Source organism: Pseudoalteromonas sp. SG41-5 (assembly GCF_014164495.1).
Taxonomy (GTDB): domain Bacteria; phylum Pseudomonadota; class Gammaproteobacteria; order Enterobacterales; family Alteromonadaceae; genus Pseudoalteromonas; species Pseudoalteromonas rhizosphaerae.
Genome location: NZ_JACJFH010000006.1, coordinates 1 through 57,671 on the forward strand (window position 1 = coordinate 1; position 57,671 = coordinate 57,671).

Here is a 57,671-nt window from a genome sequence, read left to right on the forward strand (position 1 = left end):
TACAGCTTACAGCTTACAGCTTACAGCTTACAGCTTACAGCTTACAGCTTTTATATAACCGACCCAAGTTGGAAAATAGGTAAGTACATAGCAATGATCAAACCACCAACTAACACGCCGAGTACCGCCATAATAAGCGGCTCTAACAAGCTCGATAGGCCATCTACTGCATCATCAACTTCTTGCTCATAAATAGTGGCGACCTTTGCCAGCATGCCATCCAAAGAGCCTGACTCTTCACCTATAGCGACCATTTGTATCACCATATCGGGGAATATTTTTGAGTTGCGCATCGCCCAGTTCATTTGATTACCCGAGCTTACTTCAGCTTTTATATCTAAAATAGCATAACGATAAACCGCGTTACCTGAAGCCCCAGCAGCTGAGTCCAGCGCATCAACTAGAGGTACACCCGCCGCAAAGGTGGTCGAAAGCGTACGGGCATAGCGCGCCACCGCGGCTTTGTTTAAAATCATACCAATTACAGGCAGTTTTAAAATTGCACGGTCATTAGCGTCCCGAAGTTTTTTACTTTTTAATAGCGCTTCTTTATAAGCATAACCAAAGCCAACAAGGGCAATTAACATCATCCACCAGTACTCTTGCATAAACTCAGATATACCTATCACCATTAAAGTAAACGCAGGGAGTTCAGCACCAAAACCAGCAAAAATATCTTGAAATTGCGGCACTACAAAAATAAGCAATATAGAGGTTACAATTAAAGCTACGACCAATACAGCAATAGGGTAGAACATGGCTTTTTTAATTTTTGATTTTAGCGCTTCGGATTTTTCTTTATAAAGGGCAACACGGTCGAATATTTTATCCAGCGCACCAGATTGCTCACCAGAGGCGACTAAGTCACAATACAAATCATCAAAATAACGAGGGTGTTTACGCAGTGCATCAGATAAAGCTCCACCGGCTTTTACTTCATCGCCAACGGTTTCCATCAGTTTAGTAACACTTTTATTGGTAGCGCCCGTGCCAATCATTTCTATTGATTGGATAAGTGGTACGCCCGCCATTAACATAGTGGCAATTTGCCGCGTAACTAAAGCAATATCTTTTGGCTTAATAGCCTGCATACGCATGCCGAACAAAGGCTTTGCTTTACGTTTAACTTTTGATGGCGTGATGCCTTGTTTACGTAATTGGGCTTTGACTAAAGCTATACTAGCGCCAGTCATTTCGCCTTCAAGGCGTTTACCTCGAGCGCTAACGCCAACCCATTGAAAGGTATCTAAAGATTTTGTATCGGATTGTTTTGACATTCGTTAGGCTCTTTGCAGTTTTAATAAAAAAGGTAGCTGAACAAGCTACCTTAATTTATAAATACTAATTATGGATTAACCACCGCCAGTTGAAGCAGGAACTGTACAAGAACTTGGTAACCAACTTGCTTTTGCTGGACTAGTAACAGCACCAGTACAAACCCATTCTGAAATAGTGAAGCCTGTAGTGAAATCTGTTGCAACAGCTGCCTTTCCTGCAGATGTTTGAGGAGTTAAGATTATTGATAAGCCATTCATGTCGTCTCGGCCCGCAGCTGTAATAACCCCCGCAGCAGTAACTGTTAAAGTGTTTACATACTTTGTTTGAGTAAAGCCAGTGTCGCAATCATCCGGCGACTGTCCTACTTGTGCTTTCTCTGATGCACAAGTTCTAGCTGTGCTAGCCGCTAGCATTAATTCAGTCCCTTTAGCTCGAGCTGTATAATCTTGATACGCAGGCAAGGCTACTGCTGCCAAGATACCGATGATTGCAACTACAATCATTAATTCAATTAGGGTAAAACCCTTTTGACTTTGTTGTGTCATTTTTTCCATGTTCCTCTCCTAAAGGATAGTGTTTTTTGTAAGCTAAATTCATTATGTTAGTAAAGTGTGTAATCACGTTAGCTATTGTAACTGCTTTATCTTACGGTTTTTTTAAAATCGTTAAATTACTAATACCTAACCCAGTGCCTAGCTAAATAATGCTGGATAGGTTTTAGCAGCTATTAAAATTACTCTGTAAGAACTACTTTAGCACTAAAGCTGCTGATTGAAAGCGGCTTTGACTGCATTTCATCGAATTTTAAAAACTTTCTTCACCCACTACTTAGTTTCAATGTTGTTTATTTAACTCACAGCTTTCATCAAAGTAGCCATGCGGTGTAAAACAATACCCGAAAGTAGTTCTTTAGAATTGGTTGAAAGTTAATTCATTCATCCTAGAGGCTTACATTAGCACTATTTCGTATTATATAAAGCACTAAAATTAACATTTTGTTACAGTGTAAGCCTTTCGGCGTATTTAATGCTTTTTTAATCAGTTTGTCAACGCATTAGGGAAACATAATATTTGTTATTTAGTTTGATTATTACTCAAAACGCATTGACAAATCGATTGACTGTAAATTTTTTGTAAGTGCACCGCTGGATATAAAATCAATCCCAGCCTGTGAGTAGGTGCGCAGTGTTTCTAGGGTCATATTACCCGAAACTTCTAATTTAGCGCGCTTATCGGTCAGTACTACTGCTTGTTGAATTTGCTCAACGCTAAAGTTATCCAGCATTATAATATCAGCACCGGCTATAATGGCTTGATCTAGCTCAATAAGTGATTCGACTTCTACTTCTACCGGTTTAGTTGGATGATTAAGTTTTGCTTGCGCTACGGCTTTATCGATGCCACCGCAGGCGGCAATGTGGTTTTCTTTAATTAAAAACGCATCAAATAAGCCAATGCGATGATTTGCGCCACCGCCACATTTGACCGCGTACTTTTGTAATGCACGTAGGCCCGGAATGGTTTTACGGGTATCGAGTAGTTGGGTGTGGGTGCCACTGAGTTCTTTAACATAATGCGCTGTAGTGGTGGCTGTACCTGACAAGGTTTGAACAAAATTAAGTGCGGTACGTTCAGCTGTTAAAATAGCGCGGGCAGAACCTATTGCTGTAAATAAGGTATCGTTAGCTTTAACTGTATCACCATCATTTACCAATACATTAACGGCTACACTCGGATCAACTTGTTTGAATACTTCTAAGATAATGTCTTTACCGCAAAACACGCAATCTTCACGAGTGATCACTTTGGCATTAGCGTGCTGCGCCGCTGGAATTAATTGCGCGGTGATGTCGCCTTGTTCGGCTGTTTGGTAATTTAAATCTTCATCAAGGGCAAGTTTAACCAATTGGCTTAAAAGGCTGTGTGGGATAGACATTATAAAAGCTCATTATAATTAGGAAATTGCACAAATTTTACATGGTTTGAAAGTGAAAGAGAAGGCTGAAGCTATAAGTTTGATTAGGTTCTAGAGAGTGAGGTTCTAGGTTTTAGGAAGTGACTAGATGCTAGGGCATATTCGAAGCTCGTAGCTCGAAGCCCGCGGCATTTGTTCTTATCATTGTGCAAAAGTTTTTTAGTGATTTATTCACCACAGAGATCATCGAGCTCACAGAGGAAAAACCAATAGGTAATAGTGATTAACTTTACTTTTGTCTTCTCGGTGTAGCAAAGCGCCTCGGTGGGCTCGGTGGTGAAATAGTGTGTCTGTGTAAATGTAAAAACAGTCGCGAGGTAAACTCGCTGCTACCAATGCGTAGGTGCGGGTTTACCCCGCGCAATTAAAATTTATTCACAAAGAGGATAAGAGGCGCCGCGCATTAGAGGAAAATAGGAACTAGGTTCTAGGGAAGTGACTAGCTCTAGGTGAACTTACAGCCCGCAGCTCGTTACCCGTAGCCCGTGGCTTTCTGTTCTCGGTGGTGAAATTGGTTTGTCTATGGAAATGTAGAAACAATCGCGAGGTAAACTCGCTGCTACCGGCGCAAAACAATGAAAGTGCTTTGCTGTTATTCTACTTGGAAATCTATTAGCATCTGACTATGCATTTATTTACAGGCCATTATGAATATAAACTATGAAAATAAACTCTTTTGGTGTTGTTAGTACCGCTATCCAGCGACCAAGTACGCATTTTGATGAGCGCCCACTAGGTGAGGAAATATCTTTATTAGTGATTCATAATATTTCCTTGCCAGCAGGGCAGTTTGCCACGCCGTTTGTGGATGATTTGTTTATGGGATGTATTGATTGCCAAGCACACCCTAGCTTTGCTGATTTAAAGGGGTTGAGAGTTTCAGCACATTGTTTTATCAAACGCAGCGGTGAAATAGTTCAGTATGTGCCTTTTAGTAAACGTGCTTGGCATGCTGGCCAGTCTGAGTTTTTAGGACGTAGTCAGTGTAATGATTTTAGTATTGGTATTGAGCTTGAAGGTACAGATACAACGGCGTATACCCAAAATCAATATAATGCATTACAATCCTTAACTAAGACATTGATATATAAATACCCAGCTATCACTCGCGAGCGTATTGTTGGCCATTGTCACATTGCATCAGGGCGAAAAACAGACCCTGGAGACAGTTTTGATTGGAATCATTATTTTGCTGCTATATTTTAACTAGCGCCAATTTGGAAAGAGAAAAGTATGATCTTAATTTCTATAATAATAGCTCTGATATTAGAGCGTTTAGGTGCCCGATCTGATTATTGGCAAATAAGCTATTACGCGCAAGGCTATTTAACACGTTCAAAAAAACAGCTTGGCGAGCAAGGTCTATTCAATTCGCCTGCAGGATTTATTATTTGGCTGTGTTTGCCGGTATTACTTGTGGCGGTTATTTTTACCTTATCTGATTTTGTATTATGGCAGTTAGCCATTAATGTGGCTGTGCTGCTGGTTTGCTTTGGCTGTGCTAAACAACGTGCTTTATATAAGTCCTATTTAAATGCGCTAACCCGTGATGATCAGCAAGCGGCAACCTTATATGCACTGCAAATGGGGCAAAAGAAAACGGAAGAGCAAAAAGGCGGCGAAACTTTTGGACAAACGTTGGCTTGGGTAAACTTTCGTTTTTATTGTGCAGTTATTTTTTGGTTTGTAATATTAGGCGTACCTGGCGCGACCTTGTATGCATTAGTACGTACTTTTGCTGATTTAGTGCAGGACGACCATAAAGTTGTGTATGCCAAACGTTTTAAACTTATTCATTCATTATTATTTTGGCTTGATTGGTTACCAGCCAGAATCGCCAGCTTTGGTTATCTAGTAATAGGTAACTTTAATAAAGGCACCAGTTGCTGGCTGCATTATGCACTCGATTTTACAGTGAGTAACCGTAAAGTGGTTACTAATACCGCGCTTGCCGCAGAGCAAATAGAACAGCAACATTTTGGTTGCGCGTATGAAGCAACTTGTATGATGAAGCTTGTAAAACGAAATGTGTTGTTTTACTTGGTGTTGATTGCCTTGTTTACTTTATTTGGTGGTTTAGCGTAAATAAACAGATGCTAGGTTTTAGGGAAGTAATTGTCGCGAGGTAAACTCGCTGCTACCCGCGCAATTAAAATTTATTCACAAAGAGGTTAAGAGCCGCTGCGCTTTAGAGAAGTAATTATAAAAGTAGTGGCTAGGTGTTTGAGTCTATTCGCAGCTCGAAGCCCGTGGCGTTTTTTTCATTTGCGCTCATTCACTTCTCTTTGTGCAAAAGTCTTTTATTGATTTATTCACCACAGAGAGCACCGAGTTAATAGAGGAAAAACCTGTTAGTAATTAACTTTACTTTTGTATTCTCTGTGTAGCGCGTAGCGCCTCCTGCCCTCAGTGGTGAAATTGGCTGTCTATGTAAATGTAGAAACAGTCGCGAGGTAAACTCGCTGCTACCAATGCGTAGGCGCGGGTTTACCCCGCGCAGTTTAATTTATTATATAGTACACTTCGAGTTCAAAAAAACTCGCCCACTAGTTTTTGATTATCTGGTCAGACCATTGTGTTTTTCTATAAAATTCCTTCCTAAACACTGGCTTTATCTCATACTGTTTGATCTTTGTGCAAAATACGTTAGGGTGTTTTTTAAGGTGCGTCGCAGCGAAATTGACAGCAAACTTGCTTTTTGATAACGTATGGCTCAAATTTGGTATGACCAATTTACCTTTTGGTCTAGTCTCTGGGCACAAACTTGGATTTTTCAGGTTACATTTCCACTACAATGCGGACGTTGATTAATGTCTTTAAAGATTAAAGCAGCAAAACTATCGGATGTTATTTTACAGCAACTTGAGAACATGATTCTTGAGGGCTCATTAGCACCGGGTGAGAAACTGCCGCCAGAGCGTGAATTAGCCAAACAATTTGAAGTGTCTCGCCCTTCATTACGTGAAGCCATTCAAAAGCTAGAGGCAAAAGGCTTAGTAACGCGACGTCAAGGTGGCGGAACGTTTGTAAAAAATCAGCTAGAAGAAGGGCTCACTGATCCGTTATTTGACTTGATCAGTAAACATCCTGAATCACAGTTTGATTTATTAGAGTTTCGTCATGCTCTCGAAGGGATTGCAGCTTATTATGCTGCGCTTCGTGGTACTAGCACTGACTTTGCTAAAGTTAAGCAAAGCTTTGAATGCATTGCATTAGCTAATGATGATTTACTACAAAAAGCCAAAGCAATTAACGCGTTTCACTTTAGTGTGGCAGAAGCCTCGCATAATGTGGTGTTACTGCATTTAGTGCGCGGTATGCGGGTATTGCTTGAGCAAAATGTTTTACAAAATTTAACGGTATTGTTAGAGAAGCCGCATATTAGTTCGCGCTTAGCTGAGCACCGCCGTTTATTGATGGATGCAGTGATTGAAGGGAATCCAGAGCAGGCGCGACTTGCCAGTAATGCTCACTTAGCTTTCATTGAAGAAGCGTTATTGGAAGCAGGTAAAGAGCATTCACGAATTGAGCGTAGTTTAAGACGCACAAAGCAAAATTAAGTAACAAAAAACTAAGTTAAAGATAAATAATTTAAGCAAGTGCTGTATATGGCAACACGATTACCACAGTGCTAATTAAGAACATTCGTATTTTAAACATAAGGAAACCTCCATATGTCTGAAGTCAATAAAATTGACGTAGACGCGCTAGAAACACAAGAGTGGTTACAAGCTCTTGAATCAGTTGTGCGTGAAGAAGGTGTTGAACGTGCTCAGTTTTTACTTGAGCAAGTATTAGAGCAAGCCCGTTTAGACGGTGTTGATATGCCAACAGGTATCAACACAAACTACGTTAATACGATCCCGGTAGATCAAGAACCTGCTTACCCAGGGGACGTAAACCTTGAGCGCCGTATTCGTTCTATTATTCGTTGGAACGCAATCATGATTGTATTGCGTGCTTCGAAAAAAGACCTCGACCTAGGCGGCCATATGGCGTCTTACCAGTCATCAGCGGCGTTTTATGAAGTATGTTTTAACCATTTCTTCAAAGCCCCAAATGATGTAGACGGCGGTGACTTAGTTTATTATCAAGGTCATATTTCTCCGGGTATTTATGCACGTGCATTTGTTGAAGGTCGTTTATCTGCTGCGCAGCTTGATAACTTCCGTCAAGAAGTTGATGGCGAAGGTTTACCATCTTACCCACACCCTAAATTAATGCCTGAATTCTGGCAGTTCCCTACGGTATCTATGGGTCTTGGTCCTATCGCGTCTATTTACCAAGCGCGCTTCTTAAAGTACCTAGATGGTCGTGGCTTAAAAGACACTAAAAACCAACGTGTATACGCGTTTTTAGGCGATGGCGAAATGGATGAGCCAGAATCGCGTGGCGCTATTTCTTTTGCTGCTCGTGAAAAACTAGACAACCTTTGTTACTTAATTAACTGTAACTTACAGCGCCTAGATGGCCCAGTAATGGGTAATGGTAAAATCATTCAAGAGCTTGAAGGTCTATTCAAAGGCGCTGGCTGGAATGTGATCAAGCTAGTGTGGGGCAGCGGCTGGGATATCCTACTAGCTAAAGACACCACAGGTAAGTTATTGCAATTGATGAACGAAACAGTCGATGGCGATTACCAAACTTATAAAGCTAAAAATGGCGCGTACGTACGTGAACATTTCTTTGGTCGTTACCCTGAAACAGCAGCACTTGTTGCTGATATGACAGATGACGAAATCTTCGCGCTTAAGCGTGGTGGTCATGAGCCATCAAAATTATTCGCTGCATTCAAAAAAGCAGAAGAGACCAAAGGTCGCCCAACAGTTATCCTAGCTAAAACTGTAAAAGGTTACGGCATGGGTGAAGCGGCTGAAGGTAAGAATATTGCTCACCAAGTGAAAAAAATGGACATGTCACACGTTGCCCATTTACGTTCACGTTTAGGTCTTGATGATTTAGTATCTGAAGAGCAACTTGCAGAACTTCCTTATTTAACACTTGAAGAAGGTTCGGCTGAGCACAAGTACTTACATGCTCGCCGTGATGCACTTAAAGGTTATACGCCAAAACGTATTCCTAACTTTACTGAAAAGTTAGTACTGCCAGAAGTAGAAGCGTTCAAGCCACTACTTGAAGAGCAAAAGCGTGATATCTCTACCACTATGGGCTTTGTTCGTGCACTTAATATCTTATTGAAAGATAAAGGTATTGGTAAAAACATCGTACCAATTATTGCCGATGAAGCGCGTACCTTTGGTATGGAAGGTTTATTCCGTCAAATCGGTATTTATAACCCGCATGGCCAAAACTATACGCCGCAAGACCGTGATATCGTTTCTTACTACAAAGAAGCAACATCGGGTCAAGTATTGCAAGAAGGTATCAACGAGTTAGGTGCAATGTCATCGTGGGTTGCTGCGGCAACATCATACAGCACTAACGATTTACCAATGATCCCATTCTATATCTACTATTCAATGTTCGGTTTCCAACGTGTTGGCGACATGGCATGGATGGCGGGTGACCAACAAGCACGTGGTTTCTTATTAGGTGCTACTGCCGGTCGTACAACATTAAACGGTGAAGGCCTACAGCACGAAGATGGTCACAGCCATATTCTTGCTAACACAGTACCTAACTGTATCTCTTACGATCCAACATACGCTTACGAAGTAGCGGTTATTGTTCAAGATGGTATTCGTCGTATGTACGGTGAAAGCCAAGAAAACATTTACTACTACCTAACGCTTATGAACGAAAACTATGCACAACCTGCTATGCCAGAAGGTGCTGAAGAAGGTATTCGTAAAGGTATCTACAAGCTAGAAAGCTACGCAGGCAAAAAAGCCAACGTACAGCTATTAAGCTCAGGTACTATCATGACTGAAGTGCGTAAAGCAGCCGCGATTTTAAGTGATGATTACGGTATTGCATCTGATGTGTATTCAGTAACGTCGTTTAACGAATTAACTCGTGAAGGGCAAGATGTTGAGCGTTTCAATATGCTTAACCCTGAAAGCGAACAGAAGACTGCCTACATCACCAGTGTATTAAATGACTCAGTGACTGTTGCCGCAACGGATTACATGAAAAACTACGCAGAACAAGCGCGTTCATTCATTCCAAGCAGCAACTACAAAGTATTAGGTACCGATGGTTACGGTCGTTCTGATAGCCGTGAAAACCTTCGTCGTCACTTTGAAGTTAACGCCAGCTACGTAGTAGTTGCGACGTTATCTGAACTTGCTAAACGTGGTGAAGTTGAGAAGTCAGTTGTGGTTGAAGCACTTAAAAAGTTCAACATCGACACTAACAAACTTAATCCACTGTACGCATAAGAGGTTTGCAATGAGTATTGAAATTAAAGTACCAGATATCGGTGGCGATGAAGTCGAAGTAACCGAAATTCTAGTGAGCGTTGGTGACAAAGTTGACGTTGACCAATCATTACTAACTGTTGAGGGTGATAAAGCCTCAATGGAAGTACCTGCGGCACAAGCCGGTACTGTAAAAGAAATCAAAGTAAACGTGGGCGACACGGTTACTACGGGTTCTTTAGTATTCTTGTTTGAAGGTGAAGAGCAAGCATCTAGCGAAGCGCCTGCAGAACCAGCAAAATCTGAAGATGCAGCACCTGCTGCGTCTTCAGGTTCAACAACTAAAGAAGTCACCGTACCAGATATCGGCGATGATGAAGTTGAAGTAACGGAAATCATGGTTGCTGTTGGCGACACTGTTGAAGAAGAACAATCTATCTTAAACGTTGAAGGCGACAAAGCGGCAATGGAAGTACCAGCGCCGTTTGCAGGTACTGTTAAAGAAATTAAAGTTGCCGCTGGCGATAAAGTAAAAACAGGCTCTTTAGTGTTTGTTTTTGAAGTGGCTGGTAGTGAGCCTGCAGCTGCGAAAGCAGAAACAGCGCCAGCTCAAGAGTCTGCGCCGGCACAAAGTTCAGCGCCAAGCAGTAAAGAAGTAAACGTGCCTGATATCGGCGGTGATGAGGTTGAAGTCACTGAAGTGATGGTTGCAGTAGGCGATAAGGTTACTGAAGATCAGTCAATCTTAAACGTTGAAGGCGACAAAGCGGCAATGGAAGTACCAGCACCATTTGCCGGTACTGTTAAAGAGATTAAAGTTGCTGCGGGCGATAAAGTATCGACCGGTTCACTTATCTTTGTATTTGAAGTGCAAGGCAGTGCACCTGCAGCTACCGCTGAAAAAACGGCTTCTGAATCTGCACCAGCAGCGAAAGCAGAATCAGCTCCAGCTCCACAAGCAGCGCCTGCAAAAGCGAGCAATGAAAGCTTTGAAAACAATAGTGCGTATGCTCATGCATCGCCAGTTGTTCGCCGCTTAGCCCGTGAGTTTGGTATTAACCTTGCGAACGTAAAAGGCTCAGGTCGTAAAAATCGCGTTGTGAAAGAAGACGTGCAAGACTATGTGAAGAACTTAGTTAAGCAAGTTGAGTCAGGCCAATTAGCGACAGCTTCTGGCAATGCTGGCGGTAGTGAGCTTGGTTTAATTCCATGGCCAAAAGTTGATTTTGCTAAATTTGGTGAAATCGAAGAGAAAAAACTATCTCGTATTCAAAAGCTATCGGGTAAAAACTTACACCGTAACTGGGTGCAAATTCCACATGTTACGCAGTTTGATGAAGCTGATATCACAACTCTTGAAGAGTTCCGTAAAGAGCAAAATGCCCTTAGCGAGAAGAAAAAGCTAGGTGTTAAAATCACCCCGCTGGTATTTGTAATGAAAGCAGCAGCGAAAGCACTTGCTGAGTTCCCTACATTTAACTCATCACTATCTAACGACGGTGAAAGCTTAATTCTTAAGAAGTACATCAATATCGGTGTTGCAGTTGATACGCCAAACGGTTTGGTTGTGCCAGTATTTAAAGATGTTGATAAGAAAGGCATCATTGAATTATCGCGTGAATTAATGGAAGTATCTGTTAAAGCGCGTGACGGTAAACTTACCTCGTCTGATATGCAAGGTGGCTGTTTTACAATTTCAAGCCTTGGTGGTATTGGCGGTACAGCCTTTACGCCAATCGTAAATGCCCCAGAAGTTGCTATTTTAGGTGTCTCTAAATCAGAAATTAAACCTAAGTGGAATGGCAAAGAGTTTGAACCAAAACTAATGGTTCCACTTTCTATGTCTTACGACCATAGGGTGATTGACGGTGCACTAGCGGCACGCTTTACTGTAACTTTAGCAAGTTACATGAGCGATATTCGCCAATTAGTAATGTAAGCAATTGCTGCATGTAGCGAAATAAATAGAATCAAATCCCAGCCAGTTGTTTTTTGCTGGGATTTTTACCATTTGCAATGATACAATATTTGTATATTTTGCATAAATTTTTGATCTGCTCTCCCTTTCTGCCTTGCAGAAACATGGCAGTTAAACTTTAGGGCAGTGTCCCGTTCAAACAATTAAGGTAAAAGCATGAGCAACGAATTAAAAACTCAAGTTGTTGTACTAGGCGGTGGTCCTGGTGGTTATTCTGCGGCTTTCCGTGCTGCTGACTTGGGCTTAGAAGTAACAGTAGTAGAATCTCGCGACACATTAGGCGGTGTATGTCTTAATGTTGGTTGTATTCCTTCGAAAGCACTTTTACACGTAGCTAAAGTAATTGATGATGCAGCAGAAATGTCATCTCATGGTGTTACTTTTGGCGCACCACAAATTGATTTAGATAAAATTCGTTCGTGGAAAGAGTCAGTTGTTAGCCAACTTACTGGTGGCCTAGACGGCATGGCTAAAATGCGTAAAGTTAAAGTGGTTTACGGTTACGGTAAATTCACAGGTAGCAACACGCTTGATGTTGAAGGCGCTGACGGTAAAACAACAATTACTTTTGATAACGCTATCATTGCTGCTGGTTCTAAACCTGTAAACTTACCTTTCATTCCTGAAGATGACCGCGTAATTGATTCAACCGGTGCACTAGAGCTTAAAGACATCCCTGAAAAGCTATTAGTATTAGGTGGTGGTATTATTGGTCTTGAAATGGGTACTGTGTATCGCGCACTAGGTTCTGCAATCGACGTAGTTGAATTTGCTGACCAACTAGTACCAGCTGCTGATAAAGACATCATCAAGATTTACCAAAAATACGTAAGTGATAAATTTAACGTTATGCTATCAACTAAAGTTGTTGGCGTAGAAGCGAAAGATGATGGCTTATACGTTACATTTGAAGGTAAAAACGCACCAGCTGAACCAGTACGTTATGACAAAGTATTAGTTGCTGTTGGTCGTACACCAAACGGTAACTTATTAGATGCTGACAAAGCGGGTGTTAATGTTGATGAGCGTGGCTTCATTAATGTTGATAAGCAACTTAAAACTAACGTTGACCACATCTTCGCGATTGGTGACTTAGTTGGCCAACCTATGCTTGCGCACAAAGCGGTTCATGAAGGTCACGTTGCAGCTGAAGTTATCTCAGGTCAAAAACATTACTTTGATCCGAAATGTATTCCTTCAATTGCCTATACTGATCCAGAAATCGCTTGGGTTGGCGTAACTGAGAAAGAAGCAAAAGAGCAAGGCTTAAGCATTGAAACAGCTGTATTCCCATGGGCTGCATCAGGTCGTGCAATTGCATCTTCTCGTACTGAAGGTTCTACTAAACTGATCTTTGATAAAGAAAGTGGCCGTATTATCGGTGGTGCTATGATTGGTATTAACGCAGGTGAAATGCTGGGCGAAATCGGTCTAGGTATCGAAATGGGTGCTGACGGTGAAGATTTAGCATTAACTATTCATGCTCACCCAACATTGAACGAATCAATCGGTCTTGCAGCTGAAATATTTGAAGGTTCAATCACTGATTTACCAAACAAAAAAGCAGTTAAAAAGAAGAAGTAAGTTCTTTTAGTTAATTGTTTAAAAACCCAAGCCACGGCTTGGGTTTTTTGTTTTGTAGGCGCGGGTGTGTAATATGTAATACCTTGTAGGCGCGGGTTTACCCCGCGCAATTAGATTAAAGTTCGTTTAGTGATTAATTCACCACCGAGAACACAGAGAAGAAATAAGTGATTTTTTAATTTGGTTTCTCTGTGTAGCGCGAAGCGCCTTTGTGCCCTCAGTGGTAAATAATGGGCTTTATCGCGAGGTAAACTCGCTGCTACCAATACGTAGGCGTGGGTTTACCCTGCGCAAATGTGTTATAATATCCGCCGAACAAATTTAGGTACTATTTTAGGTAATAAACCACGTGAATAAACGCTCTTCTAATTCAGTACTTACTTTGCGTGCCCAGCAAATTAGTGAATCTCGCCGTGAGTTTAATGCTCGTGGCGGTAAAATGGATCGCTGTGAGCGATGCTTAATCGCGAAGCATTACTGTATTTGTGACGGTGTGGAGCAGGCTGATAGTCAGGCGGCGGTATGCTTACTTATGTATCACAACGAGAGTTTTAAACCCTCTAATACAGGGCGATTAATTGCTGAAATTATTCCTGATAATCATGCTTTTCGTTGGGACAGGACTGATCCTGACGATAAACTATTAGCCTTATTAAATGACCCGCAATATCAACCTATGGTGATATTTCCTGCTACAGATGTTGAAGATACTGCACGCGTTATTACTGATGTACAACACCAGCCTAATAAACGTCCCTTGTTTATCTTTTTAGATGGCACATGGCGTGAAGCGAAAAAAATGATCCGCAAAAGCCCTTATCTCGATAATTTACCCGTGCTGTCGATCACCGCTGAAAAACTGTCTGACTATCGCTTACGGGTTGCCCCGCATGCTCACCAACTTGGCACTGCTGAAGTGGCCATTATGGTGTTAGCACTGGCAGGGGAGTCTGATGCAGCAACTAAGCTTGAACAGCATTTTATGAAGTTTCGCGACGCGTATTTGTTAGGAAAGCGCAATAAAGGCAGGCCGACGTAGGTTTTAGTTTATCCCGCGCAAATATATAATTGAGATGCTGGATAAAACTATGTTGCTTCTGTCGCGATGTAAAATCGCTTATATGGACTCCTCCTATTGCACAAGCCTTTTTACATTAAAATGATGTGATTGCGTGCTTATATACGGGCTCTAATGAGGCGCTACCTCGGCCACTTTGATGTTTTCGCGCCCTTGTGCCTTATCTGCTACACGGTATCTTCGTACACTAGCGATTTTTCAGGCTCTCAAGGGTGGGTCTCACCACTTAATGCTCTATCTTGGCTTGTTCAATTCTTTTGTTTACTGACTTTTTATTTTTACGCGGTTAATAATCTTGCTTCATAACTCGTTCCATTTTTGAGTAAGGCGTAGGCTGTTCGCATTGTTTTGTTTGCTAATGCAATAGCGGCGCACTTGACACCTTTTCTTATTAGAAGGTTTTTTATCCATCGTTCTTTTTCTGTCGTGGCTTCTCTGTTTTTTAATTTACTCACTACTGAGCGAGCGCCTAAAAATAGGTTTCGTCTTAATGCACCACCTCGTCTTTTGGGTATGCGCCCTATCTTTGCTTTGCCACCTGTCGAATGCTGTAATGGTGTCACTCCTGCACACGCCGCAGCACTTCTTCCATCGTTAAACTGTGTCGTGTTACCTAAAAAAGACAGGAGCTCGATAGCCGTGATTGGGCCGACTCCTTCGAGAGCCATTAAGCGTTGACAGCCATCATTTTGTTTTGCAATACGCTCTATTTGTTTTTGCAGCTCTACCTTATTGTCACACTGCTGTTTATAAAGTGAATAGCTGAGCGCGAGAGCATGCTTTAGTTCTAGCGGCAGTGTGTTTTCTGCATCTTCTAAAATATCGGGTATGGCTGCTTTAAATGCGGCCTCACTTTGGTTAATCACAATACCAAACTCAAGGAGTAGCCCGCGTATTTGGTTTGATAACTGAATTTTTTGTTTATCTGCTAACGCTCTTACTTTGCTAAGTGACTGTAAAGCCTGCTCTTCAATGGTAAGAATTTTACACGAACGAACATTCGGGACTCGACTGGCAACGGCTATTGCGATTGCATCGTTCGCATCTGTTTTTTGCCCCTGTCTAAATGCTTTCACGAACAAAGGGTCAAGGAGTATTACATCATGACCAAAAGACTGCGCAGTGCGCGCAAAATGCTGGGCGCTTGCGCATGCCTCCATAGCAACAACCGACGGTTTTGCTTTAACTAATAACTCAAGCAGCGTTTGACGGTTAACTGATTTATTGGACATCAGTTTGTTGCCTTTAAACTGCGCCGCTTGGAAAGTATTTTTTGCTAAATCAATAGCAACTAAATTACAATATGCCATGTATGGACTCCTAATTTGGTAAAAGATTCTCTGCAGTTTCTTTATACCGTACACTCCCGTTAATGGGGGGGAGTCCATACATCTGCTACGACTTTGTGATATCTCGTAGGCGCGGGTTTACCCCGCGCAAATGTGCGACAAAAAATTTAACAACATTTAAGCTATGAGCTATTTTTATACTTTACCTACAAGGATTGGTAGATGTATAAATCACAAAATCTAAGAAAAGGGCGGGTTTCTTTACCACATCACTTTTATGCTATTACCCTCGTTACACATAATCGCAGCAACTACTTTGTAAACTTGGATTTTAATCGTCACATTATAAAACAAATGCAATTATTAGAAGTACAAGAATACCTCAAATCTAATGCGTTTATTATTATGCCAAATCATATCCATTGGCAATTTCAGTTGCTCATTAACAGCCCCTTACCACAAATAATCCGTTGCTTTAAAGGACGAACTGCAGCCGCTTGCCGTGAATTCGGTATTTATAAATTATGGCAAAAAGGGTATTACGATCATTTAATTCGAGATGAAGATGATTTAGTTAAAAATGCGCGTTATATAATCGCGAATCCACTAAGAGCTGGTTTGGTTAAAAATGTTGCTGATTATCCATACTGGGATTGTGTTTATGTATGAGTCTAGCATTTTGGTGATGTAGGCGCGGGTTTACCCCGCGCAATTAGATTAAAGTTCGTTCAGTGATTAATTCACCACCGAGAACACAGAGAAGAAATAAGTGATTTTTTACTTTGGTTTCTCTGTGTAGCGCGAAGCGCCTTTGTGCCCTCAGTGGTAAATAATGGGCTTTATCGCGAGGTAAACTCGCTGCTACGAATGGGCAATATCTCGTAGGCGCGGGTTTACCCCGCGCAAATGCAAAATGTAAATACGGGATAAAATTCAGCCGTGGAACAACCCATGTCGCGATGTAAAATCGCTGCTACGAATGTGCAATATCTCGTAGGCGCGGGTTTACCCCGCGCAAATGAAAAATGTAAGAACGTTATAAAGCTCAGCTGCGGAACAACCCATGTCGCGATATGAAATCGCTGCTACGAATGGGCAATATCTCGTAGGCGCGGGTTTACCCCGCGCAATTAGATTAAAGTTCGTTCAGTGATTAATTCACCACCGAGAACACAGAGAAGAAATAAGTGATTTTTTACTTTGGTTTCTCTGTGTAGCGCGAAGCGCCTCTGTGCCCTCAGTGGTAAATAATGGGCTTTATCGCGAGGTAAACTCGCTGCTACCAATACGTAGGCGTGGGTGGTTTACCCCGCGTAAATGCAAAATGTAAATACGGGATAAAATTCAGCCGCGAAACAACTCCTGTCGCGATATAAAATCGCTGCTACAAATTTGTAATATCTTGTAGGCGCGGGTTTACCCCGCGCAAATGTAAAGTGTAAATACGGGATAAAATTCAGCCTCGAAACAACCTCTGTCGCGATGTAAAATCGCTGCAACGAATAGGCAATATCTTGTTGGCGTGGGTTTTCAGCGTAACATGTAATAAAAAAGCGCGCTGTAACTTAATACACCGCGCTTTTTTAAACTTAAAACTTACCGCTTATAACTTAAAGCTCAGCTCCCAAATCAATGTGATACCACAATTAAGCGAATGGCATCTAACTGCAACTGTGCTTTGCCGATATAACTTGTCAGCTCTGTGCGTTGCTTATCGTAGAAGGTAAGTTCTTCTTCACGGATATTAGGGTTGATCTGTTTCAGCGCCGCTAAACGCGCCTGCTCTTCACTGAGCGATTGTTGCATTTGCTCAAGCGCCGCAGTGCGAATGACTTCTAACTTAGTTTGCGCCATTTCTTGGGCGGTTTTAAGCATTGGGTGAATCGCACTTTGTAATGCGCCAGCTAGTTTACTGGCTGTTTGACGGCCTACCGCAGAAAGCTGCTGATTAAAGCCATCAAAGCCGACGTTATCAGCTAAGTTGTTGCTGGCTTTATCTAGCAAAATACGAATCGGCGTCGGCGGTAAAAAGCGGCCAACTTGCAGCGCTTTTGGTGCCATGGCTGCTGCTACGTAAATTAGCTCAACAAAAAAGGTACCTGGTGGTAATTTTTTGTTTTTAAGTAATGCGACTGACGCAGTACCAAAGTCATCATCACAGATCATGTCTAAGGTGCCTTGCACCATAGGGTGATCCCAGCTGATGAAATGCACATCTTCTTGTGCAAGTGCAGTGTCACGGTCAAATGTGACTGTCATGCCGTCGTCTTTTAAACTTGGGAATGACGGATTTAGCATATGCTCAGTTGGCTTTAAGATAATAGTATTTTCACCTTTGTCTTCTTGGCTAACGCCAAAGGTATCAAACACGTTGATCATATAACTTGGTAGTTCAAATTGGTTGTCTAGTTTTTCAATATCAACAACCAGCGAGTCTGCTGCACCTTGGCCCGATGAGTGTAACTCAAGCAAACGGTCACGGCCGCTTTCCATTTGTTTACGCAGCACTGCGTTTTGACCGGCTACTTGCTCTAGTAATGGCTCTAGCTCGTCTTCATCACAGTTATGGGCGGCAATAAACTCAAGTAGCTCATCTTTAAACTCTTTATACAAAAGTTGTCCGGTGCTTGAGGTGGTTTCAAAGGCATCTAAGCCTTCGTTATACCAACGCAGTAATACTTCTTGTGCGCTGCTTTCAAAGTACGGCACATGAATGTTGATATCTTGAGTTTGACCAATACGGTCGAGGCGACCAATACGCTGCTCAAGTAAGTCAGGGTTCAGTGGTAAATCAAATAACACTAAGTGATGAGCAAACTGGAAGTTACGACCCTCAGAGCCAATCTCAGAGCACAGCAATATTTGTGCGTTGTCGTACTCGTCAGCAAAAAACGCGGCGGCGCGGTCACGCTCAATAATTGTCATCCCTTCGTGGAACACAGAGGCTTTAATCGCTTCGCGTTCACGCAGGATTTGCTCAAGGCTGATAGCGGTTTCGGCTTTAGCACAAATAAGCAGGACTTTTTCCCGTTTAAGGGTTTTTAGGGTGTCGATCAACCATTCTACTCGAGGATCAAATTGTCCCCAGCTAGCGCTTTCGCCTTCAAACTCTTGGAATATTTTTTCAGGGAATAGGGCGCGTTGCGCGCTAAGCTCTGCATTTTTAATGCCGCTCATATTGCCCAATACTGAAATTGCCGTTTTATATTGTTTCGGCATCGCCATCGGGTAGGCGTGTAGTTTGCGACTAGGGTAGCCGTCAATGCCGCTACGGCTATTTCTAAATAAAATACGGCCTGTGCCATGGCGATCTAATAACATCGCCAAAATTTCTTTACGGGCAGCTGCGTCGCCATTTTGTGCTTGTTCAAGCACCGTTGTGATATCGGTTTCTTTTAATAGCTCAATTAGCGTGGCTTTGGCGCTGTCGTCTAGCGCTTGCTGTTGCAGTAACTGATTTGCAGCCTCTGCCACATGCTTATAGTTACTTTCTTCAGCAACAAAGGCATCGTAGTCATAAAAGCGATCAGGATCGAGTAACTGTAGGCGCGCAAAGTGGCTGCGGTGACCAAGTTGATCCGGTGTTGCCGTTAATAGTATTAGCCCTGGAATATCTTGGCTAAGCTCAGCCATACGTTGATATTCAGTGCTTGGTTTACCGTTGGTAATACTTAAATGATGCGCTTCATCAACAATCAGTAAATCCCAATCAGCCATTGTTGCTTGTTCAAACCAGCGTTTTTTCTTGGTTAAAAACTCAAGGCTAGTTAGTACTAACTGTTCAGTGTCGAATACATTTGGTGAGTCGGCAAAGGCTTCATCGCAACGCTCTTCATCAAAAATTGAAAAGTGTAAATTAAAGCGGCGCAGCATTTCAACTAACCACTGATGCTGTAAGTTCTCCGGCACTACGATGAGCACTCGGCTTGCGCGACCACTGATAATTTGTTGATGTAAAATCATCCCCGCTTCAATGGTTTTACCAAGGCCTACTTCATCAGACAATAACACTCGAGGAGCAAATCGTTTACCGACCTCTTGTGCAATATAAAGCTGATGCGGAATTAAGCTTGCGCGCTGGCCAATCAAACCCTTAATAGGTGATTGTTGGCGTTCAAACTGGTGTTGCCATGTTTGATAGCGCAATGTATAGCGATCAAAGCGGTCAACTTGGCCGGCAAATAAGCGATCTTGTGGTTTATTAAATTTGATGAAGTGATCTAAAAACGTTTCTTTTAATTGTGCTTTTTCACCGTTATCAATACGAGTGCCGTGATAACAAAGTAAATCACCGATAGGTTCAATTGACTCGACTTCAAGTTCCCATTCTTCAACGCTTTTGATCACATCACCAGGATTAAATGCCACGCGGGTAACCGGTGCTTCTAACATTGAGTAAACACGGTTTTCGCCACTGGCGGGAAATAAAATGCTGACCTGACGGCCCTCAAGGGCAACCACTGTGCCTAATCCTAAATCTGACTCTGTATCACTGATCCAACGCTGACCTAAGGAAAAATTCATGTATGTCTCGTCTATGAAGAAAAAGGCGGCTATGTTACCTGTTAGCTAACACCACTGCAAGGTGCGAACCAGCTGACTTTTAATTAATTTAATAACTGTGAATTATTCCTATTAAAGTTGTTGCAATAAGGATTAATTCAAAACAAAAAAAGGTTTGTCATAAAACAGACTTTTATGACATCTAAGCTAAACTTAGAATATACCGAGCAATTAAGTTTTTCAGGGTGAACATTCAACCCGTTTTACTTGATTAGTTGGGTATAGCATAAAAATCATAAAACGTAAGGAAAGTGCTATGGAAAAAGCTTCGAACCTTGATAGTAAAATGTATGTGCTAGATACCAATGTATTGCTTCACGAACCCCTCGCGTATTTATCATTCCAAGAACACGATGTTGTAATTCCCATGACAGTTTTAGAGGAACTGGATCATATAAAAGATCGTAAGCATGATGTTAGCCGTGATGCCCGTGTGGCCATTCGTGGTTTGGATGAAGTACTCAAAGATGCCACACCAGAACAAATGCTCAAAGGCGTCGCTCTACCTAGTAATAAAAAGGCCAAAGCGTCTTCGGCTGGCACACTTATTATTGTTAATGATCATTTATTTGCCGATTCTATCTCAGGTTTACCTGGCAACGAAAATGACCACCGTATTATCAATTGTGCCGTGCACCTACAAAAACAACATCCTAATAGCAAAGTGGTGTTAGTTACCAAAGATATTAATATGCGTTTAAAGGCCAAAGGCGCAGGGCTTAAATTTGTTGAAGATTATCGTACCGATCAGCTGATTGATGATATTGCTTTGCTCTCCAGTGGTTATAAAAAAATTGCTGGCGATTTTTGGCAGCATGTGGGCGAATGTGAAACACAACAACATGGTCGTGATGCGTTTCATAAAGTGGCAAAAAGTTTGATCCCCGATGTATTTTGCAATGAATATTTACTTGATGACAGCGGTCAGTTTGCCGCACGAGTCAAATCTTATGATGAGCAGCATATTATGCTCAAAGATATCGGTGTTGAGCGTTTAATGCATCAGTCGGCATGGGGAGTAAAGCCAAAAAATATTTATCAAGGCATGGCAATGGATGCGTTACTCGATCCCAGTATTGAATTAGTTATTTTAACAGGTCCTGCAGGATGCGGAAAAACATTACTAGCGCTTGCCTGTGCTTTGGAAATGGTGGTTGAAAAAGGTATTTACGATAAGGTAATTGTCACCCGAAATACTCCTGAAATTGCTGAGTCGATCGGTTTTTTACCAGGTACCGAAGAGGAAAAAATGGCACCATGGTTAGCTGCGATCACCGATACCTTAGAGGTATTACACAAAGGTGACGAAAACCCTATTTCAAGCCGTAACTATATTATGGAAAAGGCAAACATACAGTTTAAATCAGTTAACTTTATGCGTGGTCGCAGCATTCAAAATGCCGTGGTCATTTTAGATGAAAGCCAAAACCTTACTGCCTCACAGCTGAAAACTATTATTACCCGTTGTGGTGAAGGTACTAAGTTAATTTGCTCTGGTAACCTTGCGCAAATAGATAGTAACTACTTAACTCCAGTTACTTCTGGTTTAACTTATATTGTGGAGCGCTTCAAAGATTTTGAAGGCAGCGCCACGGTTAACTTAAATGGTGTGGTGAGAAGCCGTTTAGCATCGTTTGCGGAAGAAAATTTATAACTTGCGCAGTCCCACTTGGCTCGCTAACCTTGTTGACAAATTTAGCGCCAAGCATCGGATTGTAGATTGAATTTTCTACCTTTAAAACATTACTATCGTTCACTGGCTGTGGCACTTATTGTGCCGCTGCTGGTGGCTTTTCTATTATGTTTACACTTATATAATATTAAATTAGATCGCGCCGTAGCTAAACGCGAAGCTGATTTTGCTAATGTAGCGGCGCAAGTTGCGTTTTTAATGAATGCGACAGACGACTTGGTTAGTACTTTATTTGCCCAATATGAACAACCCATTTCTTATCGATTTGATCAACAATGGCTTGAAGATATTAATCAGCAAGACAGTTACTACTACCGGGAAATTCCCAATGGAGGTGGTGAAATTGTCGGCCAGGGTAAATTTTCTTCCTCCCCTAATGCAATTGCACAATGGCAACAAGTCATTGCGATGGGACCTGCCTTTAATACGACATTATCGTTAGTTCAATCTTTGGCTGCGGTCGCTTACGTTAACGAACAGGGTTTTGCTTATATCAAGCGTCGCCATGACTGCGATAGCTTAATGTTAACCCAATTACTTGATGGTCAACTTCGTCCTGTATTTTCAGGTGATTCACTAAGTTCTAGTGCCGTTATCAAAATTGCTGGTAAAAACTACTTATCAATAGGGCGTGCGCGTGAGCAGGGCAGTGAAGATTATATTATTTTGATTTATGACTTATCGGCAGTATCGCAATGGCTAAAAAAAATATCACCACGCAGTGGCGAATATATATTTTTAAATAGTGCACAGCACGTCATTATCAGCTCACTTTATGATATTGAAGAAGACACACCATTAGCGGAGTATTGGCCTTCAGCTAAAGCGCCATTAGCAGAATTAGATAATCAGGGTAATCTCACTCTTTTACAAGCGCAAAAGCAGCTACCAATTTATGCGGGTTATTTTGCATCGCATGATGAATTAGCCTCACCGATTGTAACTGATGTATTAATTGAACTTACTTTTTTGAGTATGTTTTTAGTGATGATGTTCAGTACCTTGTTATGGTTAAGCCAGCGTATTTTTGTGAAACCCATGACATATTTAATGGCGTATCTTGAACAAAATGAGGAGCACTATAAAGATTATTCAAATTATCATATACCAGCAAACTGGCAGCCGTGGTTTAGCCGAATTAAGTGGGTGCTTAACAAAAATCAGCAGTTGGTAAACTCATTGCAGCAGGCAAATAGTGAACTTGATGACCAAGTAAAAATAAAGACCCGTGAACTCGCGCGCAGTTATGAGGCTAAAGAACGCCACTTAGCATTATTGAATACTATGCTCAATAGTGTGCCAGATCTTATTTATTTTAAAAACATTGATGGCTCATTCTTAGGATGCAATCGTGCTTATGAACAATACATAGGTCTTGAGCAAGAGCAGTTAGTTGGCTTACAGTTATGTGATATTAGTGATGATAATGGTCAGATCAGCGAATTAGAGCAACAAGTTTTAACAACCAAAACTAAAGCTGAGCAACGTCTTGAAACCCAGCAGCAAACATTTCAATTAACCATCGCGCCATTTTATAACGATCAAAATCAGTTACTAGGTTCAATGGGGATTGGCCGGGATATAACTGCTCAACAACAAGCTCTTTTGGCATTAAAAGCGTCAGAGTCTAAGTTTCGCAGCGCCATAGAGTATGCTGCTAATGGAGTGATTTTACTTTCACTTGAACAGACCGTATTACAACTTAATCGAACTGCGCGAAAGATTTTTAAGATTGATAAAACTGAGCAGGATTTATTATTAGTGGATTTATTTCCACAGCAACAGTGGCAAGAAATAGCAACGCTTTTAGCTTTATTGCTGAGTGAGAAAAAGAAAGTTTACCACCTTACTTTAGGACAAGAAGAGCTAAATTGCTGGTGGCAGCTGAGCGTCTCTTTAGTATGGGATGAGCAACAAGCACCTTACTATTATGTTATTCATATTCAAGATGTCAGTGCATTGACTCAGGCCAAACAAGATGCCGAGCGGGCAACCGAGGCCAAAAGTCGGTTTATTGCTAACTTAAGCCATGAAATACGCACGCCACTGCATGCTGTGACAGGCCTTATTGATATGGTAACTCAGCAAGGCTCAACAGCGCAGCAGCAACAGCATGCAGTTCAAGCAAAAAATGCTGCGCAAAGTTTATTAACCATGCTTAATCGAATGCTTGATTTTGCGCGAATCGAAAATAACCAAGTGCAATTAGACTTAGTTGATTTTGCTGTAGTTGCACTTGTTGACAGCTGCGAGAGTGTATTAATAGGGCTCTGCCAGCAAAAAGATTTGGCTTTTAATATCGATATTGATCCGCTAATTGCTCCGCAGTTAGTCGGCGATTACATTCGCTTACAGCAAGTGCTCGGTAATTTACTCACCAATGCCGTGAAATTTACTGAACATGGCAGTATCACTTTGAAAATAACAGCCGTTGAATTGACGCCAACAAAACAAACCCTGTGTTTTAAAGTGATTGACACCGGGATCGGTATTGATAAAGCTGATCAGAGTCGATTATTTGACGCATTTACGCAAGGCGACGAATCACTCACTCGCACCCATCAAGGTGTTGGTCTAGGGCTCGCTATAGTCAAACACGAATTGGCATTAATGGGAGCTGAAATTAAAGTTGTCAGTAATAAAGGCCAAGGTAGTCAGTTTTTCTTTACTATAACCTTTAATGTTGCCGCTCAAATCGACCCTATCGACTGGCACAATACTTTAGTGATTCATTCTGAGCGGGGAATTAATTTACCTGCCGCATTAGCGCCATTAAAACCGCTAGAATTTTCTGAGTTAGCTGAATTAACAGACCACGCTGTATTAGCAGATTATCAGCGGATCATCATTAATGACGTTGATCTACCGAGAGTTATAACGCGAGACAATATAAAAACAGCATTGATGAGTAATAACACGCAGCTTTATGTTGTTAAAAATGATCCAAATACTCCGCTGCCAACTCTTAAAGGTATGCAAATGTGCAGTGTGAAAAATTCTGCATTAGTGCAACGAATACAGCAAGTTGAGCCGGTATCTAAACGCCCTGATGTAAATCTGACAGCGGCAGAGAGTAAACTCAACGTTGCGGGCTTACTAGTGTTAGTTATTGATGATAATCAGCTTAATTTAGATATTGTTAGTAATATCTTAAGCAAAGCACATATTAATGTAATGACGGCAAATTCGGCGATGGCAGGGATAGATTTGGTTGCACAAGTCATGCCTGATCTGATCTTAATGGATATTCAAATGCCAGAAGTCGATGGGTTGCAAGCAACCGCTTTATTGCGACAACGTTATGATCAACAGCAATTACCTATTTTTGCGCTAACTGCGCATTGTGAAGCAGCTGACGAGCAACGCTCACTTGCAGTGGGTATGAATAAACATTTAACAAAACCAGTAGTTGCAGCGACGTTATTAGCGGCGATAAATGAGCTGAGAATTACCGGCGCTGTTTTTTATAATCATTCTTTTGCATTAGAACAATTCTCGGGCCATAATGATTTACTACAGGTAATGTTGGGTAAACTTGCTAAGTTGTGTGTAAGCCATCTGCAGCAATTAAAAGTGCCGATGCAAACAAAAGCGTTGGAACGATTAGTGCATAGTATTAAAGGTGTGTCAGGAAACCTTGGCTTTAATCGCCTAAGTGCTACCGCTCAGCAATTAGAAAGTAGACTACGTAAGACACCAGACGTAGGGCAAATATCCCTGAGTCAGTTAGAGTTCGAATTAGTACAAGTAAATAGATACATTCAAATACAAGGCTCAGTAAATGTTGAAGAAAGCCAAAATACTGATCGTTGATGACGACCCATTAAATCGATTAGTGTTGGAAAAAACATTAGCGAATGATCACGAAATATTTTTAGTTGAAAGTGGTGAAAAAGCCCTTACATTTGTTAAATCAACGGCGGTTGACTTAATTATCCTCGATATAGTAATGCCCGGCATTAATGGCTATGAGGTGTTAATTCAGTTAAAAGAAAATTCAACTACGCACGCTATTCCAGTCATCTTTATTTCAGCTAATACAAGCCATGATGATGAAGCGAAAGGGTTTGAATTAGGCGCAATGGACTATATTGCTAAGCCATTTAGTCCCGCAATAGTACGTGCACGAGTGCGTAATCAATTATTGATCAAGCAAAAAAATGATTTGTTAGAAATGCTCGCCTCAATTGATGGGCTGACAGAAATACCTAATCGGCGTTATTTAGATGAAAGCTTATCGCGAGAATGGCGTCGCAGCCGTCGAGCTGGTACACCGTTATCGGTGCTATTAATAGATATAGACCACTTTAAGCGTTATAACGATTGTTATGGCCACCGTGCCGGGGATGACTGCCTTAAACGTGTGGCACATGCATTAGTTGCAGCGTGTGAGCGAGGTACTGACTTTGTTGCGCGCTACGGCGGTGAAGAATTTGCTGCAGTATTACCCGACACCAACCAGTACGAGGCATTGGAATTTGCTAATAAACTCAGAGATGCTGTTAATGCGCTTGCTATCCCGCATAAAGCATCACTCAATGCCGCTCACATTACGATAAGTATTGGGGTTGCTACAACTGAGTTTGGTCAAGTTTATGCTGAGCATATATTACTTGAAGAAGCCGATTTAGGTTTATATCAAGCTAAAGATAGTGGCCGCGATAAAATTATCGCTCGAGTTATTGACGCAAGTTAGTAAAGTCAGTTATTACAGCAAATAAAGAGTGAATATGCTCCACTCTTTACTGCTTTAGTTTTGTGTCTAAATGGCGCTAAGTGAATTATAAATACTATCACCCACACCAATCAGTTTCTCGTTTTTAAAGACCAGTGGAGTACATTCATCTTTTGTCATTTTTCCGTCAGAGTGAATACTATGGGTGGCATAAAATAGTACTTGGTATACATCACCGTCTTTTTTTAATAATTCTGTAAAGTCGGGAGTTTTTAATTTATTTAATACATTTTGATAGCTGGTATCTAAAGTGAGCCCCGAGATGCTTTCACGATTAAATTGATGATGTTCTTCCCAGCTTGAACTATTACCAGCCCAATGCGTTTCTGCTTCACCATCGGATACTGCAATTACACAACCAGTAAGAAGAGGGGCTGTAAGCGCGGCAATTAAAAGTACTTTTTTCATTATTTTATCCTGATACTAAATATTGATTTTAATTTGTCTATTAGTTAGCAAAGAACTGGCCAATATTTTATATTATTTAAAATCAATAGATTAGGTTTTTTTATAAGGCGGTAAATTACATTTAACCACCTTGTATAGCGTAACTAACTAAAAGTTAGTTGATTAGACCAGTCTATTTAAGCTTTGACCTTGGCTAAATGCGCTAATATTTAAGCTGACTTGCTTTACTAAGCGAATGATTGACTCTTCACTGGCCCATGCAATATGTGGAGTCAGTATTAAATTATCACCACGATAAGCGGCCAATGGATTATCCTTCGCAGCTGGTTCTTTACTTAATACGTCAAATCCCGCTCCTGCAATTTGGTTATTGCTCAGTGCGTTGGCTAAATCAGCTTCATTAACGATACCACCGCGCGCGGTGTTAATTAAAATGGCATTGGGTTTCATCATAGCAAGTTCAGCAGCACCAATCAGATCACGACTTTCATCGGTTAAAGGGCAGTGTACACTAATAATATCAGCTGTTTTTATTGCTTGGTAAAATTCTGTTCGGCCCTCTCTAGTTACTTGGTTTTTACGCTCACTGATAACTACATTGGCACCAAAAGCACGTGCAACATCCGCAACAGCTTTACCAAGCGAACCATAACCGATAATTGCCAGAGTTTTACCTCCAATATCATTAAAACGGTAATCAAGGCGGCAGAACATCTCACTTTGTTGCCATAACCCTTGTTGGCAATCAGCAATGTAGCGGTGAGTATTACCCAGTAAATTTGTGATCAGTGCAAAGGTATGTTGTACAACCGAAGGTGTTGAATACCCGGCCACATTGGTAACGGCAATGCCAAACTCTTTAGCGGCGACTAAATCAACATTGTTAGTGCCAGTTGCGGCTACACATATGAGCTTTAATTCAGGAAGTTTTGCCAGTGTTTCGCGATTAAGTACCACTTTATTGGTGATCAATACATCAGCGCCTGCACTGTGCGCTAATACTTGTGCTGGACTGGTTAGTGAATAACTAGTGAAATTGCCAAGTGTTTGAAAAGGCTCAAGTGATGTGCCTGCTAATGTGGCAGTATCGAGAAGGGTAATATTCATGCGCTTTCCTTATTAAATAAAATAATTTTAATGCTTGACCTTGGTGTGTACTCTAAGGTTTATACTTGGCATCAGTTGATAATACACTCATTGGAGACACAGATGAAAATAGGTGAATTTGCTAATCAGTTAGGTGTCTCTACAGATACCCTAAGATACTATGAAAAACATAATTTGTTAACGCCATCAAGTCGAACCGGGGCCGGTTATCGCGATTATGGTGAAGCTGCATTAAAGCAAATGAAGTTTATTTTACGTGCTAAAAATGTTGGCTTTAGCTTGGCAGAGATCAAGGAGTTGCTGCAAATTAAATTTAAAAAACATCAGCATTCTTGCCATGAAGTTAAAAACCTAACAATACAAAAGCGTGACTTAGTCGCAGAGCGCATTGCTGAATTAACACGTTTTCATCAATCATTATCCGTGTTAGCTGATAAGTGCTGTGGCGGACAAGAGCCCGCAGATAACTGTTCAATATTAACCACTTTGGAGGACATCGATGGACTTACTCAATAATTTTTGGCAGTTATTTTTATTATCTGCCCCTTGGTTAATGCTTGGTTTACTCATTGCCGGGTTATTAAATGTGTATTTACCGGCAAATTTTTTAAATAAACATTTAGGTAAAGAAGGTTTTTGGACCACTGTTAAAGCTGCTTTAATTGGTGCGCCAATGCCGTTGTGTTCGTGCGGTGTAATACCCGCTGCAATTGGTTTAAGACGTGCAGGCGCTTCAAAAAGTGCTACCACTGCGTTTTTAGTATCGACTCCTGAAACTGGGGTTGATTCGGTGTCGGTATCGTATGTGCTACTCGGTCCTTTTATGGCAATAATTCGTCCAATAGCGGCGATTTGTAGTGCTATTGTCGCAGGTGTCTTAGTGGGGCGTGATGCTGAAAAAACGCAAACTACAGCTCACACTAGTGAAGCTAATAATGAGCAAAAGCGAGCAGCTACAACAAGTTGTTGTTCAACAAAATCAGCAGCGGCTGAAGAGAAGGCAAGTTGTTGTTCAACGAAATCAGCAGTGGTCGAAGAGAAGGTAAGTTGCTGCTCAACGAAATTAGCAGCGGCTGAAGAGAAGGCAAGTTGTTACTCAACGAAACCAGCAGCGGTCGAAGAGAAGACTAGCTGTTGCTATTCATCAAGCGCAGTACCAGCCAGCCAATGGCAAAAGATGAAACAGGCTGTGAGTTTTAGCTGTAATAAATTACTATCAGACACTATGAAATGGTTAATGATTGGTTTGTTCTTTGCAGCCTTAGTGCAAACTTATGTGCCAGAGTCATTTTTAAGCCAATGGGGCAGTGGTATTTTGGCTATGCTGGTGGTGATCGTGATTAGTATTCCCATGTATATCTGCGCGACCGCATCAACGCCGATTGCAGCTGGTTTGTTATTAAGTGGCGTAGCACCTGGCGCTGTTTTAGTCTTTATGTTGGCAGGTCCTGCCACTAATGTCGCGACGCTTGGCGTGGTTGCCAATGAGCTTGGTAAACGTGCAGTGGTTGCTTATTTAGTTGGTGTAATAGGCGTTGCTTTAATATTTGGCTTTTTAACCGATTATTTAGTGGCAGAATTTGGCTTTGTTGTTACACCATTATTAGGTGAAGAACATCAAGTGCTACCACATTGGCTAACCCTTCTCTGTGGTACTATTTTAGCGCTGTTAATGGTGCGTTTAGTTCTTAAAGGAGCGCTTAGTAAATACCGTAGTACTGGTAAGAGCATTGCATAATTGAATGTTATTAAATAGATTTTTAGCGGTTATAAAATATAAACAATGGACCAAATTAATGACTTAGTTCGCATTTTAGGTTGTCTGAGTTATAATCGCCCATAGAATATAAACGGTGCGCATGAGCGCACCGTTTTTTTAACTTTAAAGATGCAGTAATGAGTGAGCCAGTGGACAAGTACGCAGATATAAGACCTTACAATGATGATGAAGTAGCCGCTTCGGTTGCACGTTTGATTGATGATAATGCGTTTATTGATGTAGTTGCAAAATATAACTTACCGCGTTTTTTATCAGCTGTACCTTTGCTGTCTAGAGCATTGGTAAAGTATCAGTTACGTAAAAAGTGGGGCGCTATCAACAGTGTTGAGCAAGTTCAACAAATCGTTGCTAAGTATTTAGCACAGCTGGTAAAACGCACCACAACTGAGGTGACTTTTTCTGGTTTGGCTCAACTTGATCCAAAGCAAGCGTATTTGTTTATCTCAAATCATCGCGATATCGTACTTGATCCTGCGTTAATTAATTGGGGCTTATTCAGCTATAAAATGAAGACGGTCCGTATCGCCATTGGCGATAATTTACTGCAAATTCCTTATATCACCGAACTGATGCGTTTAAATAAAAGCTTTATTGTTAAGCGCTCAGTTAAAGCGCCAAAAGAAATGCTCAGAGCACTATCGCAGTTGTCGGCTTATATTTATGATTCGCTTGCTGGCGGTGATTCAATTTGGATTGCACAAAAAGAAGGTCGTGCTAAAGATGGCTTTGATCAAACAGATCCTGCGCTACTTAAAATGTTGCAGCTTAATGGTCGTAAGCAAAAGAAAGAGTTTGCTGAATATGTACGCGAGCTAAAAATTGTACCAGTATCAATTTCATATCAATATGAACCTTGCGCAACAGCCAAAGCCAAAGAGCTTTATCATAAGCAACATCATGGTAAATATGTTAAGTCAGCGGGTGAAGATATTGCCAGTATTGTTGAAGGTTTTAGTACCGCCAAAGGGCATGTTCATTTAGCATTTGGGCAACCAATTGAAGAAGGGTGTGAATCACCAGAGCAGCTGGCAAAAACCATTGATCAGCAAATTATTGATTCGTTTTTTTTACATCCCGGGAACTACATTGCGGGCGGTTGTAAACAAGCGGTGATTGATAAAGCCGACGCTCAGGCATTTGAGATGCGTCTGGCGCGTGTGCCAGATGAGCTAAAACCACTGGTGTTAGCAATGTACGCTAAGCCATTTCATCGTAAAGTTGAGTTTAAAAGTAGCGAAAGCGGCCAATAACCAATGTAAAATATTTTTAAAAAACCGTAATTAAGTTACGGTTTTTTTTCGTTTAAAAAACGGGCTATACTAAAGTTGTGTATATTGACTGATGTTTGCTATGCAACAAATTGAAATTTTTGAAATTCCAAGTCCTTGCAAAGACATTTGCGAGGTAAATAACCGAGGCTATTGTAAAGGCTGCTACCGAAGTCGGGAGGAGCGCTTTGGTTGGAATTCATTTTCAAACGTAGAAAAAAAGCAAGTCATCAGTTTGTGTCAACAACGTTATAAGCGTTACTTGCAAAAACGCCAAGCACTTGGCGCTAAGCCAGCAGTACCTGAGCAGGGGGATTTTGGTTTTTAATCAAGATGATGTTTAGCCCTGAGTAAACGAATTGTGCCATTTTCATTGAGTTTATGCAGTTGCTCTTCAAGCTTAGGTATTAACGCGCTATGGCGTGAATGCAAAAAGTGAAAGCTTTTGATCGGTGCCAGTACTTCAGTTTGAAATTGCTTAATATTAAACTGAGGGTGTTTAGTCGATAATAAAAAGTCGAGTAAAATTACGCCTTGTACTTTACCTTGAGTGAGTAAATTAAGTTGAGCAGTGACGCTTTTCACCTTAATAATGTCACCAATAAAAGGGTGTTCGTTAAGGTAACTCTGCGCTGCAGGATAACCAACTTGGATGGCGATATTGTCTAGCTGCTCAAATGTACATTGCTGGCAGTTTTTTAATAGCACAAGGTTAAACTCAAATAGCGCAAAGTTAACCGGATGCAAGTTTTGATATTGTTGACTGATACTGGCCACTCGCCCTAATTGGCCATCAAGCGTGCCATTGTTTGCTGCAGATAAAGCGCTTTGGTGATTAAAGTCAATAATATGTACATCATAGCCAAGTTCCTTATATGCAAGGGTCATCAGCTCAATAACATAGCGAGCCTGTGGGGTATCGGCTGGGCGATTAAACAGCATATGTTGTGTGTTTGCTATAGTGCTCAGTGGCGTTAGTAAATAACAGAGCAATATGAGAGAAAAAAAGCACTTAATCACAGCGTTTCCATATTAGGACTAAAAACGCCACCAATCTACGTTTAAAAGCTAAAAAGCGCAAGTTTAGCCGTGACTCTTTTAGGCAAATGTTTGTTATACTCTGGGCATTAATATGATTAGTAATAACTGGTAATTTATGTCGTTTAACTTATGCTTACTACCTCGTGAACAAAAATATCAAATTCAATTGGATTACGAGGCATCGTTTTGGGCTTATCAAATAAAGCGTGGTAAGAGTACTCGTGAGCAAATATACAATACAATTCATAGTCGCCCAGTGGCAGAGCAGATGTTTTTGAAGCAGCAATTTGAACAATATTTAGCGACGATGCAAAGTTAATGACGGCATTGCGTTTTGAATGCCTAGAGCCAATTACAACCCCCTTAGTGAATAAGTTTTACAGCCAATATAAAGCCCGTGGTCGGGCAACTAGACAAGATCAAGTGTGGGTTGTTTATCATGACTTAGTTATTGTCGCGGCATGCAGAATTCAAAATCGCAGTGATTATTTGTTTTTGTCTACCTTGCTGGTTGCACCTGCTTGGCGTGGTCAAGGACTTGCCAAACAGCTACTAATACATACCTTATCTAACCAAAACTCACTCGTTTATACATTTGCTTATACGCATTTAGCTGATTTTTATCAATCAATTGGGTTTAACTTTGTGTTAACATTGCCGTCACCTTTGGATACACTCTTTACTGTCTATCAGCAACGAAATATCGTAGCTATGCAGTGCTAGTTAAAATAATTAGTTAAAACAACTACGTGGAAATTTAAATGGGTCAATGGTTTAAGGCTAGTATATTCTTTTTGTTAGCCGCCTCAGTTGTTGCTAGCCAAGTTGCTATGGCGCAAGTAAAACGTTTATCGCCAAGTGAAGGTTTATCACAAAGCTATGTCAGTACCATGTTGATAGATAAAAGCGGCTATCTTTGGTTAGCGACGGAAGGGGGCTTAAATCGTTACGATGGCTATCAGGTTGTACATATTGCAGGGCCTAATGGTGAACTAGATGAAGCAATTATTGACCTTATATATCAAGACCCTGATGGTTATATTTGGATTGCGTCGTTAGTTGCAGGGCTATTTCGCTATGATCCAAGTACCGATAGTTACCAACAATTTTTATCAAAACCTACCACTGAAGAGCAAGTTTTAAGTCAGTCCGTATTTAGTATGGTTGCCACCGATAATAAGTCATTATGGATTGGTCGCGGTTGGGATTTTGCTCGCCTTGATTTAGCGACGGGCCAAATTGAGACTATTTTTGAATTACCAGAGCGCACTCGTAATACCGTGATCCGCGATTTATTACATTACAAAGGTTATATCTTTATTGCCGCCAGTACTGGCGCATATGTCTATCATATAGCAACTGGGCAATACCGAAAATTAGAGCATTTAAGCACCGAGCCAGACCATGTATATCAAAATTATATAAAGTCGTTTGCAATAGGCGAAAATGAGCAACTGTTAGTGGGGGCCGTACGTGGTTTATATCAAGTTGATATTAGTGATTTACCGAGTATGTTTGAGCGCCCAGATGTGCCTTTTAAAAATAAAACCATATTGAACGATCTTAATATTTGGAAAATAATAAATGACCATGGGGTGCTTGATTTAGGCACCGATAAAGGTTTATTTAGTCTCGATTTGAATACCGGTGAGCTGACTAAAAATAATAGAGTAAAAGAAAGTAAATACTCACTGGCAGATCCAAGTGTTATCGATATTGTCAAAGATAATAACGGCGCTATGTGGACAGCTACTAAAAGTGATGGGGCATTTTATTTACCTTATGATAATTATCATTTTGAAAATGTTAATGCCAGCATGCTCTCCGGTGATGGTTTATCGCACCCTTCTATTTGGGGCATAACCGAGTATGAAGATAAACTCTGGCTAGCAACTCATAATGGTTTAACTGCGGTTGATTTAAAAACTAATCAAGGACAAGTGTTTTTAAAAGATTATCAAGCTGATTTATTTACCACTGAATTTAATATCTACGCTATTTCTCCTTATAAAGATAAATTGTGGCTGCGTACTAATCGCGGGATTTTTAGTTTTGATCCGCATAGCTATGAAATTTTTCCAGCGACAACAGCCGACCCAAGCCAGCAACACCTGATCACAGGGTGGGTACATGGCTCGGTATTGATGCCAAATGGTGAATTATTTTATGTTCATTCTGATCATGGCATGTTTGTTTATAATATCGACAGCCAAAAGATCACTCCTTTAGGTGGTGAATTTGAAAAATTTGAACCGTTTTTAGCTTATGGTTTCTTACCGCCTTTATCTACCAAATCTGACTCCCCGTTATTTTATAATGCAGGGGTGCTTTATCAGGTTGATCCAAACTCATTTGCTTTAACAAAAATCTATACAGTGCCACAGCAACATGAAAATGTAGCCGTTAATGTAATGTCTTATATTGTTGATAATAATAATGTGCTGTGGATCACGTTATCGAATTTTGGCTTAATTGGTCTTGATGCATCGAATTACAAGCTGTTGTATACCATAGATTTAGATAAAAATAAGCTCGGCACCTTATTGTACGATATGGTGTTAGATGATGCTGGAATGATCTGGATGAGTAGTCATAAAGGAATATGGCGATTAAATCCAGAAAATAAACACTTTCAGCAATTTACAACTTCAGAAGGACTGGTCTCTACCGAGTTTAATAGTGGTGCATTTACGCGTTTAAAAACTGGCCAAATAGTCTATGGTACGTTAAAAGGGTTTAGTTATTTTTACCCAAATGATAATCACCCTAGGCATGGTTTAATTGATCACGTAAATATAACCAGCATTGATTTGATGTCTCGTGAATTATCTACGGATCTTAAGCAACCTATAAAAACAATCACCTTAGAGCACGACGATATCGGTCTCGAAGTGGCTTTTTCGGCAATGGCATTTAATTATCAGGAACGTATTATTTATGAGTATCAGCTCTCTGATGGGCAAAAATCGTATACCCGTAATAATAACCGAGTGCTATTTCCAAAACTTAATCCCGGCAAATACCAACTAAAAATTTGGGCTAAAGATCCGCTTACTGGCGACTACACACAACCGGCAGTGCTGGATATTGTGGTTAAATACCCGCTATGGCGCGCACCTCAGTTTATAGTGCTTTACGCACTGGTATTTTTTGGATTAGTAGCAGCTTGGATAATGCGTCGTAATCGAATTCAGCAATTATTATTAGCAGCCCACAGAGAAAGCCAAGAAAGTGAAGCGCGCTTAAAGTTAGCATTGGAAGGGAGCCGTTCAGGGGTGTGGGATTGGCAATCTGCAAGTCCAATAATTTATCAACCACGGCTTAAAAATGAGTTAGGTTATGATGTTGAATCGGTTAATTTAGATGATTATTTAGCAAAAATTCATCCTAAAGATAAACAAAATTTTCGCATTGAGTGGTTAGAATTTTTATCCACCGAAAAAGGCTATTTTAACTGCACCTATCGTTTACGCCATAAATTAGGCTATTGGCGCTGGTATAAAGACTTTGGCAAAGTGGTTGCCTGGCAAGGAAGTACACCCGAGAAAGTGGCTGGAACTTACACTAATATGACTCGTGAATTAGTGTTTGAAGAACATGCCCGTTTATTTGGCGCAGCATTTGAGCAAACCCGCGATTGGGTCTTTATTCTGGATAAAAGTTTACGTATTTTAGCTACCAACAAAGCACTGCAGAGCGCATTTAACTTTCCTGTTGATTATCGTTCTAGCTGCTCATTACACTTAGGATTAAGTCGTGCTGTAAGAGTTAACTATTTACGTGTAATGAAGGAGTTGCAAGCTGGCGAGCACTTTTCTGCAGAAGATACTGTTTGCTTGGCGAATGGCGAGCAGCGTCATGTGCTTATTAAAATTAGTGCGGTTGCTGATACGGAGCAACGCTTAGAAAGCTATGTGGTTATTCTGACTGATATTAATGCCCAAAAGTTAGCTGAGAATGAATTATTCTTATTAGCAAATTACGACAGTTTAACGGGGTTACCAAATCGTACTTTATTTAATGATCGAGTTGAACATGCACTTGAACAGGCTAAAGGCCAAAACCTAAAAGTTGCGTTACTCAATATTAATATCAAACGCTTTAAGTATTTTAATGACTCACTAGGGCATGAAGCTGCCGATGAGATAATAAAGGCGGTGGCACTGCGGATCAAATCGCGTGTACAGGCGAAAGACAGTGTAGCCCGCTTTAGTGGTGATGAGTTTATGCTGTTAGTCGAGGGTATTCAACAAATCGAAGAAGTTGTTTTACTGTGCGTTAAGTTGATGGCTAGCTTGAATGACAACATCATTATTAACAATCAAGCGATTAGTGTCAGTTTAAGTATTGGCGTGGCGATTTCGCCTGATGATGCACTCTGTGCGAAAAGTTTAATTAAAGCGGCTGATATTGCACTGTATCATTCGAAAAAGAGCTTGGAAGGTTGTTATCAATTTTACAAACAAGAAATGAATCAGCATGTACAACGCTCATTGCATTTAGAATCACAATTAACTCAAGCCTATCAAAATCATGCGTTTTGTAATCATTACCAAGTGATTGTTAATGCTAAAACTCATCAGGCCGAAGGGCTGGAAGTATTGCTGCGCTGGCCAGAAAATAACAGCTATGAAACACAAGAGTTTGCGCTTGCTGCTGAGAGTATTGGTTTGATCACAAAAATTATGTTGCAAACCCTAGCTAGAGCGTTGATTGAACTTAAACAATGGCAGTTACAAAAGCCTGACTTGTATGTGTCTATTAACCTGTCTGCACTGGATTTTGAGTATAAAAATTTAGTCGATGAAATTCGCAGTGCGCTAATTAATGCTGATGTATCAGCCAGCTCTGTGGTGTTTGAAATTACAGAATCAGTGCTGATGCATGATTCACCGCAAGCGTTAAATAGCATGTCAAAGTTGAAGCAACTAGGTTGTCGCTTATATATGGATGACTTTGGTACAGGTTATGCTTCACTCACTTATTTAAAGCGCTTTCCGATCGATGTACTGAAAATTGATCGCAGTTTTGTAACTGATATTGGTATAGATAGTGACGATGAAGCGATTATTCAGTCAACGCTTGCATTGGCGAAAAGCTTAGGTAAAGAATGCGTCGCAGAAGGCGTTGAAACTAAGCAGCAGCTTACCTTTTTGCGCAACTTAGGCTGTAATTTATTTCAGGGCTATTTATTCAGTAAACCAATCCCAGGTGATGATGTAAGCGCATTATTAAATAAAGACTGGCAGTCGTTGTTGAATGAAGACTAGTCTTGGCGTTCACCGCAGTGACGGCAATAAAGGTTTTTAGTGCGTGCACTAAGTTGAGACTTAATTGCTTTGTTTGCTTCTTGCTTACTTAAACCAAGTTTACAGCGCAAATTCTCTAGATGCTCCAGTTGCGCATCATCTAGTTTACCATCTAGCTCGCCATCATGCAGACATTCATGCACCGCATCACTAAACATGATCCTACGCTTACGTAGCTGTTCAGAGAAACTCGAAGCTAATAAGCCGGTGGGTATTGCTACCATTCCCATACTCAGTAACGTGATCACGCCGCCAAAAAAACGCCCTAGCGGTGTTACTGGCACAACGTCACCATAACCTACAGTGGTCAGCGTTGCCATTGCCCACCACATTGCCGCAGGAATGGAGCCAAATTTATCCGGTTGTATATCGTGTTCAATTAAGTAAATTCCGCAGGAAGCTAAAATTAGCACCACTGCCATTATAAAGAATGCGGCCAAAAGCGAACTGCTTTCATCACGAAATGATTGTAAAAGTAGCTGCATTGCTCGTGAGTAGCGAGTGAGCTTAAAAACACGTAGGAGTCTGAGCACTCTTAAAAAACGTAAATCAAAGGTGATAAACATCATTAAGATCGTGGGCAGGATTGCCACTAGATCAATTAAGGCTAAAGGGGACAGTAAATATTTTAAACGACGTTGAAAATTACCACAGTTTAGACTTTTGTACTCGGCACGTTCTACGCATGACCAAAGGCGAAGCAAATACTCGATAGCAAATATAATTACTGAGCCTAACTCTAACATTAAAAATTCATGCTTATATTGATGAGCTAAACTCGCAATTGATTCAAGCACAATCGCAACGACATTAATCATTATCAGCGATATTAGAAATATATCGATGTAATGGCCAGTCTTACGGTACTCCCCATTACCTTCAAAAAATAGTGCTGTGCGTTTACGTAAATTATTCAAGCTATTATCCGTGTGTGTTATTGGGAGTTAAAGCAAGTACCATATTAATGCTGCCTTCTTCAAAGTCGCGGCTGATCTTAAAGCCTAGTTTTCGGGCTAATTCAATCATTCCGGTATTTTCCGGCAGGGTGATACCCTCAATGAATTGTACGCCTTGGCTTTGACAATACTCAATAGCGGCGCGCATTAATAAGCCACCTAAGCCAAGGCCTTGGCAGTTTGAGCGCACTACTATAGCAAATTCGGCATGCACTTTATCAGGGTCCATTAACACCCGAGAGACGCCAAGCGTGGCGTTGTCTTGAGTGATAATAAACGCCATTTCACGATCGTAGTCAATTTGTGTCATTTTAGCGAGTTGATCGTGGTTAAACTGCGGCAGCTCGCCAAAAAAGCGTTTGTAGCGATCTTCTTTGCTGAGAGATAGATCAAACTCTTGGTGCGCTTGCTCATCTTCTGGCTTTATTGGTCTGAGTGTCGCAAGGGTATTATTTTTCAGCGTCACTTGTTTAACCAGCTCAATTGGGTAAGGGCGAATAGATAAGCGTTTACGATGTGATTGTACTTGGTAGTGACTAAGGGTCATGGTGGCATCAAGCACCAAAAACTGGCCATTACTGGCTAAAATAGGATTTAACTCAAGCGAAGTTATATCGGGTTGATCAATAACTAACTGAGAAATACGGGTCAGTAGTGCACAGAGGCGATACTTATCAACTTTCTCAGGCAAAATACGCTCTTTAAGCACGCCTTTGTCATGCGCCGCAGCAATTAAATACTTTGCTAAGTTCATATTCAAAGGTGGTAAAGCAACCGCTGCTTGAGCAAACTCTAGACCCGTGCCGGCTTCTCCTAGAAGTATTACAGGACCAAAATTCGGTTCTGTTTTTATCGCAATACGTAGTTCATTGGCGCCAGCTCTGGGTGCCATTTTTTGCAGTGAAAAGCCTTCAATAATCGCATCAGGGTAGGTGTTTTTTATTCTCAATAGCATGGCAAAGGCGGTTTGTTCAACCTCTTGTGCATCGTTTAAGTTAAGTACCACGCCACCGACTTCTGATTTAGATGGAATGCTAGGGCTGATCAGTTTCAGTGCAACCGGGAAGCCTAGCTCTATGGCTTGTTCTTTTGCTTCTGTTGGTGTGTATGCGACCTCGGTTTGAATACATTCAACGCCATAGTGAGCGAGTATTTGGCTGGCTTGATGGGTGGATAGATAGCTTTGCTGCTCTGCTAAAAATTCATTCACGAGCGCTTTTGCTGCGTGTTTATTGATTTTAGCGTCATCTGTGTTTGACTCTGGAGTTTGGGTTAAATGTTTTTGATTACGGCGATAACTTACTAAGTGCATAAAGGCGCGTACTGCGCCCTCAGGGGTGCGATAAGTAGGAATGCCGTAGTTGCTACATACGCGACGGGCGGCATAGGCGGCATCTTCGCCCATAAAATTTGTGATCACATAAGGACGCGCCATTTTCGGTAGTTTATTCAACGTTTCAGCGATAATTAATGCATAGTCTTCACTTGGCGCAAGGGCTGATGGCGTATGAATGATCAGTAGATTTTTTACTTCCTTAGCATGCAATAAAATTTCCAGTGCTTGTTGGTAGCGTGCCGGAACTGAGTCACCAAAAATGTCCACCGGATTAGAGGTCATATCCGACTGTGGGATCACTTTATTGAGCGCCGCACGGGTTTCTTCACTCAATTGTGTCAGCTTACCAGAACTTTGTAATAAGCTATCAACGGCCATTACGCCGGGGCCGCCGCCATTGGTTAAAATGGTGAGTTGTTCCACCTTTAATAATTTAGGATGCATGGCCAGTGTTTGTGTAGCAGCAAACAGTTCAGTTAAATCATTTACCCGTAACATACCTGCGCGTTGGAAGAGGGCGTCATACACCGCATCTGAACTTTGCTTGCCGCCAGTGTGAATTTCGGCAGCAAGCGCTCCAGCCGCTGTTTTACCGGTTTTAATGGCGATCACCGGTTTACTAAACGCAGCGGCACGAGCAGCTGAAATAAAGCTGCGGATATTCTCAATGTTATCGATGTACAGCAAAATAGCCTTCGTTTTTGCATCGCGACCTAAAAAGTCGAGTAGTTCAGCAAAGTCGATATCTAAACAATCACCCACAGAGACAAAGTATGAAAAGCCAATTTCTTTGTGTTTTGCCCAATCTAAAATAGTGGAGCACACAGCTGCGGACTGTGAAATAAACGCTAATTTACCAGGGCTTGCGATAGTGTGAGAAAAACTCGCATTGAGGCCAATATGAGGGATCAACAAACCCAAACAATTAGGGCCAAGTAACGATACTTTGGCTTGTTTAGCGGCTTCTTGCAGTGCTGTTTTTTGTTCATGATTGAGTCCGGCTGCGATCACAATCGCATTTTTACAGCCAAACTCTCCAAGCTCTGCAATGATATTAAGTAGGGTGTGTTTGTTCGTACAAATAACCGCAAGGTCCGGTATTTTCGGTAGCGCCGCAATTGACGGGTAGGCCAACACGCCATGTACGGCGCTATTAGTCGGGCTTACTGGCATGATAGGGCCGTTAAATCCGCCTTGTAATAAGTTGCGCATTACTACAAATCCTGCTCGGGAAACGTTATTCGATGCACCAATCACGGCAACCGAAGTCGGGTTGAAAAACTGACTAATGCGTTTTACACTCATGGTCTTTCCTTGCGGGTTATTTGTTTTCTAGCGAGGTGATGCATATAATCTTTTTGCTAACGACGCTCGCATCTTGAGGTGGTTTGAGTATATGCTCAATGTAACCTGTTTAGGTTGATTTTTCGAGCATCATAACCACATATAATTGATTATTATCAAAGGATCATTAAATGAATAAACCAAATGGATATTATCAGTTGCTTGGCGCAGCTGTATTGAGTGTCGCTATACTTGGCTGCGGATGGATTTTAAAATCAGCAGCGCTTGATGTAAAAAATATGGAACGCACGGTTGAGGTTAAAGGATTAGCAGAGCGTGAAGTAACTGCTGATACAGTGATCTGGCCGGTACAATTTAGTGATGCAGATAATGACCTCGAAAAGTTAGTTGAACGGGTTGAGCAGAAAAATGCCGCAGTGATCGCTTTTTTAAAACTGCATGGCTTTGATGAACAAGAGATCAGCCAAGGTAGGCAATCAATTGTTGATAAACAAGCGCGCGAATACGGCGCTGATAATCAACAGTTTCGCTATATTGCCCGCGCAAATATTACCGTGTATTCGCAGCAGCCTGATAAAGTGCAAAACGCCTTAACTAAGGTGGGCCAGCTAGCCAAACAAGGTATTGCGATTGTGCAAGATAACTATGAAACCCGCATTGAATATTTGTTCTCTGGGCTAAACGATATAAAACCAGCAATGGTGCAAGAAGCCACCGAAAAAGCTCGCGAAGTGGCATTAAAATTTGCCAAGGACTCACAGTCAAAACTAGGTAAAATTCGCACCGCAAGACAAGGGCAGTTTAGTATAATCGACCGCGATTCAAACACTCCGCAGATCAAAAAAGTGCGAGTTGTAACCAGCGTTGAATATTATTTATCTGATTAATATTATTTATGTTGTACAAGGTAGCGCTCAACTTGTTCTGTTTTACAGCGTAAGTAAGCGCCACTGAGCAGTATTTTATAGTCACTGAGTGGCTTGTCTGGGCTTGTTTGAGATAACGTGAGTAAGGCTTTTAAGAATGCGGCAGTGTTTATATTGCCCTGATTTTGTTTAAACTCAACTTCCATTAATGCCAGCAAGGCCGAAAATTCATGCTTTGGTAAGCTGTGTTGGGCTGGATTGTTTGCAATGTAACTTGCAACTGGGGTCAGCCCGATATCATTAACTTGCGCTAAAGCTTGCAACAAGTTTTCGTTACTTTCAAATAGCATCAGTGAACGTACATAATTAAACGGTAATTTAGCCTCACTACACTCGCTAAATAAGCGGTGCAATACATTTTGCTGCTGTTGGTTTTGTTGTGTAAAACCATGATTGAACTTTAGACCAGGGGTAAAAAAACTTAATTGGTCGGTATTATTTAGCTGACTGATGATGGCTGTTGGTAGCGAGTGTTGAGTTAATATGCGTGTGGCGATATTTTGCAGATAAGTATATTTTACACTCATGCGTTGCGCACTGCTATATAAGTGCTGTAACTGCATGGCTTGTTGTATTGCAGATAAACTGGCAAAGCTATCAACAATGGCTTGCAACTGATGCTGCTGCATCTGTTGGTTTAGTTGACTGATACATGTATCAATTGTTAATCCTATACGTTACGTGTATATCAAGTGCTTTATCCTAGCGTAAAGCACTTGTTGGTCAAGTGTTTATCTATCTTTCAGGCAATAAAAAAGGCCGTAGATACGGCCTTTGTATATGTTATAAAGTAAGGATGCTTAAGCTGCTAGTTTGCTTGCAACCCACTCATCAACAAAGTTCTCTAGTACGTTTAGTGGCACTGCGCCATTTTTAAGTACCACATCATGGAATTCACGGATATCAAACTTATCACCTAGTTTAACCTTGGCAGCTTCACGAAGTTCTAGAATCTTCAGCATACCTACTTTGTAAGCCGTTGCTTGCGAAGGCATTACAATGTGGCGTTCAACCATTTTAACGCCGTCAGACGTCGCGTTTGGCGTGTTATTTACGTAGTAATCAATACCCTGTTGGCGAGTCCACTTCATTTCGTGGATACCAGTATCAACCACTAAGCGACATGCACGCCATAGTTCCATCGATAGACGGCCAAAGTCAGAATAAGGGTCTGCATACATGCCCATTTCTTTTGGTAATAACTCTGAGTACAAGCCCCAACCTTCGATATAGGCTGTGTAGCCACCGAATTTACGGAACTTAGGCACGCCTTCAAGCTCTTGCGAAATTGCAATTTGCATGTGGTGACCTGGAATACCCTCGTGATAAGCCAGCGCTTCCATTTGATACGTTGGCATTGCTTCCATGTCGTAAAGGTTAGCGTAGTAAACACCGGGGCGTGAACCATCTGGTGCAGGCTGTTGGTAGAATGCTTTACCAGCCGCTTTTTCACGGAAGGCTTCAACACGCTTAACAATCATGTCGGCTTTAGGCTTAACAATGAATAGCTCATCCAAGCGTGATTTCATGGTGTTAATAAGTGCCGTGGCTTCGTCAAGGTATTGCTGCTTACCTGCTTCAGTATTAGGTAAGTAAAATTGCTTATCGGTTTTCATAAACTGCATAAAGGCTTTTAAATCGCCTTTAAAACCAACTTTTTCTTTGATTTGGCGCATTTCGTCATGAATACGAGATACTTCAGCTAAACCGATGGTGTGGATCTCTTTAGCCGTTAAATCAGTGGTAGTCGTGCGCGCTAATGCGTTGTTGTAAAACGCTTCGCCATCAGGAAACTTCCAAGCACCATCACGATCATCAGCACGTTTTTCAAGCTGTGCCAAATAATTAATCAACTTAGAGTAAGAAGGTTTTACAGCCGCTTTAAGGGCTTTCTCAGCATCGCTGATTAACGCGTCTTTATCAGCTTGAGCAATTTCAAGCTTCGCAACTTTACGTTTAAAGTCGGCAAGTAAGGTGGAATCATCACCTTGTTCAAATGGCGCACCGTGAATGATATTTTTGCTTGAATCAATCACATGTGGGAATACAAATTTAGGAGCGATAATGCCTTTATCAGCACGTACTTCTAAATCAGTGATCAGTTGATCAATAACCGTGGTTACGCCATTCAAACGCGAGATGTAGGCTTTGGCATCGGCAACATCAGAAATCTGGTGTTGGTTGATTAAAAAGGCCGGGATCATCGAGTGAGTACCAAACATTTGGTTCACTGGGTAGTTATGATAGCGCCATTTAAAATCAGCAATGCTGTTTTCAAGGTCTTGCTTTTTAAGGTCATAACTAACTTTTGTGGTGTCATCTAGGAGTTCGCGGTTAATAGCGTTTAATGCCACTAAATCATCTTTTGTTTGTTGATGATCTTTCAGTACGCGCGCTTCGCTACCGTCATCCCATTTGTCGTAGTCTTGTTTGATACCCATGTATGTTTGATAAACAGGGCTGCTCATCACATCACGGTTAAAAGTATCTTCGAAGAACGCATTCGCTTTGTCTATTTCGCTTTGTACCGGTTGTGCTTGTACAGTTGGCGTGCTTTGTTGCTCTGGTGTTTGCTGGCAACCACCTAGCAGTGCAATACTCACTGCGGCGGCGATAAAGGTTAGTTTACGCATGTTTTCCCTTTTGTTGTTAGAAACCATTGAAGGTTATTAATTATTATTAGTGTGTATTTGTTAGTAAAGTTTGGGTTGTTATTACACAAACAATTCTAGCAGGTCATTTAAAAAACGATGACCTTTTTGGCTTACCTGCCAGTGACTATCCGTTTGCTTAAGCAAACCCTTGGCAATGGCTTGTTGCAGCGCATCAGCTTGGCTTTGCAGCGGTAACTGAGTTAAGGCTGTAAAGTCACTAATTGGGCAGGCTTCAAATAACCGTAAGCGATTCATAAAGAATTCAAACGGTAAGTCGTGTTGTTCAACTGGCCACTGTTTAAATAAATACGGCTTAGCTAAATCCATATAACCGCGAGGATGTTTTACTTTCTCAGTGCGGGTAATGATGCCTGTTTTAGCATCGGTTACCTTACCATGGGCACCACAACCAATGCCTAAATAATCGCCAAAGCGCCAATAATTCAAGTTATGTTGGCATTGAAAACCTGGTTTTGCATAGCCGGAAATTTCATATTGCTGATAACCTGCCTCAGTAAGTAAGGCTTGGCCTTGCTCTTGAATATCCCATAAGGTGTCATCGGCCGGTAACGTTGGCGGTTTAGAGGCAAATTGGGTATTGGCCTCAATCGTTAACTGATACCACGAAATATGTGGCGGATTAAGGGCGATGACTTTTTTCAAGTCGCTCAGCGCATCAGCAACAGATTGTCCCGGTAAGCCGTGCATTAAATCAAGATTAAAGCTATTTAAACCTGCTTCATGAGCTTGCTCTGCGGCATATATGGCTTCATCGGCACCGTGAATACGCCCCAACGCTTTGAGTTTGTCGTCTTGCATGCTTTGCACGCCAATCGAAATACGATTAATGCCAGCTGCCACATAGTCTTTAAAACGTCCTGTTTCAACCGTACCGGGGTTAGCTTCTAAGGTGATCTCGCAGTTTTCACTTAGGCCAATTAATGAATCCACCGCCGTTAATAAATAAACGTAGGCCTCACCGGTTAATAAGCTAGGCGTGCCACCACCGATAAAGATTGAATGAATTTTACGTCCTTGCACTAAGTGCAGATCGGTTTTTAAATCATCAATTAAATGCTGCACATATTCCTTTTCAGGGATCTCACCTTTTTGACCGTGACTATTAAAATCACAATACGGGCATTTTTGCACACACCAAGGGACGTGCACATATAAACTTAATGGTGGTAAATTCACAGGCCGCCTTTGAGCTTAAGCTCAGACAATAAACGTTGTAATGCCTGACCACGATGGCTTACTGCATTTTTTTGCTGCTTAGTTAATTGCGCACTGGTGCATTCAAGTTCTGGCACATAAAAAATAGGGTCGTAACCAAAACCACCTTGGCCATCTTGGCTTTGCGTAATTTGTCCTTCCCAGCTCGCACTGCAAATCAGTGGAGTAGGGTCATCAGCATGACGCATTAATACCAGCACACACCAAAAACGGGCACTGCGGTTAGGGTTGTTAGCAAGTTCGCTTAATAATTTATCAATATTATCTTGATCGCTAGCGCCTTCTCTGGCATAGCGAGCTGAGTAAACGCCAGGGGCGCCGTTAAGGCCATCAACCTCTAACCCTGAGTCGTCAGCAATAGCTGGTAGCCCCGTTATTTTTGCAGCATGGCGAGCTTTGATAATAGCGTTTTCAACAAAGGTGGTGCCTGTTTCTGCTACTTCTGGCACATTAAAATCGCTTTGTGGCACAACGTTTATTTCAAGCGGGTTTAGCATCTGCGCTAATTCGTTGACTTTACCCGGATTGCCAGTGGCTAACACTAAAGTTTTTTTCATGAATTAATCTACGTAAAATTTTTGCTGGAACTGCAGCTTTTGAAATTGATTACCTTGTTGTATTTCAATTTCAAAGCGCAGAATTTCTTCGTTAGTAAAATCAACTTGCGCGAGGTAATAAATTGCATCGCCTTCGATGACTTCTTTGAAGTCCAAGGTTTGCTTATTACCAAGTAGGTTTTTAGCAGTGCCTTTAAGAATGGCCGTTTGCGCTGTGGCATCGGTATCTTTTTTAAGGATTGAAATATTGACAATGCCCTTATAACCACTACGTTCTAGGCCATAGGTTTTGGCTATTTGTGGTTGAATAAAGGTTGACGGAAATGCAATGTAATGTACTTGCCATGGGCCGAGTTCTTTGTATTGTGCGCCTTGCATTTGTTCACTGTGGGCACTAAAGGTAATACCTGCTAATGCAAAGAATAAAATACTTGCGAGCTTTTTCATAAATGACTCTTAAAAAAAGAGGCCTAGTAGGCCTCTGTGTTAATGATAAGGTTAGCCGACTAAATCAATAAACAAAAACTGGGCAAATTGCAGCGCGATAATTAACACTAAAATTGATAGATCTAAGCCGCCCAGTGGCGGTAACACTTTACGAATAGGTCTTAACATTGGTTCAGTTAGCTGCTGAAATACCGCTTCTACTGGATTGTTGCCTTGGCTTACCCAGCTTAATAACGCGCGAATAACTAACACCCAAAACAACAAGTTTAAGCCTTCTTTAATCACCGTTACTAGCGCATTTAAAAGTACAAATCCAACTTCCCATGTCGCGCCTACTAAAAATATCAGCGCAGTAATTTTTGCAGCAGCGACAATGAACGCCAGTAATAACGAAGCTAAGTCTAGGCCACCTAACCCTGGAATAATTTTACGCAGTGGATTAACAGCAAATGAAGTAGCTTTGACCACAAACTGACTCAACGGATTGTAAAAATCAGCCTTGGCGGCTTGTAGCCAAAAGCGCATTAATACGACCATTAAAAATAGATCGAATAGTGTGCTTATTAAAAATTGCATGGCGTTCATAACGTACCTTAATTAAAAACCTTAAACATAAATAGGGCTAAAAGCAGCAAAGTGCTTTTAAAGTTCTTGTTCCATTTGTTCCGCGCGAGCAATACAGGCATCCATTGCATCGGCGACAGTGTTAGTCAGACCGTGTGCTTTTAAATGTTCAACAGCTGCATGCGTGGTGCCACCTTTTGATGTCACATTAGCACGCAATTGTGAAATACTAATCTCAGGCTGAGATAGTGCCATTTCAGCTGCACCTAATGCTGTTTGCTGTACTAAGCGACGTGCGTCTTCATCGCTAAAGCCAAGTGCTTTGGCTTTTTCTTCTATGGCTTCCATAAATAAGAAAAAGTAAGCCGGTGATGACCCCGTAACAGCAATAACATCGTTAATTTGTGACTCTTGCTCAACCCATACCGCAATACCTGTACATTCAAATACTTGTTGCACAAAAGTGTGTTCTTGCTCGGTTTCGCCGGCACCAAATAAACCTGATACACCGCGCCCTAATAAAGACGGGGTATTTGGCATACAACGTACCATCTTAACGTCTTGTCCGAGCATTTCACGTAACCGCTTAACCGTTAAGCCTGCGGCGACAGAAATAAATAGCTTATCGCTAAAGTCGATACCCGAATCTTGAAATGATTGACATAAATCACCCATCATTTGCGGCTTTACAGACAACACAATAACATCGGCATCGCGCAGTGCTTCGTTGTTATCTGCGGTGGTTTTAACCCCGAAATCCGCTGCTACCTTAGCGAGTTTTTCTTGGTTACGATTTGTTGCAATAATACTCGATGCAGCAAATCCTTTTTTTACCATGCCGCCAATAATGGCGTAGCTCATATTACCTGTGCCTATGAATGCAATTGTTTTATCTGACATATCTTAGTTATCACCTTAGCTTCGTTGGCCAAAAATATCCGTGCCGATGCGTACCATGGTTGAGCCTGCTGCAATCGCAGCTTCGACATCACCACTCATCCCCATCGACAGGGTGTCTATTTGAGGATATTGGGCTTTAAGTCTATCAAAGCAAGCACGTAATTGCTCAAAATATTGTATTTGTTGCTGTGGATCGTCAGTTTTTGCTGGGATTGCCATGACACCACGCAATTCTAAATGCGGGCAATGGTGAATAAATTCAGCGAGGCTTGCAAGTTTATCGGGGTGGCAGCCTGATTTTGAGTCCTCTAAGCTGATATTTACTTGGATCAGTACTTTTAAAGGGGCTTTATCTGCGGGCCTTTGATCGTTTAAACGTTGCGCTATTTTTTCACGTTCAATACTTTGCACCCAATCAAAGTGGCTGGCAACAAGGGCGGTTTTATTTGATTGAATAGGGCCAATGAAATGCCAAACAATATCGCTATAATTTGCTAATTGGGTTATTTTATCAACAGCTTCTTGAACGTATGATTCACCAAATTCTCGGTGACCTTGTTGATAAGCCGCTAGAATGAAATCAGCAGGTTTGGTTTTTGATACTGCCAACAAGCAGACATCGTGCTCATTACGATGATGTTTTTTTGCCGCTAGGGCAATTCTAGCATAGGCGGACTTAAGTCGTTCTGCTATTGTAACCATATAATTATCAGTTAGTTGTGGAGTCATAAATGGATATTACCGAATTATTGGCCTTTAGTGTGCAGCACAAAGCATCAGATTTACACTTATCATCAGGGGTTGCGCCAATGATCCGTGTTGATGGTGATGTGCGACGTATTAATATACCAGCGCTGGAAAACAAAGATGTTAACAGCCTAGTTTACGATATTATGAACGATAATCAACGCAAGGACTATGAACAAAACCTTGAAGTGGATTTTTCGTTTGAAGTGCCGAACTTAGCACGTTTTCGTGTTAATGCCTTCAACTCAAATCGAGGCCCCGCAGCTGTATTTCGTACCATTCCCAGTGAAGTGCTGACGCTTGATGATTTAGGTGCGCCAGATATATTTAAAACAATCTCAGATACGCCGCGTGGTTTAGTGTTGGTAACAGGACCTACAGGCTCTGGTAAATCGACCACATTGGCTGCGATGGTGGATCATATAAATCAACACAAGCATCATCATATTTTAACCATCGAAGATCCCATCGAGTTTGTGCACGACAATAAACTATCGTTAATTAATCAACGTGAAGTGCATCGCGATACGCATAGTTTTTCTAATGCACTGCGCAGTGCTTTACGTGAAGATCCAGACGTGATTTTGGTTGGTGAGCTACGTGATTTAGAAACTATTCGCCTTGCCATGACTGCTGCTGAAACCGGCCATTTAGTATTTGGTACATTGCATACTACGTCAGCCCCGAAAACCATTGACCGTATTATCGATGTGTTTCCTGGTGAAGAAAAAAGTATGATCCGCTCAATGCTTTCAGAGTCATTACGCGCAGTTATTTCACAAACCCTGTTGAAAAAAATTGGTGGCGGGCGAGTCGCAGCACATGAAATCATGATTGCAGTGCCTGCGATCCGTAACCTTATCCGCGAAGATAAAATTGCGCAAATGTATTCGTCGATTCAAACTGGCGCATCGCATGGTATGCAAACCATGGATCAGTGTTTAATTAATTTAGTGAATCACGGTGTTGTTACCAATGCTGAAGCGCGTGCTAAAGCACAAGATAAAAATAATTTCGGCGGCTAGGCCCGAGTAAGGAGCAGTAATGACACATTCTCTTGATTACTTTTTACATTTGATGATTGAAAAGCAAGGTTCGGATTTATTCGTATCGAGCCAATTGCCAGTCAGCGCAAAGATTAATGGTGAACTAATTGCACTTGGCGACGAAAAAATATCAGACGAAGAGTCGCTGCAATTAGTTGAATCAGCGATGAGTGAAAAACAAAAAGCAGAGTTTCATAATACTAAAGAGTGCAACTTTGCCATAGCTACCGATGAAGGGCGCTTTAGGATCTCGGCATTTTGGCAACGAGATTGCGCGGGTATGGTTATTCGCCGTATTGTTACGCAAATTCCTGATGTTGCTGAGCTTGGTCTACCGTCGACATTGACTGATGTGATCATGGCTAAACGTGGTTTAGTGCTGTTTGTCGGTGGTACTGGCACCGGTAAATCAACGTCGTTGGCTGCATTATTAGGTTACCGTAATCGTAATCAACGTGGGCATATCTTGACTATTGAAGACCCGATTGAGTTTGTCCATGAACATCGCAAAAGTATTATTACTCAGCGTGAAGTTGGCTTAGATACGGAAAGTTTTGAGGCGGCGTTAAAAAGCTCATTACGCCAAGCCCCCGATGTCATTTTAATTGGTGAAATACGTTCGCAAGAGACCATGGAATACGCACTTAGTTTTGCTGAAACCGGTCATTTATGTGTTGCTACATTACATGCCAATAACGCTAACCAAGCAATTGACCGTATTATGCATTTAGTGCCTAAAGAAAAGCACGATAAGCTAAAATATGATCTATCCTTAAACTTACGAGCTATCATAGCACAACAACTAGTGCCTACAGCCGATGGCAATGGTCGAGTAGCTGCTATCGAAATTTTATTAAATACCCCGATTATCGGCGAGCTTATCAAAAAAGGCGACATTGGCGGCATTAAAGAAGCCATGGCTAAAGCGAAAGATATGGGTATGCAAACCTTTGATCAAGCGTTATTTGAGCTCTATAAACAGCAACGTATCAACTATGCAGATGCTTTGCATCACGCTGACTCACCTAACGATTTACGTTTGATGATTAAGCTTCGAAATAATGAACAGCAAGGGGCTGGTTTTTTACAGGGAGTAACAATTGACGGGTTAGAACCTAAAGGTCAGTAGTATGAAAAAACGCATAAAATGGTTACTTGTAACAGTTAGTTTTTATGTTGTTAGTAACTCATTTTTTGCGATGGCGACAGATCAATCGATTGCTATTTTTATCCGAGATGACGTGCATTATGATTACACACATTTTTTAGCCGGTAGAGCACCGCAGGATATTACTGATTTTAGTGGTCGATTTATACGTCGCGATGTAGTTGATATGATCATTGCCCAACAAGCCTTGTACTTGGGGGGCTTTAATAAAACTTTCAGTTATCAAATTGGTAAAATTAATTTTCGTAATACCAAACTGTTAGAAAAAGGTGAGCTACTGATCAGCTTTGATAGTTATTGGTATGAAGATGCCAAATCACTAGCAGATAAAGTGTATATCAGCGATGAGCTGATCCGTAAAGGCGAGTATTTTGCGGGGATTTTTACTTCTCCAAACAATAAAAAAGTATTTCAGCTGCAGCACCTGTCAGATTTTAATCAACTAACTAGTGTGTCTACGCCGCGTTGGCGTACAGATTGGAAAACTTTATCGCAATTACCATTAAAAGATCTAGTTGCAGAGGATGAATGGCTCAGTCAAGTGCGTATGGTATCGATGCAATGGATTGATTTTATGTTAATGCCACTGATGCCACAGATGGGTAACCAATATGTACTTGAAGATATTGTTTTGCAAGCGGTACCTAATGTGCTGATATTATTAGATGATAGTCGTCATTTTGTAATATCAAAACGCCATCCTGATGGCGCTCAGGCTTTTAAAGCGTTGCAAAAAGGCTTAAAGATATTACGAGAACAAGGTGCGATAGAAAAAGCCTATCGCCAAGCTGGATTTATTCCTGAACTGAGTGAGCAGCTTATTATAAACCTACCGCTTACCCGTAAGCTTGTTCAAAGAAGCTTTCCAAAATAATAACAGCCGACATATTATCCACATTTCCTTTACCTAAGCTACGGTAACCGCCTTGCTCAAATAATCGTGCTTTTGCATCTGCTGTGGTTAAACGTTCGTCTTGGGTCTCTACAGGCAGTCCATAGTGATTATGTAAGCGGTTGGCAAACTTTTTAGCTTTAAAGGTGACTTCTTGATTTGTGCCATCCATATTAAGCGGTAATCCAACCACCAGTAAATCAGGTTGCCACTCATCGACATGCTTTTTAATAAAATCCCAATTTGGAATACCATCTTTGGCTTTGATAGCGCTTAGGCTCGATGCGGTTCCTGTTAGTTCTTGGCCGATAGCAACACCAATGCTGGTGGTGCCAAAATCAAAGCCCATCACGGTGCGTTCACCTTTGGGCTTTAGTTGTTTTTTAGTCATGCTATCTCTGTGCTTTAAAATTGTGGGTGACCACGCTTATGCGTGGCCAGCTTCCGAACTTAATTGGCTAATATCAAAACCGAGCGTCGCGACTGCTTTTTCCCAGCGTTGCTCTATCGGTGTGTTAAAAATAATCTCAGGATCGGCTTTTATAATTAGCCATGAATTTTCGAGTAGCTCTTGTTCGAGCTGGCCTTGCTCCCAACCCGCATAGCCCAGTGTAATAATAAACTGTTCTGGTGCTTGGGCTGTGGTTAAACTTGCTAACACATCTTTGGATGTGGTTATCATGATTTCGCTGCTAAGTTCTTGGCTTGCGCTATAACCTGCTTTTGGAGAATGCAGTACAAAACCACGATCGGTTTTTACAGGTCCTCCAGCAAATACTGCAACACTTGCTGCGTGGGTGGATTTGTCGTTATCAATCTCTATTTTGTCGAGCAAGTCGCCGACAGTAATATTGATCGGCTGGTTGATCACCAGCCCCATAGCCCCGTCTTCATTGTGCTCACAAATATACGCGACAGCACGTTTAAAAAAAGGGTCTTGCATTGATGGCATTGCGATTAAAAAATGATTTTCTAATGATTGCATAACGATACCCCTTTATTGTTAGTAAATTTAAGTATGGCTCAGTTTTCTTTCTATGGCATCAAATAAGCGCCCAGTAATTGAAATATCATAGGCAGCTTCGATTTCTTTTACGCAGGTAGGCGCTGTAACATTAATTTCTGTTAGCTTATCACCAATGATATCAAGACCTACAAAAATAAGCCCTTTAGCTTTTAATGTTGGTGCAACGGCTTCGGCAATTCTACGATCTGAATCACTGATTGGGCGTGCTTCACCACGACCGCCAACAGCTAAATTACCACGTGTTTCACCATTTTGTGGAATGCGGGCTAGGCAATATGGGATCACTTCGCCATCGACCACCAATACGCGTTTATCACCTTGTTTGATCTCTGGGATATAGTTTTGTGCCATGGCAAAACGGCTACCGTGTTCGGTGAGTGTTTCGCAAATAACCCCAATGTTGGCATCATTTTCAGTCACACGGAAAATAGAGGCGCCACCCATACCATCTAAAGGTTTTAGAATGATGTCTTTATGTTCAGCCAAAAATGCGCGGATCTGGTGCTTACAACGGGTTACTAAAGTGTCAGGTGTATGCTCACTAAACCATGCGGTGAATAACTTTTCGTTCGCATCACGCAGGCTTTGTGGCTTATTAATAATAAGCGTGCCTTCAAGTTCGGCGCGTTCTAAAATATAGGTTGCGTAAATGTACTCAGTATCAAACGGTGGATCTTTACGCATTAAAATAACATCTAAATCAGCAAGTGCGATACTGGCTTTTTCTTCCAGCTCATACCAATGGTTTGTATCGTCGAACACGGTTGCTTTTGCGGCTGTGGCATACGCTTTGCCTTTACGCAATGAAAGATCATTCATTTCCATGTAGTAAATTTCATAGCCACGGCTTTGGGCTTGCATCATCATTGCAAAACCGGTGTCTTTTTTGATGTTGAATCCGCTGATCGGATCTGAAATTATACCTAACTTAATTGCCATGTTCGTTGCCTTACTGAATCTGTTGCTATTGATATGAGGGTGGTTTTACTAATTTCAATTAGCTAAATCGCCAAATTGTAGCTGTAGTGCACTTAAGACTGTCAAAGCGGCAGTTTCAGTGCGCAGCACGCGTGGGCCGATACGGATATCAACAAAATTTTGTTGTTTGGTCTGGGCAATTTCATCATCAGTGAAGCCACCTTCAGGACCAACTAAAAACCGCACGCCAGCGCTAGGTACTTCGATTGTTTTAATACTGTGCTCTGCACGAGGGTGTAGGGTAAGCTTAATTTCATCACTGCTTTGTGCAAGCCATTGGCTGATGTCTATCGGTGGATGAATCGTGGTGATCCGGTTACGACCAGATTGCTCTGCTGCAGCAATCGCTATTTTTTGCCATTGCTGGTGTTTTTTTGCAAGTCGCTCGGCGCTTAATTTAACGCCACAACGTTGACTGAAAATAGGGGTGATTTCAGTGATCCCTAATTCAACAGACTTTTGAATGGTAAAGTCCATTTTGTCACCGCGAGAAATCCCTTGCCCTAGGTGAATGCTCAGCGGTGATTCAACATCTTTTTCATTAAATTCAAGCGGCATTGCAACGACTGATTTTTTTCCTACTTCAATGAGTTCGCAAAGATATTCGCCGCCTTGGCCATTAAATAATGAAATATGCTCACCGACTTTCATCCGTAATACGCGACCTATGTGGCCTGCTGCATCATCTTCTAACTGAAGTGCAGTGGCAATTACAATAGGACTTGCTTGATAAATATGAGGAACTCTCATGATGACCTTCAACAAAAATAGCTAATATCGTTATGGTATGTAAGTCATCTCTTCGGTGCAAATACTTATTGTGAGTCAGTGATAATTAGTTAAGTTTTATTTTAACTAATTATTAAGCTTTTCACATAATGCGTCTAAATTTTGCGGTGTTTCGGCTATTTCGGTTTGGCATGATAAGTGATTATTTTGTGCTAAGTCTGTGACTGGTTCAAACAGGTATCCATCATCAATCTCTTTAATTAAAAATCGTACAGAATGTAATGAATTGAATATAAATCGTTGTTTATCATCAGCTAATAAATAATCCGTTTGATTGTATAGTACACCGGCAATATCATGGTGTTCATGTAAATAACTCGCCAGTTCTGACACGCTAATTTCATTACTAAAGTCGCAGTAGCAATAATCTTTGATCAACTGGTCAAACATTAATTTAACCAAGTGACGGGTATTTGCACCAGCAACAACAAGGGTACTTGGACTGGTGCCGTGTGGCTGAGCAAAATAATGTTCAGTGAATTGCCGGCTGAATTCACTGTCGTTATCGATCAGTAGATAGTTATTTACTTCAAACGGCATAAGGCCCCACGTATTACGTCATTTTCAATATTAAATTGAAAACATACTTATTAGTAAATAGCCTATAGCGCTGAAAACAGCAAATTCAATGCAAGCTATTCCAATATTATCCTGATGATCAATTTCAAGCTCAGTATCAATGTTTGGCAAAGAGATGAACTTGATTATAGTCGTTAATAGATACAGTAATAACCACATAGTGCCGCAATGTAAAGCTAATGTGAATAAATTCTCAACCATTTTACCACTGTGAAAAGTGGCACTGGCAAGACCCGCATAGATAGCTAATGCAAGGCCAATGGATTTACCGGCATAACGAATGCCAATAGAGGTGTTTTCTAAATTAAAGTTACTTTGTAATGACGCCCCTTGATTGGCGCGAGCAAAGCGATATTCACGGAATTTACTGTCTAAGGCAAAAATAGTTTGCAGTAAAAAGAAGCTGACAAAAGCAATTAGTAAGCTGCTAAACCCTTGGGTATGAGACCAGCTGTATAGCCCTAATGTAATAATACAGTTAGCGATCAACATGCCTGAATCTACCAACGCGGCACAGACATTTTGTTTTAGTATGGCGGCTTCTTCATTAAAGCGGTGCAAGATCCACTTGCGGTGGATCAAGTGGCCTACTTTAATAAAAGTAAACAACAGTACTATCAGTACAATCATCTTAAGCGGGTTTGATTGGGCTGCACTGATACTAATTTCATCAAATAAAAATGCTACAGTCGCGATCACTACACTAATTTCTGACGCAAAACTAATTCCTAGAGCAAAATTGTCATGTTGAGCAAGTTCTTCTTTTAATGCTTGTTTAGCCTTGAGTTGACTTACTACCCGCAAACAAATAACAGCTAAACAAATAACCATAAAACAGATAGCAATCGCGAGTAAACTAGTGTTAGATAAAGATAAATATGACATTGAGAACCTAGGGTGGTTATTATTATGTTAACTATTCTAGTACGGTTACGACTGATATAAAAGAGAGTATTTGATGACACCAGGCGAACAACTCCCAACAGCACTGCATGGCTTAGGCAGCGAACGTTTTTTTCAGCTATATCCAGAGCTTCCTGCTAATGAATTAATTATTAATTTGTTAGGTTTGAGTGACTTTGCCTGGCGTTGCCTGCAATCTCAGCCGCAGTTAATTGAGATGTTGCTCAGTGATACTCAAATGAGTTTGCGAGATAGTCCTAACCCATTTCAAGACTTAAATCTTACCGAGGTTGATGAAGCGCAGTGCCATAAAATTTTACGCCGTTACCGGGAACGCTATTGGCTAAAAGTAGCGTGTTTAGATTTATGTTACAGCAATGATATAGCCGATAGTATTGGCTATATCTCGGCTTTAGCCGATCAGCTAATTGATAGTGCCAATAACTGGGCATTTGCCCAGGTTGCTCAGATTAATGGGCAACCATTCGATGAGCAACAACTGCCACTGGCGATGTTGGTATTAGGAATGGGTAAGTTAGGTGGCCAAGAACTTAACTATTCGTCAGATATCGATTTAATTTTTTCTTATCCGCGTAGTGTAAAAACTCAAGGTGGGCGGCGCTCTTTAGAAGCGCAAGTGTTTTACACTAAAGTGGCACAAAAGCTGATTGCCGCACTTAATCAAACAACGGTTGATGGACAAGTATTTAGGGTCGATATGCGGCTGCGACCTTTTGGTGAAAGCGGCCCCTTGGTGATGAGTTTTAATGCCATGGAAGATTACTACCAAGATCAAGGCCGTGAGTGGGAACGCTATGCGATGCTCAAAGGACGTTTAATTGGCCCTCAAACGCGCTACTGTGATGAATTTTATCAGTTATTAAAGCCTTTTGTGTATCGTCGCTATATCGATTTTTCAGTGATTGAATCGCTGCGTAAAATGAAGCAAATGATAGCTCAAGAAGTACGCCGTAAGCGCTTAACCAACAATATAAAACTAGGCGCTGGTGGGATTCGTGAGGTCGAGTTTGTGGTGCAAGCATTGCAAATGGTACGAGGTGGGCGTGAAGCCAATTTACAAACACAATCATTACAAAAAGCGTTAGCTGAATTAGTAAATATTCAAGTTATTGGCGCAGATGAAGCAAAACTATTACGCCACAATTATTTGTTTTTAAGGCGAGTTGAGCAATATTTGCAGATTTTTGCAGATCAACAAACGCAAACATTGCCAGATGATGGCCTGAACCAACAA

47 protein-coding genes (1 of these 47 running past the window's edge) are annotated in these 57,671 nt (G+C 41.3%); 23 read left to right on the plus strand and 24 right to left on the minus strand.

The window, feature by feature from the left end:
* Nucleotides 1-50: 50 nt before the first annotated feature.
* The 3 genes from H5232_RS02810 to nadC all read right to left on the minus strand — a co-directional run bounded on the left by H5232_RS02810 (nucleotide 51) and on the right by nadC (nucleotide 3,214).
* Entirely contained in the window at nucleotides 51-1,277 is a 1,227-nt protein-coding gene (locus H5232_RS02810; RefSeq protein WP_182830537.1) for a type II secretion system F family protein, read from the minus strand.
* Between the two features lie 75 nt (nucleotides 1,278-1,352).
* Nucleotides 1,353-1,832 carry a prepilin-type N-terminal cleavage/methylation domain-containing protein gene (locus H5232_RS02815; protein WP_310736863.1) on the minus strand — a complete coding sequence of 160 codons (480 nt, stop codon included), beginning with the start codon at nucleotides 1,830-1,832 and terminating at the stop codon, nucleotides 1,353-1,355.
* 536 nt (nucleotides 1,833-2,368) lie between these two features.
* The gene (gene nadC, locus H5232_RS02820; protein ID WP_182767848.1) at nucleotides 2,369-3,214 is read right to left on the minus strand and encodes a carboxylating nicotinate-nucleotide diphosphorylase; all 846 of its coding nucleotides are present in this window, start codon (nucleotides 3,212-3,214) and stop codon (nucleotides 2,369-2,371) included.
* 699 nt (nucleotides 3,215-3,913) lie between these two features.
* Here nadC and ampD point away from each other — a divergent pair.
* From ampD to H5232_RS02855, 7 genes are all read left to right on the plus strand, one after another.
* A complete protein-coding gene (gene ampD / locus H5232_RS02825) occupies nucleotides 3,914-4,459 on the plus strand; it encodes a 1,6-anhydro-N-acetylmuramyl-L-alanine amidase AmpD (protein WP_182718484.1) in 546 nt (181 codons plus the stop codon).
* A 27-nt stretch (nucleotides 4,460-4,486) separates the two neighbouring features.
* Nucleotides 4,487-5,338: a beta-lactamase regulator AmpE gene (ampE, locus tag H5232_RS02830; protein WP_182718483.1), complete on the plus strand. Its 852-nt coding sequence runs from the start codon at nucleotides 4,487-4,489 to the stop codon at nucleotides 5,336-5,338.
* A gap of 725 nt (nucleotides 5,339-6,063) precedes the next feature.
* Nucleotides 6,064-6,813 (plus strand): pyruvate dehydrogenase complex transcriptional repressor PdhR, encoded by a 750-nt coding sequence (gene pdhR, locus H5232_RS02835; RefSeq protein ID WP_182830538.1) that lies wholly within the window; start codon nucleotides 6,064-6,066, stop codon nucleotides 6,811-6,813.
* 114 nt (nucleotides 6,814-6,927) lie between these two features.
* Complete coding sequence (gene aceE / locus H5232_RS02840) at nucleotides 6,928-9,594, plus strand: pyruvate dehydrogenase (acetyl-transferring), homodimeric type (RefSeq protein WP_182830539.1); 2,667 nt, start codon at nucleotides 6,928-6,930, stop codon at nucleotides 9,592-9,594.
* Nucleotides 9,595-9,604: 10 nt separating this feature from the next.
* Complete coding sequence (gene aceF / locus H5232_RS02845; RefSeq protein WP_182718480.1) at nucleotides 9,605-11,512, plus strand: pyruvate dehydrogenase complex dihydrolipoyllysine-residue acetyltransferase; 1,908 nt, start codon at nucleotides 9,605-9,607, stop codon at nucleotides 11,510-11,512.
* 195 nt (nucleotides 11,513-11,707) lie between these two features.
* Entirely contained in the window at nucleotides 11,708-13,135 is a 1,428-nt protein-coding gene (gene lpdA, locus H5232_RS02850; protein WP_145235220.1) for a dihydrolipoyl dehydrogenase, read from the plus strand.
* Between the two features lie 349 nt (nucleotides 13,136-13,484).
* Nucleotides 13,485-14,174: a tRNA-uridine aminocarboxypropyltransferase gene (locus H5232_RS02855; RefSeq protein WP_182718479.1), complete on the plus strand. Its 690-nt coding sequence runs from the start codon at nucleotides 13,485-13,487 to the stop codon at nucleotides 14,172-14,174.
* A gap of 317 nt (nucleotides 14,175-14,491) precedes the next feature.
* On the opposite strand, the gene H5232_RS02860 is transcribed toward H5232_RS02855, so the two are convergent.
* Nucleotides 14,492-15,523 (minus strand): IS110 family transposase, encoded by a 1,032-nt coding sequence (locus tag H5232_RS02860; RefSeq protein ID WP_182830540.1) that lies wholly within the window; start codon nucleotides 15,521-15,523, stop codon nucleotides 14,492-14,494.
* Between the two features lie 201 nt (nucleotides 15,524-15,724).
* Here H5232_RS02860 and H5232_RS02865 point away from each other — a divergent pair, with 201 nt between their 5' ends.
* Nucleotides 15,725-16,171, plus strand: a complete 447-nt coding sequence (locus H5232_RS02865; protein WP_182718478.1) for an REP-associated tyrosine transposase — start codon at nucleotides 15,725-15,727, stop codon at nucleotides 16,169-16,171.
* 960 nt (nucleotides 16,172-17,131) lie between these two features.
* On the opposite strand, the gene rapA is transcribed toward H5232_RS02865, so the two are convergent.
* A complete protein-coding gene (gene rapA, locus H5232_RS02870; protein ID WP_182739959.1) occupies nucleotides 17,132-20,026 on the minus strand; it encodes an RNA polymerase-associated protein RapA in 2,895 nt (964 codons plus the stop codon).
* 295 nt (nucleotides 20,027-20,321) lie between these two features.
* Here rapA and H5232_RS02875 point away from each other — a divergent pair, with 295 nt between their 5' ends.
* The 3 genes from H5232_RS02875 (at nucleotide 20,322) to H5232_RS02885 (ending at nucleotide 26,454) form a co-directional block, all read left to right on the plus strand.
* Complete coding sequence (locus H5232_RS02875) at nucleotides 20,322-21,719, plus strand: PhoH family protein (protein ID WP_182830541.1); 1,398 nt, start codon at nucleotides 20,322-20,324, stop codon at nucleotides 21,717-21,719.
* A 66-nt stretch (nucleotides 21,720-21,785) separates the two neighbouring features.
* Nucleotides 21,786-25,571, plus strand: coding sequence for a PAS domain-containing hybrid sensor histidine kinase/response regulator (locus H5232_RS02880; protein WP_182830542.1), 3,786 nt, complete (start codon nucleotides 21,786-21,788; stop codon nucleotides 25,569-25,571).
* Nucleotides 25,540-26,454 (plus strand): diguanylate cyclase, encoded by a 915-nt coding sequence (locus tag H5232_RS02885; protein WP_182718474.1) that lies wholly within the window; start codon nucleotides 25,540-25,542, stop codon nucleotides 26,452-26,454. Before H5232_RS02880 ends, H5232_RS02885 begins: the two co-directional genes overlap by 32 nt.
* 66 nt (nucleotides 26,455-26,520) lie before the next feature.
* Here the strand turns inward: H5232_RS02885 and H5232_RS02890 are convergent, their stop codons facing one another.
* Complete coding sequence (locus tag H5232_RS02890) at nucleotides 26,521-26,901, minus strand: DUF3192 domain-containing protein (RefSeq protein ID WP_149981291.1); 381 nt, start codon at nucleotides 26,899-26,901, stop codon at nucleotides 26,521-26,523.
* Between the two features lie 162 nt (nucleotides 26,902-27,063).
* On the minus strand, nucleotides 27,064-28,008 hold the full coding sequence (locus H5232_RS02895; protein ID WP_182718473.1) for a D-2-hydroxyacid dehydrogenase: 945 nt from the start codon (nucleotides 28,006-28,008) through the stop codon (nucleotides 27,064-27,066).
* 102 nt (nucleotides 28,009-28,110) lie between these two features.
* Between H5232_RS02895 and zntR the strand changes: the two genes are divergently transcribed.
* The 4 genes from zntR to H5232_RS02915 all read left to right on the plus strand — a co-directional run bounded on the left by zntR (nucleotide 28,111) and on the right by H5232_RS02915 (nucleotide 31,384).
* Nucleotides 28,111-28,524, plus strand: coding sequence for a Zn(2+)-responsive transcriptional regulator (gene zntR, locus H5232_RS02900; protein ID WP_149981289.1), 414 nt, complete (start codon nucleotides 28,111-28,113; stop codon nucleotides 28,522-28,524).
* Nucleotides 28,508-29,746 carry an SO_0444 family Cu/Zn efflux transporter gene (locus H5232_RS02905; RefSeq protein ID WP_182830543.1) on the plus strand — a complete coding sequence of 413 codons (1,239 nt, stop codon included), beginning with the start codon at nucleotides 28,508-28,510 and terminating at the stop codon, nucleotides 29,744-29,746. Before zntR ends, H5232_RS02905 begins: the two co-directional genes overlap by 17 nt.
* A gap of 158 nt (nucleotides 29,747-29,904) precedes the next feature.
* On the plus strand, nucleotides 29,905-31,038 hold the full coding sequence (locus H5232_RS02910; protein ID WP_182830544.1) for a 1-acyl-sn-glycerol-3-phosphate acyltransferase: 1,134 nt from the start codon (nucleotides 29,905-29,907) through the stop codon (nucleotides 31,036-31,038).
* A gap of 100 nt (nucleotides 31,039-31,138) precedes the next feature.
* Nucleotides 31,139-31,384, plus strand: a complete 246-nt coding sequence (locus H5232_RS02915) for a DUF1289 domain-containing protein (RefSeq protein WP_149981286.1) — start codon at nucleotides 31,139-31,141, stop codon at nucleotides 31,382-31,384.
* On the opposite strand, the gene H5232_RS02920 is transcribed toward H5232_RS02915, so the two are convergent.
* Nucleotides 31,381-31,998: a transporter substrate-binding domain-containing protein gene (locus H5232_RS02920; protein WP_149981285.1), complete on the minus strand. Its 618-nt coding sequence runs from the start codon at nucleotides 31,996-31,998 to the stop codon at nucleotides 31,381-31,383. The two genes, H5232_RS02915 and H5232_RS02920, sit on opposite strands and share 4 nt — an antisense overlap.
* Nucleotides 31,999-32,212: 214 nt before the next feature.
* Between H5232_RS02920 and H5232_RS02925 the strand changes: the two genes are divergently transcribed.
* From H5232_RS02925 to H5232_RS02935, 3 genes are read left to right on the plus strand one after another with little or no spacing between them, the layout of a single operon-like run.
* Nucleotides 32,213-32,416 (plus strand): DUF3283 family protein, encoded by a 204-nt coding sequence (locus H5232_RS02925; protein WP_064667173.1) that lies wholly within the window; start codon nucleotides 32,213-32,215, stop codon nucleotides 32,414-32,416.
* On the plus strand, nucleotides 32,416-32,820 hold the full coding sequence (locus tag H5232_RS02930) for a GNAT family N-acetyltransferase (protein ID WP_182830545.1): 405 nt from the start codon (nucleotides 32,416-32,418) through the stop codon (nucleotides 32,818-32,820). The genes H5232_RS02925 and H5232_RS02930 overlap by 1 nt, the downstream gene beginning before the upstream one ends.
* A gap of 38 nt (nucleotides 32,821-32,858) precedes the next feature.
* Nucleotides 32,859-37,367, plus strand: coding sequence for an EAL domain-containing protein (locus H5232_RS02935; RefSeq protein ID WP_182739963.1), 4,509 nt, complete (start codon nucleotides 32,859-32,861; stop codon nucleotides 37,365-37,367).
* On the opposite strand, the gene H5232_RS02940 is transcribed toward H5232_RS02935, so the two are convergent.
* Both H5232_RS02940 and H5232_RS02945 read right to left on the minus strand, forming a co-directional pair.
* The gene (locus H5232_RS02940; protein ID WP_182718468.1) at nucleotides 37,364-38,323 is read right to left on the minus strand and encodes an ion transporter; all 960 of its coding nucleotides are present in this window, start codon (nucleotides 38,321-38,323) and stop codon (nucleotides 37,364-37,366) included. The two genes, H5232_RS02935 and H5232_RS02940, sit on opposite strands and share 4 nt — an antisense overlap.
* A gap of 4 nt (nucleotides 38,324-38,327) precedes the next feature.
* A complete protein-coding gene (locus H5232_RS02945; RefSeq protein WP_182739964.1) occupies nucleotides 38,328-41,003 on the minus strand; it encodes a bifunctional acetate--CoA ligase family protein/GNAT family N-acetyltransferase in 2,676 nt (891 codons plus the stop codon).
* 170 nt (nucleotides 41,004-41,173) lie between these two features.
* On the opposite strand from H5232_RS02945, the gene H5232_RS02950 reads away from it, so the two are divergent.
* Entirely contained in the window at nucleotides 41,174-41,890 is a 717-nt protein-coding gene (locus tag H5232_RS02950; protein ID WP_182718466.1) for an SIMPL domain-containing protein, read from the plus strand.
* Nucleotides 41,891-41,892: 2 nt separating this feature from the next.
* Here the strand turns inward: H5232_RS02950 and H5232_RS02955 are convergent, their stop codons facing one another.
* From H5232_RS02955 to H5232_RS02990, 8 genes are all read right to left on the minus strand, one after another.
* Nucleotides 41,893-42,591, minus strand: a complete 699-nt coding sequence (locus tag H5232_RS02955; protein ID WP_182718465.1) for a hypothetical protein — start codon at nucleotides 42,589-42,591, stop codon at nucleotides 41,893-41,895.
* A gap of 138 nt (nucleotides 42,592-42,729) precedes the next feature.
* Entirely contained in the window at nucleotides 42,730-44,562 is a 1,833-nt protein-coding gene (locus H5232_RS02960; protein ID WP_182718464.1) for a DUF885 family protein, read from the minus strand.
* Between the two features lie 81 nt (nucleotides 44,563-44,643).
* The gene (gene hemW, locus H5232_RS02965) at nucleotides 44,644-45,780 is read right to left on the minus strand and encodes a radical SAM family heme chaperone HemW (RefSeq protein ID WP_182830547.1); all 1,137 of its coding nucleotides are present in this window, start codon (nucleotides 45,778-45,780) and stop codon (nucleotides 44,644-44,646) included.
* Complete coding sequence (locus H5232_RS02970) at nucleotides 45,777-46,376, minus strand: XTP/dITP diphosphatase (protein WP_182718462.1); 600 nt, start codon at nucleotides 46,374-46,376, stop codon at nucleotides 45,777-45,779. The genes hemW and H5232_RS02970 overlap by 4 nt, the downstream gene beginning before the upstream one ends.
* A 3-nt stretch (nucleotides 46,377-46,379) precedes the next feature.
* Nucleotides 46,380-46,823: a DUF4426 domain-containing protein gene (locus H5232_RS02975; protein ID WP_145234922.1), complete on the minus strand. Its 444-nt coding sequence runs from the start codon at nucleotides 46,821-46,823 to the stop codon at nucleotides 46,380-46,382.
* 51 nt (nucleotides 46,824-46,874) lie between these two features.
* Nucleotides 46,875-47,408 (minus strand): YggT family protein, encoded by a 534-nt coding sequence (locus H5232_RS02980; RefSeq protein WP_182830548.1) that lies wholly within the window; start codon nucleotides 47,406-47,408, stop codon nucleotides 46,875-46,877.
* Between the two features lie 57 nt (nucleotides 47,409-47,465).
* Complete coding sequence (proC, locus tag H5232_RS02985; RefSeq protein WP_182739968.1) at nucleotides 47,466-48,287, minus strand: pyrroline-5-carboxylate reductase; 822 nt, start codon at nucleotides 48,285-48,287, stop codon at nucleotides 47,466-47,468.
* A gap of 15 nt (nucleotides 48,288-48,302) precedes the next feature.
* Nucleotides 48,303-49,016 carry a YggS family pyridoxal phosphate-dependent enzyme gene (locus H5232_RS02990; protein WP_310736240.1) on the minus strand — a complete coding sequence of 238 codons (714 nt, stop codon included), beginning with the start codon at nucleotides 49,014-49,016 and terminating at the stop codon, nucleotides 48,303-48,305.
* 2 nt (nucleotides 49,017-49,018) lie between these two features.
* On the opposite strand from H5232_RS02990, the gene H5232_RS02995 reads away from it, so the two are divergent.
* Genes H5232_RS02995 through H5232_RS03005 form a run of 3 tightly spaced genes read left to right on the plus strand, consistent with a single transcriptional unit; the run spans nucleotide 49,019 to nucleotide 52,122 of the window.
* A complete protein-coding gene (locus tag H5232_RS02995) occupies nucleotides 49,019-50,059 on the plus strand; it encodes a type IV pilus twitching motility protein PilT (protein ID WP_145234931.1) in 1,041 nt (346 codons plus the stop codon).
* A gap of 19 nt (nucleotides 50,060-50,078) precedes the next feature.
* On the plus strand, nucleotides 50,079-51,209 hold the full coding sequence (locus tag H5232_RS03000; RefSeq protein WP_145234933.1) for a PilT/PilU family type 4a pilus ATPase: 1,131 nt from the start codon (nucleotides 50,079-50,081) through the stop codon (nucleotides 51,207-51,209).
* A 1-nt stretch (nucleotide 51,210) separates the two neighbouring features.
* Nucleotides 51,211-52,122 carry a hypothetical protein gene (locus tag H5232_RS03005; protein WP_145234935.1) on the plus strand — a complete coding sequence of 304 codons (912 nt, stop codon included), beginning with the start codon at nucleotides 51,211-51,213 and terminating at the stop codon, nucleotides 52,120-52,122.
* Here H5232_RS03005 and ruvX read toward each other — a convergent pair.
* The 6 genes from ruvX to H5232_RS03035 form a co-directional block, all read right to left on the minus strand.
* Entirely contained in the window at nucleotides 52,085-52,531 is a 447-nt protein-coding gene (gene ruvX / locus H5232_RS03010; protein ID WP_145234938.1) for a Holliday junction resolvase RuvX, read from the minus strand. The genes H5232_RS03005 and ruvX overlap by 38 nt on opposite strands.
* A gap of 36 nt (nucleotides 52,532-52,567) precedes the next feature.
* Nucleotides 52,568-53,125, minus strand: coding sequence for a YqgE/AlgH family protein (locus H5232_RS03015; protein WP_145234940.1), 558 nt, complete (start codon nucleotides 53,123-53,125; stop codon nucleotides 52,568-52,570).
* Nucleotides 53,126-53,152: 27 nt separating this feature from the next.
* Nucleotides 53,153-54,106 carry a glutathione synthase gene (gshB, locus tag H5232_RS03020; protein ID WP_145234942.1) on the minus strand — a complete coding sequence of 318 codons (954 nt, stop codon included), beginning with the start codon at nucleotides 54,104-54,106 and terminating at the stop codon, nucleotides 53,153-53,155.
* Nucleotides 54,107-54,160: 54 nt separating this feature from the next.
* Nucleotides 54,161-54,895, minus strand: a complete 735-nt coding sequence (gene rsmE / locus H5232_RS03025) for a 16S rRNA (uracil(1498)-N(3))-methyltransferase (protein WP_145234944.1) — start codon at nucleotides 54,893-54,895, stop codon at nucleotides 54,161-54,163.
* Between the two features lie 105 nt (nucleotides 54,896-55,000).
* Nucleotides 55,001-55,474: a hypothetical protein gene (locus H5232_RS03030; RefSeq protein WP_145234946.1), complete on the minus strand. Its 474-nt coding sequence runs from the start codon at nucleotides 55,472-55,474 to the stop codon at nucleotides 55,001-55,003.
* A gap of 30 nt (nucleotides 55,475-55,504) precedes the next feature.
* Complete coding sequence (locus tag H5232_RS03035) at nucleotides 55,505-56,398, minus strand: hypothetical protein (RefSeq protein ID WP_145234948.1); 894 nt, start codon at nucleotides 56,396-56,398, stop codon at nucleotides 55,505-55,507.
* A gap of 73 nt (nucleotides 56,399-56,471) precedes the next feature.
* Here H5232_RS03035 and glnE point away from each other — a divergent pair, with 73 nt between their 5' ends.
* Nucleotides 56,472-57,671 carry the 5' portion of a bifunctional [glutamate--ammonia ligase]-adenylyl-L-tyrosine phosphorylase/[glutamate--ammonia-ligase] adenylyltransferase gene (glnE, locus tag H5232_RS03040; protein ID WP_182797803.1) on the plus strand. Its footprint extends 1,599 nt past the window's final position, so only the first 1,200 of its 2,799 coding nucleotides appear in the window; its start codon is at nucleotides 56,472-56,474; its stop codon lies beyond the right edge, outside the window.

Coding starts and splice junctions, on each gene's coding strand:
- ampD (WP_182718484.1), top strand. CDS start 3,914: ATGAAAATAAACTCTTTTGGTGTTGTTAGTACCGCTATCCAGCGACCA.
- H5232_RS03015 (WP_145234940.1), bottom strand. CDS start 53,125: ATGCAATCATTAGAAAATCATTTTTTAATCGCAATGCCATCAATGCAA.
- H5232_RS02875 (WP_182830541.1), top strand. CDS start 20,322: ATGGAAAAAGCTTCGAACCTTGATAGTAAAATGTATGTGCTAGATACC.
- H5232_RS02975 (WP_145234922.1), bottom strand. CDS start 46,823: ATGAAAAAGCTCGCAAGTATTTTATTCTTTGCATTAGCAGGTATTACC.
- H5232_RS02910 (WP_182830544.1), top strand. CDS start 29,905: ATGAGTGAGCCAGTGGACAAGTACGCAGATATAAGACCTTACAATGAT.
- H5232_RS02945 (WP_182739964.1), bottom strand. CDS start 41,003: ATGAGTGTAAAACGCATTAGTCAGTTTTTCAACCCGACTTCGGTTGCC.
- ampE (WP_182718483.1), top strand. CDS start 4,487: ATGATCTTAATTTCTATAATAATAGCTCTGATATTAGAGCGTTTAGGT.
- H5232_RS02815 (WP_310736863.1), bottom strand. CDS start 1,832: ATGGAAAAAATGACACAACAAAGTCAAAAGGGTTTTACCCTAATTGAA.
- zntR (WP_149981289.1), top strand. CDS start 28,111: ATGAAAATAGGTGAATTTGCTAATCAGTTAGGTGTCTCTACAGATACC.
- gshB (WP_145234942.1), bottom strand. CDS start 54,106: ATGGCAATTAAGTTAGGTATAATTTCAGATCCGATCAGCGGATTCAAC.
- nadC (WP_182767848.1), bottom strand. CDS start 3,214: ATGTCTATCCCACACAGCCTTTTAAGCCAATTGGTTAAACTTGCCCTT.
- aceF (WP_182718480.1), top strand. CDS start 9,605: ATGAGTATTGAAATTAAAGTACCAGATATCGGTGGCGATGAAGTCGAA.
- H5232_RS02885 (WP_182718474.1), top strand. CDS start 25,540: ATGTTGAAGAAAGCCAAAATACTGATCGTTGATGACGACCCATTAAAT.
- H5232_RS02925 (WP_064667173.1), top strand. CDS start 32,213: ATGTCGTTTAACTTATGCTTACTACCTCGTGAACAAAAATATCAAATT.
- H5232_RS02935 (WP_182739963.1), top strand. CDS start 32,859: ATGGGTCAATGGTTTAAGGCTAGTATATTCTTTTTGTTAGCCGCCTCA.
- ruvX (WP_145234938.1), bottom strand. CDS start 52,531: ATGACTAAAAAACAACTAAAGCCCAAAGGTGAACGCACCGTGATGGGC.
- H5232_RS03030 (WP_145234946.1), bottom strand. CDS start 55,474: ATGCCGTTTGAAGTAAATAACTATCTACTGATCGATAACGACAGTGAA.
- H5232_RS02930 (WP_182830545.1), top strand. CDS start 32,416: ATGACGGCATTGCGTTTTGAATGCCTAGAGCCAATTACAACCCCCTTA.
- H5232_RS02980 (WP_182830548.1), bottom strand. CDS start 47,408: ATGAACGCCATGCAATTTTTAATAAGCACACTATTCGATCTATTTTTA.
- H5232_RS02995 (WP_145234931.1), top strand. CDS start 49,019: ATGGATATTACCGAATTATTGGCCTTTAGTGTGCAGCACAAAGCATCA.
- H5232_RS02970 (WP_182718462.1), bottom strand. CDS start 46,376: ATGAAAAAAACTTTAGTGTTAGCCACTGGCAATCCGGGTAAAGTCAAC.
- H5232_RS03035 (WP_145234948.1), bottom strand. CDS start 56,398: ATGTCATATTTATCTTTATCTAACACTAGTTTACTCGCGATTGCTATC.
- H5232_RS02810 (WP_182830537.1), bottom strand. CDS start 1,277: ATGTCAAAACAATCCGATACAAAATCTTTAGATACCTTTCAATGGGTT.
- H5232_RS02990 (WP_310736240.1), bottom strand. CDS start 49,016: ATGACTCCACAACTAACTGATAATTATATGGTTACAATAGCAGAACGA.
- lpdA (WP_145235220.1), top strand. CDS start 11,708: ATGAGCAACGAATTAAAAACTCAAGTTGTTGTACTAGGCGGTGGTCCT.
- H5232_RS02950 (WP_182718466.1), top strand. CDS start 41,174: ATGAATAAACCAAATGGATATTATCAGTTGCTTGGCGCAGCTGTATTG.
- H5232_RS02960 (WP_182718464.1), bottom strand. CDS start 44,562: ATGCGTAAACTAACCTTTATCGCCGCCGCAGTGAGTATTGCACTGCTA.
- H5232_RS02860 (WP_182830540.1), bottom strand. CDS start 15,523: ATGGCATATTGTAATTTAGTTGCTATTGATTTAGCAAAAAATACTTTC.
- proC (WP_182739968.1), bottom strand. CDS start 48,287: ATGTCAGATAAAACAATTGCATTCATAGGCACAGGTAATATGAGCTAC.
- H5232_RS02915 (WP_149981286.1), top strand. CDS start 31,139: ATGCAACAAATTGAAATTTTTGAAATTCCAAGTCCTTGCAAAGACATT.
- H5232_RS02865 (WP_182718478.1), top strand. CDS start 15,725: ATGTATAAATCACAAAATCTAAGAAAAGGGCGGGTTTCTTTACCACAT.
- H5232_RS03005 (WP_145234935.1), top strand. CDS start 51,211: ATGAAAAAACGCATAAAATGGTTACTTGTAACAGTTAGTTTTTATGTT.
- H5232_RS02890 (WP_149981291.1), bottom strand. CDS start 26,901: ATGAAAAAAGTACTTTTAATTGCCGCGCTTACAGCCCCTCTTCTTACT.
- H5232_RS02905 (WP_182830543.1), top strand. CDS start 28,508: ATGGACTTACTCAATAATTTTTGGCAGTTATTTTTATTATCTGCCCCT.
- aceE (WP_182830539.1), top strand. CDS start 6,928: ATGTCTGAAGTCAATAAAATTGACGTAGACGCGCTAGAAACACAAGAG.
- rsmE (WP_145234944.1), bottom strand. CDS start 54,895: ATGAGAGTTCCTCATATTTATCAAGCAAGTCCTATTGTAATTGCCACT.
- H5232_RS03000 (WP_145234933.1), top strand. CDS start 50,079: ATGACACATTCTCTTGATTACTTTTTACATTTGATGATTGAAAAGCAA.
- H5232_RS02920 (WP_149981285.1), bottom strand. CDS start 31,998: ATGCTGTTTAATCGCCCAGCCGATACCCCACAGGCTCGCTATGTTATT.
- rapA (WP_182739959.1), bottom strand. CDS start 20,026: ATGAATTTTTCCTTAGGTCAGCGTTGGATCAGTGATACAGAGTCAGAT.
- pdhR (WP_182830538.1), top strand. CDS start 6,064: ATGTCTTTAAAGATTAAAGCAGCAAAACTATCGGATGTTATTTTACAG.
- H5232_RS02895 (WP_182718473.1), bottom strand. CDS start 28,008: ATGAATATTACCCTTCTCGATACTGCCACATTAGCAGGCACATCACTT.